Annotated in this window: 43 protein-coding genes, 1 tRNA gene and 1 other RNA gene (1 of these 45 cut by a window edge); 25 read left to right on the plus strand and 20 right to left on the minus strand. The window is 37.9% G+C overall.

The annotated features are described in order from the left end of the window. From ML462_RS01060 to ssrA, 15 genes are all read left to right on the plus strand, one after another. Nucleotides 1–134, plus strand: partial view of an MltF family protein gene (locus tag ML462_RS01060; protein ID WP_240711878.1) — the 3' portion only. Its footprint begins 1,300 nt before the window's first position; only the last 134 of its 1,434 coding nucleotides appear in the window; its start codon lies off the left edge, out of view; its stop codon occupies nt 132–134. A gap of 11 nt (nt 135–145) precedes the next feature. After that, nucleotides 146–1,111, plus strand: a complete 966-nt coding sequence (locus tag ML462_RS01065; protein ID WP_240711879.1) for an AAA family ATPase — start codon at nt 146–148, stop codon at nt 1,109–1,111. Nucleotides 1,112–1,123: 12 nt separating this feature from the next. Then, nucleotides 1,124–2,044 (plus strand): DUF58 domain-containing protein, encoded by a 921-nt coding sequence (locus tag ML462_RS01070; RefSeq protein ID WP_240711880.1) that lies wholly within the window; start codon nt 1,124–1,126, stop codon nt 2,042–2,044. 10 nt (nt 2,045–2,054) lie between these two features. Beyond that, nucleotides 2,055–2,549: a DUF4381 domain-containing protein gene (locus ML462_RS01075; protein ID WP_240711881.1), complete on the plus strand. Its 495-nt coding sequence runs from the start codon at nt 2,055–2,057 to the stop codon at nt 2,547–2,549. After that, nucleotides 2,542–3,549, plus strand: a complete 1,008-nt coding sequence (locus tag ML462_RS01080; RefSeq protein WP_240711882.1) for a VWA domain-containing protein — start codon at nt 2,542–2,544, stop codon at nt 3,547–3,549. Before ML462_RS01075 ends, ML462_RS01080 begins: the two co-directional genes overlap by 8 nt. Continuing rightward, nucleotides 3,542–5,194, plus strand: coding sequence for a VWA domain-containing protein (locus ML462_RS01085; protein WP_240711883.1), 1,653 nt, complete (start codon nt 3,542–3,544; stop codon nt 5,192–5,194). The genes ML462_RS01080 and ML462_RS01085 overlap by 8 nt, the downstream gene beginning before the upstream one ends. Further along, a complete protein-coding gene (locus ML462_RS01090) occupies nt 5,184–6,509 on the plus strand; it encodes a hypothetical protein (protein ID WP_240711884.1) in 1,326 nt (441 codons plus the stop codon). Before ML462_RS01085 ends, ML462_RS01090 begins: the two co-directional genes overlap by 11 nt. 13 nt (nt 6,510–6,522) lie before the next feature. Further along, nucleotides 6,523–7,572, plus strand: a complete 1,050-nt coding sequence (locus ML462_RS01095) for a hypothetical protein (protein WP_240711885.1) — start codon at nt 6,523–6,525, stop codon at nt 7,570–7,572. A 203-nt stretch (nt 7,573–7,775) separates the two neighbouring features. Further along, a complete protein-coding gene (locus ML462_RS01100) occupies nt 7,776–10,781 on the plus strand; it encodes an AsmA-like C-terminal region-containing protein (protein ID WP_240711886.1) in 3,006 nt (1,001 codons plus the stop codon). Nucleotides 10,782–11,095: 314 nt separating this feature from the next. Then, nucleotides 11,096–12,367 carry a site-specific integrase gene (locus tag ML462_RS01105; protein WP_240711887.1) on the plus strand — a complete coding sequence of 424 codons (1,272 nt, stop codon included), beginning with the start codon at nt 11,096–11,098 and terminating at the stop codon, nt 12,365–12,367. A 43-nt stretch (nt 12,368–12,410) separates the two neighbouring features. Further along, nucleotides 12,411–13,301, plus strand: a complete 891-nt coding sequence (locus tag ML462_RS01110) for a hypothetical protein (RefSeq protein ID WP_240711888.1) — start codon at nt 12,411–12,413, stop codon at nt 13,299–13,301. A 103-nt stretch (nt 13,302–13,404) separates the two neighbouring features. Beyond that, nucleotides 13,405–13,698 carry a helix-turn-helix domain-containing protein gene (locus ML462_RS01115; RefSeq protein ID WP_240711889.1) on the plus strand — a complete coding sequence of 98 codons (294 nt, stop codon included), beginning with the start codon at nt 13,405–13,407 and terminating at the stop codon, nt 13,696–13,698. Between the two features lie 45 nt (nt 13,699–13,743). Beyond that, nucleotides 13,744–15,216 (plus strand): DNA primase family protein, encoded by a 1,473-nt coding sequence (locus tag ML462_RS01120; protein ID WP_240711890.1) that lies wholly within the window; start codon nt 13,744–13,746, stop codon nt 15,214–15,216. 86 nt (nt 15,217–15,302) lie between these two features. Then, nucleotides 15,303–16,214 carry a DUF6371 domain-containing protein gene (locus ML462_RS01125; RefSeq protein WP_240711891.1) on the plus strand — a complete coding sequence of 304 codons (912 nt, stop codon included), beginning with the start codon at nt 15,303–15,305 and terminating at the stop codon, nt 16,212–16,214. A 481-nt stretch (nt 16,215–16,695) separates the two neighbouring features. Further along, nucleotides 16,696–17,094: a transfer-messenger RNA gene (gene ssrA, locus ML462_RS01130) on the plus strand. A gap of 100 nt (nt 17,095–17,194) precedes the next feature. On the opposite strand, the gene ML462_RS01135 is transcribed toward ssrA, so the two are convergent. The 6 genes from ML462_RS01135 to ML462_RS01160 form a co-directional block, all read right to left on the minus strand. Next, nucleotides 17,195–18,367, minus strand: a complete 1,173-nt coding sequence (locus tag ML462_RS01135; RefSeq protein WP_240711892.1) for a hypothetical protein — start codon at nt 18,365–18,367, stop codon at nt 17,195–17,197. After that, nucleotides 18,345–18,662 carry a hypothetical protein gene (locus ML462_RS01140; protein ID WP_240711893.1) on the minus strand — a complete coding sequence of 106 codons (318 nt, stop codon included), beginning with the start codon at nt 18,660–18,662 and terminating at the stop codon, nt 18,345–18,347. Before ML462_RS01140 ends, ML462_RS01135 begins: the two co-directional genes overlap by 23 nt. 104 nt (nt 18,663–18,766) lie before the next feature. After that, nucleotides 18,767–20,053, minus strand: coding sequence for a pentapeptide repeat-containing protein (locus ML462_RS01145; RefSeq protein WP_240711894.1), 1,287 nt, complete (start codon nt 20,051–20,053; stop codon nt 18,767–18,769). A 74-nt stretch (nt 20,054–20,127) separates the two neighbouring features. Continuing rightward, complete coding sequence (locus ML462_RS01150; protein WP_240711895.1) at nt 20,128–20,439, minus strand: hypothetical protein; 312 nt, start codon at nt 20,437–20,439, stop codon at nt 20,128–20,130. Next, a complete protein-coding gene (locus ML462_RS01155; protein WP_240711896.1) occupies nt 20,436–21,560 on the minus strand; it encodes a YbjQ family protein in 1,125 nt (374 codons plus the stop codon). The genes ML462_RS01150 and ML462_RS01155 overlap by 4 nt, the downstream gene beginning before the upstream one ends. A 93-nt stretch (nt 21,561–21,653) precedes the next feature. Then, nucleotides 21,654–22,088 carry a hypothetical protein gene (locus ML462_RS01160; RefSeq protein ID WP_240711897.1) on the minus strand — a complete coding sequence of 145 codons (435 nt, stop codon included), beginning with the start codon at nt 22,086–22,088 and terminating at the stop codon, nt 21,654–21,656. Between the two features lie 166 nt (nt 22,089–22,254). On the opposite strand from ML462_RS01160, the gene ML462_RS01165 reads away from it, so the two are divergent. From ML462_RS01165 to ML462_RS01175, 3 genes are all read left to right on the plus strand, one after another. Continuing rightward, the gene (locus ML462_RS01165; RefSeq protein ID WP_240711898.1) at nt 22,255–22,449 is read left to right on the plus strand and encodes a hypothetical protein; all 195 of its coding nucleotides are present in this window, start codon (nt 22,255–22,257) and stop codon (nt 22,447–22,449) included. Nucleotides 22,450–22,881: 432 nt separating this feature from the next. Beyond that, a complete protein-coding gene (locus ML462_RS01170) occupies nt 22,882–24,591 on the plus strand; it encodes a hypothetical protein (RefSeq protein WP_240711899.1) in 1,710 nt (569 codons plus the stop codon). A 19-nt stretch (nt 24,592–24,610) separates the two neighbouring features. After that, complete coding sequence (locus ML462_RS01175) at nt 24,611–25,201, plus strand: hypothetical protein (protein WP_240711900.1); 591 nt, start codon at nt 24,611–24,613, stop codon at nt 25,199–25,201. Between the two features lie 179 nt (nt 25,202–25,380). Here ML462_RS01175 and ML462_RS01180 read toward each other — a convergent pair. After that, nucleotides 25,381–25,454, minus strand: a tRNA-Arg gene (locus ML462_RS01180). A gap of 75 nt (nt 25,455–25,529) precedes the next feature. Further along, nucleotides 25,530–25,979, minus strand: coding sequence for a GatB/YqeY domain-containing protein (locus ML462_RS01185; protein WP_240711901.1), 450 nt, complete (start codon nt 25,977–25,979; stop codon nt 25,530–25,532). A 105-nt stretch (nt 25,980–26,084) separates the two neighbouring features. On the opposite strand from ML462_RS01185, the gene ML462_RS01190 reads away from it, so the two are divergent. The 3 genes from ML462_RS01190 to ML462_RS01200 are packed head-to-tail and all read left to right on the plus strand — an operon-like array spanning nt 26,085 to nt 30,749. Next, nucleotides 26,085–26,993 carry an alpha/beta hydrolase gene (locus ML462_RS01190; protein ID WP_240711902.1) on the plus strand — a complete coding sequence of 303 codons (909 nt, stop codon included), beginning with the start codon at nt 26,085–26,087 and terminating at the stop codon, nt 26,991–26,993. After that, nucleotides 26,990–28,168: a CehA/McbA family metallohydrolase domain-containing protein gene (locus tag ML462_RS01195; RefSeq protein WP_240711903.1), complete on the plus strand. Its 1,179-nt coding sequence runs from the start codon at nt 26,990–26,992 to the stop codon at nt 28,166–28,168. The genes ML462_RS01190 and ML462_RS01195 overlap by 4 nt, the downstream gene beginning before the upstream one ends. Before the next feature lie 10 nt (nt 28,169–28,178). Then, nucleotides 28,179–30,749, plus strand: coding sequence for a glycoside hydrolase family 2 TIM barrel-domain containing protein (locus tag ML462_RS01200; protein ID WP_240711904.1), 2,571 nt, complete (start codon nt 28,179–28,181; stop codon nt 30,747–30,749). Between the two features lie 69 nt (nt 30,750–30,818). Here ML462_RS01200 and ML462_RS01205 read toward each other — a convergent pair whose 3' ends face one another. From ML462_RS01205 to ML462_RS01255, 11 genes are all read right to left on the minus strand, one after another. Then, nucleotides 30,819–32,882 (minus strand): glycoside hydrolase family 172 protein, encoded by a 2,064-nt coding sequence (locus tag ML462_RS01205; protein WP_240711905.1) that lies wholly within the window; start codon nt 32,880–32,882, stop codon nt 30,819–30,821. A 173-nt stretch (nt 32,883–33,055) separates the two neighbouring features. Next, nucleotides 33,056–35,329, minus strand: a complete 2,274-nt coding sequence (bglX, locus tag ML462_RS01210) for a beta-glucosidase BglX (protein WP_240711906.1) — start codon at nt 35,327–35,329, stop codon at nt 33,056–33,058. A 32-nt stretch (nt 35,330–35,361) separates the two neighbouring features. Continuing rightward, on the minus strand, nt 35,362–37,164 hold the full coding sequence (locus tag ML462_RS01215) for a family 43 glycosylhydrolase (protein WP_240711907.1): 1,803 nt from the start codon (nt 37,162–37,164) through the stop codon (nt 35,362–35,364). Nucleotides 37,165–37,188: 24 nt separating this feature from the next. Beyond that, complete coding sequence (locus ML462_RS01220) at nt 37,189–37,992, minus strand: carboxylesterase family protein (RefSeq protein ID WP_240711908.1); 804 nt, start codon at nt 37,990–37,992, stop codon at nt 37,189–37,191. Further along, on the minus strand, nt 37,982–39,361 hold the full coding sequence (locus ML462_RS01225; RefSeq protein WP_240711909.1) for a glucoamylase family protein: 1,380 nt from the start codon (nt 39,359–39,361) through the stop codon (nt 37,982–37,984). The genes ML462_RS01220 and ML462_RS01225 overlap by 11 nt, the downstream gene beginning before the upstream one ends. 38 nt (nt 39,362–39,399) lie before the next feature. Beyond that, on the minus strand, nt 39,400–41,457 hold the full coding sequence (locus ML462_RS01230; RefSeq protein WP_240711910.1) for a glucoamylase family protein: 2,058 nt from the start codon (nt 41,455–41,457) through the stop codon (nt 39,400–39,402). 101 nt (nt 41,458–41,558) lie between these two features. Continuing rightward, nucleotides 41,559–42,908 (minus strand): glucoamylase family protein, encoded by a 1,350-nt coding sequence (locus ML462_RS01235; RefSeq protein WP_240711911.1) that lies wholly within the window; start codon nt 42,906–42,908, stop codon nt 41,559–41,561. Nucleotides 42,909–43,025: 117 nt separating this feature from the next. After that, on the minus strand, nt 43,026–44,741 hold the full coding sequence (locus ML462_RS01240) for a LamG-like jellyroll fold domain-containing protein (protein ID WP_240711912.1): 1,716 nt from the start codon (nt 44,739–44,741) through the stop codon (nt 43,026–43,028). A 32-nt stretch (nt 44,742–44,773) separates the two neighbouring features. After that, the gene (locus tag ML462_RS01245; protein WP_240711913.1) at nt 44,774–46,303 is read right to left on the minus strand and encodes a RagB/SusD family nutrient uptake outer membrane protein; all 1,530 of its coding nucleotides are present in this window, start codon (nt 46,301–46,303) and stop codon (nt 44,774–44,776) included. Nucleotides 46,304–46,314: 11 nt separating this feature from the next. Continuing rightward, nucleotides 46,315–49,341, minus strand: coding sequence for a SusC/RagA family TonB-linked outer membrane protein (locus tag ML462_RS01250; RefSeq protein ID WP_240711914.1), 3,027 nt, complete (start codon nt 49,339–49,341; stop codon nt 46,315–46,317). 226 nt (nt 49,342–49,567) lie between these two features. Continuing rightward, nucleotides 49,568–52,309 (minus strand): helix-turn-helix and ligand-binding sensor domain-containing protein, encoded by a 2,742-nt coding sequence (locus ML462_RS01255; protein ID WP_240711915.1) that lies wholly within the window; start codon nt 52,307–52,309, stop codon nt 49,568–49,570. 92 nt (nt 52,310–52,401) lie between these two features. Here ML462_RS01255 and ML462_RS01260 point away from each other — a divergent pair, with 92 nt between their 5' ends. The 4 genes from ML462_RS01260 to ML462_RS01275 all read left to right on the plus strand — a co-directional run bounded on the left by ML462_RS01260 (nt 52,402) and on the right by ML462_RS01275 (nt 56,521). Then, nucleotides 52,402–54,093 carry a sulfatase family protein gene (locus ML462_RS01260; RefSeq protein WP_240711916.1) on the plus strand — a complete coding sequence of 564 codons (1,692 nt, stop codon included), beginning with the start codon at nt 52,402–52,404 and terminating at the stop codon, nt 54,091–54,093. Between the two features lie 92 nt (nt 54,094–54,185). After that, a complete protein-coding gene (locus tag ML462_RS01265) occupies nt 54,186–55,448 on the plus strand; it encodes a putative DNA modification/repair radical SAM protein (protein WP_240711917.1) in 1,263 nt (420 codons plus the stop codon). Next, complete coding sequence (locus ML462_RS01270; RefSeq protein ID WP_240711918.1) at nt 55,445–56,221, plus strand: TIGR03915 family putative DNA repair protein; 777 nt, start codon at nt 55,445–55,447, stop codon at nt 56,219–56,221. The genes ML462_RS01265 and ML462_RS01270 overlap by 4 nt, the downstream gene beginning before the upstream one ends. Nucleotides 56,222–56,305: 84 nt before the next feature. After that, nucleotides 56,306–56,521, plus strand: a complete 216-nt coding sequence (locus ML462_RS01275; protein ID WP_341481564.1) for a hypothetical protein — start codon at nt 56,306–56,308, stop codon at nt 56,519–56,521. A gap of 134 nt (nt 56,522–56,655) precedes the next feature. Here ML462_RS01275 and ML462_RS01280 read toward each other — a convergent pair whose 3' ends face one another. After that, on the minus strand, nt 56,656–57,633 hold the full coding sequence (locus tag ML462_RS01280) for a polyprenyl synthetase family protein (protein ID WP_240711920.1): 978 nt from the start codon (nt 57,631–57,633) through the stop codon (nt 56,656–56,658). Nucleotides 57,634–57,671: the final 38 nt, after the last annotated feature.

Consider the following 57,671-nt stretch of genomic DNA (forward strand, 5'->3'; position numbering starts at 1 on the left):
TAAGGCTTAGCGAACCGGAAACCTATCACCGGCCAGAAGTTAAACATGGATATGTCATGGGAAAAGAAACTTATAATTATGTAAACGATATTTTTCAGAGATATGAACACTATTCGAATTTTATCGACTTTTAAATGAGCATTTTATGACAGCATTAGAAAACATTCAGGAACTACGAAACCGGATGAATCGATCCATTATTGGTCAGGAAAAACTAGTCGACCGTATTTTACTGGTGCTTCTGGCAGACGGTAATATGTTGCTGGAAGGTCTTCCGGGACTGGCAAAAACCCGGGCTATAAAAAGTTTGGCAAAAGAACTGGATTGCGGACTTAGCAGGATTCAATTCACTCCAGACCTGTTACCTTCAGACGTCACTGGAACAGAGATTTACCAGCCCGAATCTACCGAAAAGTTCATTTTTCAAGAGGGACCTATTTTCAGCAATTTAATCCTTGCAGATGAAATTAACCGTGCGCCGGCGAAAGTACAATCGGCCCTGCTGGAAGCTATGGAAGAAAGGCAGGTTTCGGTGGCCGGGAAAACCTATCCTATGGAACCGCTTTTTATGGTTATGGCTACCCAAAACCCGGTGGAACAGGAAGGAACTTATCCACTGCCCGAGGCTCAAATGGATAGATTTTTAATGCATGTGATCATAGATTATCCAGATGATGCTTCAGAAATTGCCATTTTAAGGCTAAACCGGGAAGAACAGAAAAGTTCCAAGCCCGAAGTGACAGAAAGAATTTCTCCCGAGCATGTTTTTTCCGCCAGAAAAGAGATCGCCAGTATTAAAATTTCCGAGGCGATGGAAAAATATATCGTAGATATTATTTCGGCTACCAGGTATCCTGAAAAATATGACGAAGAACTGGATCGCTGGATAGATTTTGGTGCCAGCCCCCGGGGAAGTATTGCCCTGGACCGTGCCAGCAGAACTCATGCCTGGATGAATGCTAAAGACCACGTAACCCCAGATGATATTCGTGCCGTGGTTTACGATTGTTTACGTCACCGCTTAATTCTGAGCTACGAAGCCAATGCCGAAAGAATAACCCCAAAAAAGGTCCTGGATCTTGTACTTCAAAAAGTCGCGGTACTGGCCTAGAATGCGATACATATGGATACAAAAAGTACATATCCAGAGAATGTTTTCACTTCATTTAAAGAGTTATTGAAGATGGAGGCGCTCTCCCATAATTTTAGTTTTTTGGCTCGCAAACATAAATCTAACAGTATTCTGGCTGGCAAACATGCATCCAGATTAAGAGGCCGGGGGCTGGACTTTGAGGAAGTTCGAAAATATGTAAACGGTGATGATATTAGAAATATAGACTGGAAGGTTACGGCCAGAACTCAAACTACCCATACGCGTGTTTATACTGAAGAAAAGGAAAGACCGGTTCTAATTGTGGTAGACCATTCTAAAAGCATGTTCTTCGGTTCACAGGTTCGTACCAAAGCTGTAGTGGCAGCAGAACTGGCGGCAATTGCGGCCTTTCGGATTCTTAATGAAGGTGATCGGGTTGGTGGGGTAGTCTATGCGGATAAGGGAATCGATATGATTTATCCCAAACGCGACCGAAAGAATATTTTAAAATTTTTAAACGAAATAGTTAAGCGTAATCATGAACTGGCAGAATCTGAGTCGGCCTCTTTTGAAGATTCATTAAAAGAAGTAATACAGAAAATTAAAAATATCGTTACACATGATTTTCTCATTATCATAATCAGTGATTTTTTGAGGTATCATCCTAAAACCATAAAGACGATAAAGCATTTAAAACTTCATAATGATCTAATTCTGGCGAAGGTAAATGATCCTATGGAAAGGGAAATACCAGAGGAAAATATAGTTGCTGGTGATGCCGAAACTCAGATAAGACTACGCGGTAAATCAAAAGAATTAAGGAACAGGTTTAAAAGTGAATTCGATACCGAGTTAAGTTCTTTCAAAGAAGAGATGCTGCGCTATGGCATCCCGGTTTTAAATTTAAATACGGTAGAGCCGGTAGATGAGCAATTAAAAAAAATGTTTTAGTGAATTATACATGAATTTATCAGAATTACATAAAACAGTTTTTCAGCAGGATAGTGTTTCTACGAAAATTCCTGAACTCGAGAATGCCCGTTTACAGGAACCGGCACCCATTCCATTCACTTTTGAAACCATTGGGTGGAAAATTCTCGGAATTGTAATTCTGGTTTCCATCCTCATCATTTTACTTCTTTGGATTCGAAATTATATAAAAAACAGGTATCGCAGGGAAGCACTTCAGGAATTAAACATTATCAACACGAACGAAATAAACGAAACTTTCAGAATTCTAAAGAATACAGCTATAAAGGCTTACGGTAGGGAAAAGGTTGGCAATCTCTACGGAAACAAATGGCTAAGCTTTTTAGAGGAAACGGGAAAAGAGGTAAAGATGCTGGAATTCGAAAATGCAATTTTCAATTCGATTTACCGGGATAAAAAAATAGACCAAAACATCTATTCCCGGATTACAGAAAATTCAAAAAAATGGATACGCACACATGCCTGAAAACTTTGAAATAGCATACCCCTGGGTTTTTGTATTGCTGCCGATACCACTTTTGGTGTACTGGCTCTTTCCTGCTATTCGAATAAAAAGTTCCACTCTACTGTTATCTAATTATCAAAAGGCTATTTCCTACTCTGGAGAAAAACCAAAAAGCGCGGCCGAAATTAAAAAAAGAAGCATCTTTTTCTGGATCTGGTTCGGTATTATCTGGATCGCGATAATTTCCAGCCTCTCCTCACCACAGATCGTAGGTAAACCGGAGTTGCAGGTGAAAACCTCCAGGAATTTTCTGATTACGGCTGATATCTCATTCAGTATGGCCACAAAAGACTGGATGATGGAAGGTGAAAAAGTAAGAAGATGGGATGCGGTAAAAAGTGTGATGCACGATTTTATCAAAAAACGTGAAGGCGACCGAATGGGACTTATCTTTTTCGCCTCCAGCGCTTATATACAGGCGCCGTTTACCCCAGAATTGGAAACTGTAGACCAGTTACTTGAGGAGGCAGATGTGGGAATGGCCGGGCAGATGACCTATATAGGAAAGGCGATTACCAAGGGAATTGAAATATTTGAAAAAGACAGCTTAGAATCAAAAGTTATGCTTCTTATTACCGATGGCGTAGATGGAGGATCTGATATTCTGCCTCTGGATGCTGCCGACCTCGCGCGCAAAGATTCTGTCGTAGTGCATACCATAGGAATAGGTGAACCTGGCGAATCAGGTTCAGACCTGGATGAGGAAACGCTGGAGGAGATTGCCGAGCTAACCGGTGGGCAATATTTTCGGGCTAAAGACAAAGAAAGGCTTGAGGAAATTTATACTGAACTGGATAAATTGGAGCCTATAGAGTTCGAAGAAAAGGAATACCGTCCGGTGCGGCTTTTATACCCATACCCGTTAGCCCTGGCCATAGGAATGCTTATGTTATATTTTCTAATTTCAATGATCCTCAATCTGGAACGATTAATCATAAGAAAGGAGGCTAAAAATGTTTAGCGATCTATTTCCAATAGAGTGGCAGGCTTTTCATTTTTTAAGACCTGGATTTTTGTGGTTGCTTATCCCGCCTATTATCATTTTCGTGATCCAGGTGGTATCCACTCAGCAAAAAACAAAATGGAAAAAGGTGATCGCTCCACACCTTAGAAAATTTATGATCTCTAAAGGCAGCAACAAACGTCTTTACCGAATCAATTTTGCGATCATGGGAATTTTAATTCTGGGAGTTTTGGCCATTGCTGGACCCACCTGGAAAAAAAGAGAGATTCCAGGGCAAATCCTGCAAACACCTATGAGCATTCTTCTGGAGTTATCTGAAAGTATGAATCAAACAGATCTTCAGCCTTCAAGGCTGGGCCGCGCCATTTTTAAGATCAATGACTTTCTGGATCACGATCCTCAGGCCAGAGCCTCGCTTATTGGTTTCGCTGGCACCGCTCACACTATAGTTCCCCTTACAAATGATTACGATATTCTTAAAAATCATATCGACGGATTAAACACTCAGGTCATGCCCATATCTGGATCTGATATCGCAGCAGGGCTTCAGCTGGCAGATAGTGTGATGAGTGTCACGAAAGCACCGGGAAGTATCATTTTAATGGTAGACGAGCTTGATGATCTACAAATACAAAACATCTCAGAATTTGCAGGAATTACAAAACATAAACTGGAAATTGTGCCTTTTATTGCTACGTCTTCGGATGAAGAACTCAATTCCAGGCTAAATATGCTTTCAGATTTTGAAAATATTACCCTGCATCAACTTACCCTGGATGATAGCGATATGGAACTTATCGCCCGTCGCATTAGCCGAAATCTGGAATTTACCGAGGAGCCAGAAGAAAAAGAAGATGACTGGAGAGATGCCGGTTTAATATTAGTGATTCCAATGGCATTCCTCTTCGTATTATCTTTTAGAAAAGGCTGGTCTATTTACTTGCTATTACCACTCCTGCTTACTTCCTGTTCCGGTTCAGGAGATTTTAAGGATTTATGGTATACCAAGGATTACCAGGCTCAACAATTAAGTGATAAAGGTGACTACGAGGAGGCTGCCGAATCATTTCAGGATCCTTTAAGAAAAGGAATCGCTTATTATAAAGCCGAAAATTACAATCAGGCTATCCGGTATTTTAGGGAAGATACCTCAGCCATTGGAGACTTTAATTTAGGTCTGGCCTATTATAAAAGTGGTGATCTTAATTCTGCAAGGCTGGCTTTTCAGGAAGCTGTTGAAAAAGATCCGCGAATGCAACAGGCAAAAGATTTTAGTGAACAAATCCTGAATGTATTGCCAGATGGGCAGGAATTAAACCTTGACGAGGCTACAGAGCAAGGCGAAGGCGATCCTGCTCAAAATACTCAGAATGATAGTATGGAAGACCTGGGTGGTGGTGGCCAGGAAGCGACCGAAGAAGATATGGAAAAAGAGCGACGAGAAGAGACCGCAGTAACCGACATTAGAAAAGGCAAGGAACTGGATGAAGTACCAGAAGATATTGGTCAGGAGGATATCCAGAGGCAAGATAACTCTAAGGTGCTAATGGAGAAGATCGATGAAGATCCTTCCTTATTTCTGCAAAGGAAATTTAGGTTTCAGTTAAAAAACAGGGAAAATAAAGGTTCCAATGAAAAGTAAAATAAAAGTACATACCAGTTTACTCTTTTTCCTGCTCATTTTAACGGGTAGCCAGGACCTTTTTAGCCAGAATGTATGGGCCAATGTGAGTTTGAACAAAAATTCGGCTTATGTTGGGGAACCGGTAGAGGTTAGTATCAAAGTTTTTACCTCAACCTTTTTTACCAAAGGAATAGACCCGGGAAATATTCAGGTAGATGGAGCTTACACCATTTACTTCAGACCTGTTAGTATATCTATTCAGCAAAATGGCAAAACCTATGCGGGGGTGGAGCTTAAATACAATGTGTTTCCATATTCAGAAAATAGTATTGTTTTCCCCGAACTTAATATCGAAGTAGAAACTCCACCGGAAGGAGATTTTAAAGGTGTAAAAAAAGTAATTAATACTGCTGAAAAACCCATTAGGGTAAAGCCTGTTCCAAACAATTTTGAAGGTAATGAATGGCTCGTGGCGAGTGATCTTAGAGTTTCACAAAACTGGACCGGTGATCTGAAAAATGTAAAAGTAGGTGACGTACTTACACGTAGCATTGGCAGAACTGCATATGGAACGGTATCTGAACTTATCCCTCCAATTTCCTGGGATAGCATTTCTAAGGTAAGCCTTTACCCAACCCGGAGTCAGCTAGAAAATAACCGGGCAAAAACCGCCATAAGCGCCAGGAGAACCGAGCGGATGCAGTACCTTTTTGAAAAAGAAGGGAATGTAGTAATTCCTGAAAAGGTTTTTAGCTGGTATAATCCTTTCCAGAATAGATTATACAAAAGGACATTACCCGAAATAAAGATCGAAGTTCAGCCTAATCCAGAATTGGGTTTGTTAGCAAGTGTAAAAGATTCTTTGCTGATACAGCAGGAAACCCTGGAAAATGAAGTTGCGGAAAAGAAACCTTACCTCATCTTCGGTTTAAGCCCAAAGCAATTCTTATTGCTGGTCATATTTGTAATTATAGTGGGGTTTCTCCTTTTTAAAGCAATTCGATGGAGTTTAATAAGATATAAAGAAAGGAAAAAAGCCTACCTGGTCTCAGAACTTTATTATTTCAGAAATTTTCTGAAGAGTTTAAGGTCTCGAGACAGCAAACAAAAACTCAATGATTTGTATCGCTGGCTGGATGAACTCGACCTGCCTGCGCCAAATATTTCCAGTTTTATCAGGGAATTTGGAACCAGTAGCATGATTCGCAATTATAAAGATGAAGAAGATATAGCCAGAATTGAACCGGCAGAATGGAAGGAAGCCAGGAAAAACTATTTAAGAGATATCAATATGGTAGATCCTGTTAACAATCGGCATTGGATTAATCCATAAAAAGATGCAGCATATGAAAACGCTTATAAAGGTTACACAAAAGATGCGAAAATCAATTGGCGCCCTGCTCTTACTTCTATTTGTATTAACCCCCCTCTTATCAAATTCTCAGGTTAATCGGCTTAGTAAAGAGGAGCGTGATAGTCTTCGTGCAATTCCGTATCCGCATACCCTGCCAATTTTTGGCCAGAGAGTTCGGAACAAAGGAATAGATCTGCCTTTGCCGCTGGGGTTTATGGTCACCTATATTCATCAACGAACTGAAGTAAATTTAGAAGATCCACGTATAGCGCTGGGAGGATCAGATTTTGTGAGTATCGATTTTGTAGACTTCGAACCCGTAGAAAATTATACGAATGTGGTTAATTTTCGAGCAGACGCATGGGTTTTCCCGTTTTTAAATCTGTATGGCATTTATGCCCATTCCAAATCGGATAGTTTTGTAAGAATTACATTTCCCATAGAACTGGATATACACCGAACCCCAACCGCCAATACATATGGTTTTGGTAGTGTTCTCGCTTATGGAATGGAAGATTATTTTGCCGCTTTCAATCTCAATTATTCATGGTCTCATACCAGCGCGTTAGACCGGCCGGTACAGGGTAGAGTAATGTCGCTAAGACTGGGAAGAAGTTTTGAGCTGGGAAGAAAAAATCAATCTATAAATGCCAGTATTGGGTTTCAAAATCAGAAAATTACAAGAGATTCCTCCGGTGAATTAACGGTAGATGAGATTTTTGGACTTTTAGACCAGGATAATTTGAACGATCTAAAAGACCAGATCGCCGATACCGCCCAGAACTGGTACGACGACCTTTCTTTACCTCAGAAAGTGGTTGTAGACCAGCTGGTAGATTTGTTACAGGATTATCTGGATGGGAAAGATGTGGGCCAGACTCCGCTACGATATAATTTTGATAAGGTACCCGTGGGAGAATGGTCGGTTCAACTAGGTGTGCAGTATAATCACAACAAACACTGGTGGTTCCGGCTGGAAGCTGGAATAGGTCGCGGCCGGGAACAAATCATGACTTCGGTGAATTATAGATTCGGACTTTAAATTCAGCATTTTCATTCCTGAAAAACACCGCAAAGACCTATTTTCAAAACGAACCGAAGAAATAGCGAAACAAAAGTTAAATCACTTTATTTCAATCTATTGAAGATATAATTAGTTTAAATTTAATAGACTAATAAGCTGCCTCTGCAATAAATTTTCCCAAATCCTGGAACAGGTTTACCTCCAATTTGAAACAGAAAATTATGGGATCCAAAAGAAGAAAAATTATCATTAGGAGTCTTAAAATTTTTGGCTTCAGCATTGTTGCCATCCTTGCCTTTATGATATTGTTTCCTATAATTTTTCAGGATGCCATAACGGCCAGGATTAAAAAAGAACTGAATAAAAATCTTACTTCCGAGTTATATTTTGATGATTCAGAATTGACCTTTTTTAGGCATTTCCCGTCACTTACTCTTTCGCTGGATGGTTTGGATTTAAAGGGTTCTGAACCTTTTGAACAGAAAAATTTTATAAAAGCAAAAGAACTCTCCCTAAGTATCGATGTTTTTGAACTGGTGACTACCGGTAGAATTGATATAGACGGAATTTATCTCATAGAATCCAGAATCAACGTTCAGGTTGATGAAAATGGTAATCCTAATTACAACGTGTTTGTAGAAAAGGATGAAAGCCAACTTAAAAATGATTCGGTTGAAGAGGTTCATTTAAATCTGGATATCGTTCAGATTGAAGATGCAGGGCTGGATTATCATGATAGGTCTCTAAATTTAAAACTGAAAGCTTCCAATTTTAATTATAAAGGCAAGGGAAATTATATAGACTCAGATGTGGAACTGCGCTCCCTGGTTAAGGTGGGAAATATAGATTTTGAATTGGAAAACACTCAGTATTTTAAAGATAAAGTAATTGAAGCCGATCTATACACGAAATACAATTCAAATTCACTTTCCATCATTTTTGAGGAAAATGAACTGGCTGTAAATAATCTTAACATCACCTTTAAAGGCTATGTTGAATTATTAAAAGAAGGTTACAACGTAGATCTCGAAATTTCTTCACAAGATAGCAGACTTGAAGACCTCTTTACCGCCCTGCCGCCAACTTATGTTACCTGGAAGGATAAAACCGAAATTAAAGGAAATATGGATCTTCAGCTTAGATTAAAAGGAAGTTATGTTGAAGCGGAAAAAAAACAACCTGATCTATTTTTGGAATTTCTCGTAGATAATGGAAGTATTTCATACCAGGAAGCTCCAATTCCACTTCGTGATATTTACCTAGACTTTAAAACCAGTCTTCCGTCTCTGGATATAGATCAGGCCACGATCATAGCTGATAGTATTTCTTTTAAACTGAATGATGATTATGTCTATGCCCAGATGCAAACCAAAGGGAATCCTGAAAATTTGCAAATTTCAGGATGGATTAATACCGACCTTGAGCTTGGTAACCTCGTCAGGGCCATTGGGGTCAATGATTATGAGCTGAATGGAAATTTAGCTTCAGATTTTACAATCGATGGCACCTACAATCCTTCGGTTGCGCTATTTCCGAAAACGGAAGGTTCATTAAACTGGCAAAACGGTAGATTACTAACGCCCTTTTATCCAAATCCTATCAGCAATATAAATGTACAGGCCAATATTCTTAATACCGATGGCACCAACAAAGGGACCGTAATCAAAATTCCTCAGGGTAATTTTACTTTCGAGGAGGAAACCTTCGGTTTTGCGGCCAACCTGGAAAATCTGGACGATCTAAATTATGATGTGACCGCAAAAGGAACTCTCAATATCTCCAATATTTATAGGGTTTTTGCTGTAGAAGATCTGGAAGTTGACGGTAAAATAAAAGCCGACCTACACCTTAAGGGCAGACAAAGCGATGCGACCAAAGGAAATTATGACAGACTGAATAATAGCGGTACGCTGTATTTGCAAAATATCGCGACAAGTTCTGAATTGCTTCCTAAACCATTTATCATAAGGGAAGGAACATTCCAGTTTCATCAGGATGAAATGGCATTTCAGGATTTTCAGGGAGAATACGGCAGTAACAAAATGTTGATGAACGGTTATCTTAAAAATGTGATTAATTATACCTTGAATGATAATGAAATTCTTCAGGGAAAATTCAGGTTAGAATCTGAAAAGATCAATACCGATGAATTTATCCTGATTGCTGAAGGCAAAACTGATACTATTCCAGGCGCTGAAATCACAGAAATTAAAACAGATACAACCAATACCGAAGGAATTATCCAGGTTCCCACAGATCTCGACCTCGTTTTAGAACTTCAGGTAAATTCTCTGCTCTACGAGGAAATTGAGGTAAAAGACCTGCAGGGAATCTTGGCGATTAAAGACGGTGGCCTGGTGTTGAAAAATGGTCAATTGGAATTAATTGGAGCCAGGGCTTTAATGAACGGACTTTATAAAAATGAAGGTAATGAGAAGGCTTATTTTAATTACGCTATCAAGCTGAATGAATACGATGTGAAAAGAGCTTATGAAGAACTGGAGCTCTTTAGAGTACTAGCTCCGGCTGCGGAAAACGCGGAGGGTATCGTTTCAGTAGATTATAAGATTGAGGGAATTTTGGATAGCCAAATGCAACCGGTTCTGGAATCCCTGGAGGGAGGAGGCACCCTGCTTGTAAAACAGGTAAAGTTGAAAGGCCATAAAATGATGGGAGCAGTAAGCAGTAAAACGCAAAGAGAACAACTTAACAATCCAGACCTGTCTGAAGTTGAGATTAATTCTTCCCTTAAAAATAACATTTTGAACATTGAACAATTCAAATTCAAAGTAAAACCATTCAAACTGAAGATGGAAGGCCAAACCAGTCTGGCCGGCGACCTCAATCTTAAAATGAGAATAGGCTTACCTCCATTCGGCATTATAGGTATTCCCATAAAGGTAACCGGTACTAGTGAAAATCCTGAAATTGGCTTAGGTAAGAAAACCAAAGACCTGGAGGAAACCCTGGCTGAAAACGATTCTTATTCAGAATTGGATAAGGCTAAAATGGCTGCCTTGAAAGATTCTATAAATACGGATATGTCTTTAGATGAAATCGAAGCTTTACAGGCGAAACTGGCAGATATGCCGGAGGAAGAGTTTTATGCGGTTAAAAATGAATTACCAAGTAAGGAAATATTTATATTTAAAATTGACTCCTTAAAACCTACAGATCATACTAATCCAGTCAATTTAAAAATAGTAGCATTAGATACGATAAAATAATAGTTATAGCAAAAATTAAAGCTATTCGATATTCCTTCTAAAACTTCATTCTTTAATGCCATTTTCACGGATAAATGACCTGAATTAATATAACAAAAAATCCGCAACCACTTACTAGTAAGCGTGTTGCGAATTTACTCTGTGACCCCGGCAGGACTACAATTAGCTTTACTTAGTTATAACCATTTATACCAAAATAAACCTTGAATTGCTATATTTACTGATGTAATTATAAATAATTGTTTAAAAATTATTAAGAATAATTTAGCTCATTATAAATTTGGGCGGTACATTTGGCCGAACAAAATCATATTATGGGATCTATTTCAGTAAGACTTCGTGCAGGTAAAGAAGGGAAACAAAATATCTATCTCCATTTTAATTATGGAAGGAAAAGACAATATAGATTCGCTACTGGATTAAGCTTAAAAGATAAAAAGCATTGGAACGCTGATTCAAATTCAGTGAAAAATGTCAAAGGCGAGCCAGATAGCCAGAATATTAATTCTAAATTAAGTCTACTGATATCTAAGGGTAATAAATTACTTAGTGAATTGGAAGACTCTGGATCTCCTATTGATAACCTTATTCTAAAAAAACATCTAAAAAAAATTAAGGAAAAAGGCTCATCTTCAATCAGGAAAAAAGTCCCTCTACTAACGGAACATTATGATTGGTTTAATGATCATTTCTCCGTGCATCCTAGGCCAAAAACGCAAAAGCCACTAGCTAAAAGCACTCTCAAACCTTACAAAAACACTCTGAGGATCATTAAAGATTATGAGAAGCAATTGGGAATAAAATTCACCTTTGAGCATATTACTCTCGAGTTCCACCATGATTTTATTTCCTATCTACAGAAAGAAGGTTTTACCTCCAATTATATTGGCACCCAGATAAAGAATATTAAAACAATAATGCATGATGCATATGAAAGAGGCCTTCATACAAATGTAGATTATCAAAAATCAGGATTTACCAAACCTAAGGAGGAGGTGAATCATATTTATTTAAATATGAAAGAGCTCACGGCGATAAAAAATTTAAAGCTTAAAAATCGACCTAAGCTAGATATTGCTAGAGATCTATTTATCATTGCATCAATGACTGGCCTTCGGGTTTCAGATTTTAATAACCTAAATACTTCTAATATAGAAGCTCACAAAGGCATTAGATTCCTAAGAGTAAAAACTCAGAAAACCGGAAAAATAGTTTTGATTCCGCTTCATCCCTTTGTTGAAGAGATTCTAAAAAAGCGAAATGGAGAATTTCCTCCAAGCATGCCCGATCAACACATAAACGAAGCTTTAAAAAGTATTGCCAGGAAGGCTAAACTTAAAGATGAAGTTATAATCAAAAAAACTATCGGCGGTAAACAGGTTGAAACAACTTATAAAAAACATGAACTAGTCACCAATCATACCGCAAGAAGAAGCTTTTGCACTAATGCTTATAAAGCTGACATGCCCGTGGTTGACATTATGGCGATAAGTGGTCACACATCGGAGAAGGTGTTTTACAATTATATAAAAGCTACATCTCTAGAAAGGCTTGAAAAAATATCGTCTCATTCATTTTTCAATTGATAATCCACTTCCCATTATTATTAATATTTACTAAGTAAGATTCATGACTGATTACAAAAACTTCAAATATGACATTGCTAATACAATTAAATCGCTACAAGAAGAAGATATAAAGAAGAAGTTAGACGATTCCTACAAAAGTAAATTTGGTAAGAAATTATCACAAGATGAGTATTCTATATGTGTATACTTTTTTGAATTTTTAACCAGAGATCTATTCCCTGAAATATTTAACAAGCTTAATTTTATAGAATATTACTGGTCTAAAAAACTGAAAAATATTATATCCAACAATCAAAAACTTGAACTTATTGAAGATTATCAATGTAGGTTAATTCAACATTTAAAAAGTTTAGAAAAAAGAACGCGAATACAATTTACGGACTATTATGAAATGTTTTTTTTAAGAGTACATATTAAAACATACTACCCTTTAAGTGTTGAAAATGATATTTTAGAAAGAAGAATAAAGTTGGTCCAAGATATTAGAGCAAACCGTAAAGATTTCTCGGCATTTACTCACGAGTTCTACTTTTTAAGAGACTATCAAAGATGGGCATTAGAATTTTATTATTTGAAATTCCTCCATGATGAATTAAGTCAAAATGATAATGAATTAAAGTTCAGTGATTTTTATCCGAATATTTTCACTAGCGAAATAGCCGCCAATGCATTATATAGTATAATTAAAAATAGGCTTACTTTCTTCGAAAAGCCTGGTCCTGCTTTATATTCCCGTCTTTACCATTTATTAGTTGATGAGAAATTGATCTATGCGCAAACTAGTAAAAAAGCATATGTCAAAATGATATCGGAGGGAATGAAAGTTCATTTCAAACAATTTGACAATAAAACAATGTATACTTCAAAAGAGCAAAATATATTAAATAAGGTACTAAATGAATTCGGCTACCACCACAAACTGATTGAATGATGTTAATTAATTAAATACGTCATCAATACGTGATTAATACGTTTGGAATACGCCTAGACCATTGAGTATATATTGCTTTGCACATGATTAAAAACTATTAATTATGAGCAAAAAGATTACAGAGGTACACGAAATTACATCTCAAGAGTTATTAAAAACAATTCAGGCCTGCATAAAAGCAGAATTTGCAGCAAATCAAATCTCACCTAAAGAACAGAGTATTGATTGGCTTACCAGGAATGAGGCTGCAAAATATTTTGGAGTTTCATTAGTAACCATTTACAACTGGACCAAGGAAGGCATTTTAACCAGTTATAAAATTAGTAATAGGCTTCGCTATAAAAAGTCCGAATTAGAAAACATCCTTCTTAATTCAAATAAAGAAGCATCAGAATAAGGGTTCTGATGCTTCATAATTCTATTACTAATTGTTATTCTAATTATGTCAAATATAAATAATAAAATTCAAATGGCTGACTTGGGTGTCCAGCCTAATAAAACTCTCCTTGAAGATTTAATAAATGAACCGGAGAAATTAAAAAAAGAAAAACTAGAAAAATCTAATGTTAAACTATATATTCTTAACAATATAACTGAAGTTGATTTTAGAGCAGAGGCCGGTCTTGAGGATAATGAAAAGATGTTGAATAGAAAGCATTATATAGTGCTTTCTATTCAATTGTTGAAAAGAAAATTAATTGAGTTAAATCTCGGTTTACTTCAAAAAGATGGATTGGTATATTTATACAACGGAGAGTTTTGGCAGGGCATTAAGAACCATGAATGCGCTAATCTATTAGGAAAAGCTGCACTCAAAATGGGTGTGGAATATATTGAGGCCAAATTTTTTAAATTCAAGGAAGATCTATTAAAGCAATTTTTATCTGAAAGTCATTTTGAATATGGTCTAAAAAAAGATTGCACATTAATAAATTTCAAAAATGGCACCTTTGAAATAACCAAAGATCATCAATATTTAAGGGAGTTCAGGAAGGAAGATTTCCTTACTTACCAATTACCATTCGAATATGATGAAAATGCAGAAGCACCTTTATTCAATAGCTTTATTAATCAAGTATTACCAGAAATAGAATTACGATACACAATTTCTGAATACCTGGGATCTATATTTATAAAAAATAACATACTGAAATTTGAAAAAGCTCTTTTTTTATATGGTAGTGGATCCAATGGTAAAAGTGTTTTATTTGATATTATAAAAGCCCTTATCGGTAATGAAAATTTCTCAAGTTATAGCTTAGATAGCTTAACTAAGGACAAGGATTCCAGAGCAATGATCTCTGATAAATTACTCAACTATTCAAGTGAATTAAGTTCAAACTTGGAATCAGATTTTTTCAAAAAACTAGTTTCTGGTGAACCTGTAGATGCAAGAAGACTTTATTGCTCTTCTTTCATGATGGAGGATTATGCTAAATTGATGTTTAATACCAATGAGCTGCCTTCGAATGTTGAACATAACCATGGCTTTTTCAGACGATTTATGATTATCCCATTCAAAGTAACGATAGAAGAACATCAACAAGATAGGCAGTTGTCACAGAAAATAATTAAAAGCGAATTACCTGGAATTTTTAACTGGGTTATGGATGGTTTAAGGAGACTATTAAAGAATAAAGCTTTTACTGAAAGTGAAATTATTGAAAACCAAGTTGACGAATTCAAGCGTGATAGTAATTCAGTTTTATCATTTATTGATGAAGAAAAATATGTAAAGTCGATGACTGATGTTACATCTTTGAGCGATTTATACACCAATTATAAAATTTACTGCAGCGCTAATAATAATTCGCCCTGTTCGAAGAAAAAATTTTCCAAAAGGTTTGAGGATGACGGTTTTACAAAAACCAGAATGAAAGAAGGAATGTTCTTCAACACAATTAAAGAAGTTTAATTTCAACTACATTACCTACATTTTCTACATAATCAATTCTAATTGTGTAGAAAATGTAGGTAATGTAGAAGTAAAAAAAGTTTTTCATGTCATCAAACTATAGATTTATACTGGAACCATACACAGGTCCCAAAAGTAGATATAGGTGTCCTTCATGTCATAAACCTAAAGTTTTTACTAGATATATTGACCTAGGAAACTCTAAAAAGTATATCGATGATACTGTCGGTAGGTGTGATAGAGAGCAGAAATGTGAATATCATCTATCTCCCTCAGAATATTTTGAATCAACTAATACTCTGATACCCACAAGGTCTAATAGTATTCCGATAAATAAGAAGGTAAACAAAACTTCTTTTATTCCAGATCGTTATGTAAAGCAAAGCCTTAGAGTTACTTCAGAAAATAATTTTTTAGACTATTTACATTCAGTGATAAATAATGAAGAAGCAATTAATAAAGTTAGAGAAAAGTATTTTGTTGGAACTTCTAAAAAATGGTTTGGAGCAACTATCTTTTGGCAAATAGATGATAAAAATAGAACTAGAACCGGTAAATGTATATTGTATAATTCAGAGACGGGACGAAAACAAAAAATCAACTGGGTTCATGCTATGGCCAAACTTCAAAATTTTAATCTGCAGCAATGTCTGTTCGGTCTTCACCTAATTAATACTGACAATAAAAAACCAATTGCAATTGTAGAAAGCGAGAAAACAGCTATAATAGCTTCCCTTGCATTTCCTGAATATATCTGGATGGCTACCGGTGGTTTAAATAACCTTAAGGAAAAAATGTTGAAACCACTGAGAGGAAGAAATGTTATTCTATTTCCTGATGCAGGTTGCTATAAAATTTGGAAAGTTAAAATAGAAACTCTCCCTTCTGATATCAATATTCAGATTTCTGATTTGTTATATCATAAAGCAACACCGGAACAAAAAAGGGAAGGATTAGACATAGCTGACTACATCATTGACATTTGGAAAAACCTATAGCTTATAACAAAAAATATACTGAATATTAAGGTTTTAAGTATTACAACCTTACGAAATTAAAAAAAATCAATGGCGAACCAATTGTGCAGCAATGGTGCAGTAATGGTGTAAAAACGGTGTAAAGAATATAATGTGTAGAGCACCTATCAATATCAAAGAATCTTACCTGGTGGAGGAAAAAGCTAGCACTATATAGTTCTATAGGACTCCATTTTTTAAAGGAAATTATACCTTGATCTGGTTAGGAAAAATAATAAGGAAGTATAGTCTATTTGTCATGCTGAAATTGTTTCGGCGTATTTGAGAACCTGAAACGAGTTCAAATTGACGGAATATCTTTAAGGAATCGATTTTACGGCAGAGAATGGCAACGGATAGCTTTCCGTAATGTGACCGGCAAATACTAGAAGTGAATAGCTGAACTACAAAGCGTAAGCTCAATTACAACGCCTAGATCCCAAGAAATATATTCATTTATCATGGGGTCGACTTGGTTTTGACAGCGAGTCTAATTGAGTTGTAAGCACGTAGAGCGCTGGGATATAGCTCTTAAATCTCATATTTCACACTTTTTTAAACGGCGAGAATAACTACGCCTTGGCTGCGTAACCGAATTATAGTACGTTACCTTAGTCCCTGCAAGGCAGGGAACCAAGATGTCTCGTGAAAGCCTTGATTTACGGCGTTCACATCAGAGGCACCGATAAAGTAAATATAGGGAGCTCAGGGCCTTGATGAGCTTCTGAAATTTAAATGAGGATACGTGTAAAGTTATTGGTTTTCAGCCGGCTTTGCATCGACAATCAACTGAAGACTAAACGTGTAGAAAGCAGCTGAATTGCTTGTTTGGATGAGGGTTCGAACCCCTTCGACTCCACTTGCAAAAACCGTGATTACCTTATTTAAAAGGTCTCACGGGTTTATTATGCTTATTTTTGTACGATTAATGTACGACCGCATCTATATTAACTACAACCGAATTAACTGGTACTCCAATTAAGTAATGTAGAGTATTCTTTCCATATTTTAGTCTCCAAATTCGCATCGTCATTAGGACATCTCCTATCTGCTAAATATTCCCATACTTGTCTATTTTTGGGACTTTGAAGTTGATGAATAGTTGTTAAAAGGAAAAAACGACCAGTAAAGACTACATCCTCTATTTTGGTAACCCCATGATAAAAATCTTCTATTACCTTAGAATTGATTAATTTTTTATCTGTACCATAAGATTTTAAAATATCTCCAAAGAACAACCAAATTGCAATTTTATGTCTTAAAGTTCTTTCAGCTAAATTCCTTTTAAAATCAAGTTGGTATTCAATCTGTCTTTCCGAAATTGTCCTTCTTGTTTCCTCTACTGAATCTATAATTGAAGAATACATAAAAAATGAATAGAACCAGTTTTCCGCTTTTGATCCTTTTCTATTTAGATCTTGAAGAATAGCTTTTTTGAATATGTCGAAAGCGTAGCTATCACAAACAATTTCATCAAGAAAACTGTCGTTTTGAATATAACCTTTTAATGAAACATCAATACAACCTTTTGATAGTTTTTCCCATTCCTCCTCGAAGCTAGGTTCGTTTTTAATAAGATTTTCAATTTTATCCTTGATTAAAAATCGCTCATTAATAATATATTCTTCCTTATTATCTAATAGTAAATGAGCTATTTCGTGGTAGAAGGCGATATACAAAACCTTTCGAGATGTTTCATGAGTAAAGTCTTTATCTGGCCATTCGGAAGTGCATATTTGCTCGTCAAATTCTGAAATACTCATTAGGTCATAAGGATGACCATGGAGAAAACTTTTACCTAATTTCAGATCTCTTTCTTCAAAAATACGTTCAGCAATCATCAAATTGCTCAAATGAGAAATAAACAATGAACCATCCTTATCGGTGAAAAAGTTTTTCATTATTCTTTGAATTTGTTCCACCCATCTCCAATCCCATATTAGAATTTTCGAGGTATCATCGGCTTCTATCTCAGGTATGGCCTCAATTGAGTAAGTTTGTCTCAAGCTTACGTTCTCAGCAAAAAAAGGTTTGAAACTGTAAAAGGTTTGTGCAATGTTTTCTGATTCTTCTTTGAAACGATAAGGAATAGGCTTTGTGTCTCGTATTATTTCAACTAGATCGTATTTCATCATTGTTTGATTTGACAATACTTTCTAGTAAAATTTTCAACTCATTCTCACTCAAGTTTTCCGCCGAAATTACCTGCCCACCTATCTTAATTCTTTTCCGATTTTCCCGTTTATTTTTGACTATTGTAATAATTAATTCAATAATCGAGATTGAGCTAGGTATAAGCAATTGCAAAATTTCTTCTGCACCACCTAAACGATCTTTTTTTAATATCTTAAATTCTGAACCTGAATCCTTAATTTGTGTAACTAAATCTTCTTCGTCAGGAAATATTTCTATAACAAACCAATCACTCATTACTTAAAATCTAATTATACTATTACTGAAGATTTATAAATTTAACTAAAAAACAACACAAAATATTAATTATCAGCATTTTAGTAAAAAATAGTCAAATCGGTTTATATTTCATTATACCATTCACTTGGAATATTTACTTTTTTATTTTTTAGAAAGGCTTTGCTTTCTACAATTTTATTATAGAGGTTAAATATTTCAATCCCATCAAGCGAAGTCAAAACAGTATCAACCATTTCTTTGTGTATGCCATTGAATGTGACACCTAACAGTAATGCATCTTTATCAATACCAGATTTTATTTTTTTCTCAAAATTAGATCTAGGGTTAAACATGTTTAAGTGAACTCCTTTAAACTCCGTGGCAGAAACGTATCCATTAAATTTCACCTTATTTAATCTTGAGGCTGAAAAAGAATTAGACATTAAATCTATGTCAAAATGGGTGTTATAAATATTTGTACCCACAATTTTATTGTCAGAAAAGAAGCCATTCTCAAAATGAGAATTTTTAATGTCACAATTAAAAAAATGAGAATTAGTTAAATCCCCAAAAAATTTGCCAGAAAATATATCAGAATCAATAGCTGTAAGACTAATGCTATTAGAATCCATATTTGAATTGATTATTCTAGAGTTTTCTAAAAAAACTCCATTAAAACTACAATCTTTCCAATGTACACCTATAAACTTTGTTAGAAACCCTACTGAATGATCGAAGTTACAATTTTGAAATTTGACTAAACTTATTTGTTTTGGCAGGTTACATTTGTAAAAATTCCAATCTCTTATTTCACAACCAGATATTTTTGTTCCGAATAAATTGGTGTAGCTTAAATCTACATGTCTTTTGTTAAGATTAGAGTTCTCAGTCAGATTCTTTACAATAGCACTCACTATATTCCAGTTGATTGAGTCTTCCTCATTTTTAATATTAGCTTCTGACTTTAAAAAGCTTGAGAAAATATTAGTCACTACTTCGCCAAATTTAGAACCTTCATTTGTTGCTAACTGGTTCAACTCAGCAATTCCACCCAAAATTATAGGTTCTCTGTTATCTCCTAGATGTTCAACCGCATTTTTAAATTGTTCATTCAAATTTGAATCTCTTGTAAGATTAATTTCGAAAGATTGATTTTTTATTTGTTCCTGCTGATTTTCAACGGTTCTTTCAATGGCTCTAGACCTAACGAAAGAAATATAAAGACCCGCCAATACTGCTAATCCCCCTGACAGGCTTAAAAAGTCTTTTAATAATTGACCATTTCTATCATTGGTTTCACCATAGGCCCAGATTGCCAACTCTACTCTAAAAAATAAATATCCTGTAGCGATGAAAAGAAATATTATTAAAATGAGCAAGATTGGCCAATACTTCAATCTTTTATACATTAACTGGTATTTTTAATTTTATACAGCATAAATCTCCATTCTTCTTCTATTAAATCTACTTTAGTCACTCCTATCTATTTTACATTATCCTTAAGCTGGACACCAACATCGTACATAAATGGTCCATTAGCTGCTAAACATTCATAAATCATAGCCTTCCCAATACGATTCATTTTTCCTTCACGAGAATATTTAATGACCAGTTTTTGTATATCGGTTACACCCGTAGCTTTGGTTGTAATGGTTATTGTATCCGTTCCTACTTCAATAGTTCTTTCTATTTGCTCTCGCTCCTTAGGCTCGTAATACTTCGTTTCCGAACTATAATAGGTTTGAGAATAGAATACCCCAGGAATAAACAATAGTGTTAAAACAATCTTTTTCATGATACCAAACTTTTTTGTTGAGGTAACAACCCTCTAATAAGATCAATCTTTTCATCTATAATTTCCTGAGCTTTTTCAAGGTTTATCTCTTCTCGATAGAACCCATAAATATCTTGATGGCAATCTACACAATAAACTAAATCCAGGTTATTCTTTCTACCACACTTACATTCCCAAACCTCAACTTCCTTACCCGTAAGCATTGTTTTCTTAGTAGTGTAATCCCCCAACTTTTTAAAATAATCTGGTAAACTTTCCTTTATACTTTCTAGTTCTTCAAGATCAACAGTATCATAATATGGTTTGTCGTACCTAAATAAACTCAATCCTCGTTTTCGTATTTTAAGATCAACAGAGTCCAATAACTCCTTTACTTTTTCAAAATCAAGGAGATTTTCATTTTCAGTAACTCTAAACATTAATTTTCTAGAGTATTGACCTAACTCCTCTTGGCTTAAAGTATCATAAATAAGCTCAGTTTGCTTATCTCTTGGAAGTGAGGATAAATAATTAATTGTATGATTCTTTAAAATATCCATTGACTCTGGAGAGCTATATGCTCCATTATCGAAGTATTTTACAAAGGTGTTAAGAATATACGGATATAACTCTGTCACTCTATTCCTAATTAAATATTCCCATACATCATTAGACAGCTCCAATGACCCTTCTGATGCCTTCTTGACATATGTCTTTCTAATCCTCATATCCTCCAAATCAGCTAGGCTTACTGCTCCCTCAACGGTTTTATTATCTCTGCCACGGGCCTCACTACCTTTCTTCTCCAAATTTGCGGCAGTTCCAATTGCTGTTATCATGAACATAGATTTTCCACCACCTGCTATTTCGTCAATGTCAATATTTAAACCTACGATACAATCCGCACCCAAATGATATGCTTGTAATTGAAGTCTTTCGATTGCTTCATTATAGAGAGATGTAAGTTGCTTTTGATAACTTTTTGAACGACCACCGAAAACATCCGACCAACTTGCGAAAACATCACTGAAAATATTTGTACCCGCTACAACATGAGAAGTTATAGGTTTTATATGTTGTTTTAATTTTTCATGTACTGGTTCTGGCGTGGTAATAACTAGAATATCCCTCGGTTGTAACATACGATTTATTTTTATTAAAACTATTGGTGAATATTCTTGTAGGGAAGAAAACTAGTTAAATATAGAATAAATTATTTTATCTAAACACCATTATTACAAGGTGATCTTAAAATAAGTGAATTTAGATCTCCTAATATAAATTTCGTCACTTCCATCTACCCCTATCCTATCACCTCCGCACCTAATATCTTTCGGTATGATATGACCTTCTTTTTTAATCTCTATTTCTCTAACCAACCTATTGACAAAAAGGTTGTCTAAACCAAGTCTAATCAAATGTTCCTTAATCCTATTTGATATAACTTCTTTCCAAGTATTGTAATGTCCAAGGTGCCTGGTTAATAATCCATAAATATATCCCTCTTCGTCGACAACTATAGTCCAAAGAACTAAACTAATTTCCGTTTTAGATCCGCTGAACTTAGAGGCCATGAAGTAATAATCTACCTCTACCCCTCCTAGTAAATTAGTTGGGCGACTTCGCTGGTTCTTTTCTATTATATTTCCTACAGTTTTTGCTAATAACATATTAATTTTGGATTTATTCCATTTTTATGGATTTTTTACAAACCTATGAATAATTGAATCAATGGAAAGATTGAGAGTTTAAACTGGATTAAATCCTTTAGAATTTTGTTTCGGTTACGCCTGTAATCGAAATATGATTACAAAATATAATGTTAACCTAATTACTATGAAACTTTCTGAAGCCAGGCAGAAGCAGTTAAAATTATTCTCAGAAGAAAATCCTAAACATCAAAATTTGATGAGAGTCGCAGATCAATTAAAATTCGGGGAAAATGGGAAAGTAAAATTTGGAGGACAGGATCTGGAAAGACCTGGAAGATTTAACAAGAAAAGTTGTCTAACAGCTATAGTACAAGACTAAATGAATGAATTATAATAAAAGTTTAAACTTATATTCAACCAAATCGCAACAATAGGGCTTTGGCCCCTCACCTACCATTTAAGTTCTTGTTTAAGAGGAATTATTATCCAAAATAAATATGGACCGAACAAAAATTAGATATTCAATCCTGAATTGAGATAGCTCTGTAGAGTACATAAGTTTATTATTAACAAGCCGCACCGTTAGAAATAAAAATAATTTGCTTAAAATAAATCAGCTCGAATTTTAAATCAATATGCTATTCAGCCAATTGTTAGTAATACCCGCGATATAACCATAAATATTTTTTTCTAATCAAATGTTGAGTGTGTTAATTTTTTAATATTTTTAATCATATTTTCCAAATAAAATAATAATCTATAGTTATTATTTTATTTTATTATAAATCTTTTTAACCAAATCTATCTAACCATGAAAAATCTAAATTTCTTGCATTACTGTTATTTATTCTTGTCTGCATTTATCCTGTTTAGCTGTGAAGAAGAATCAATTACGGACAAAGAACCTCAGGACCTAAATAAAACAGAAGAAAAAATAATGGATTTTGGGGTGTCAGAAAATGAACTTCTTAAATCTTCAACTTTTCTAAATTCTTTCAAAACGTATAAAAAATCGCAGAATTTGAATAATGATATTCCTATTAATAATTTAATCAATCGTTTAGATCTAAATAATGCATATTACCACAAGGATAAAAGAATAGAAGTCTTAAATGTTCCATTTAAAACATTTGGCAATTACAAGAGAGTACTTTTTTCTTATACTAAAAGTAATAAGAATACAAACTCCTTCATATTAACCTATCCGGACCCCATGAATGATAGTGAATTTTACGTAAGCAATATAGAAGGTGAATTATTACAAAGAGTGAATTTCGACCAGAATGGCCATTCTACTATTGAATCTTATATATTTAATACTTTAGAAAAAAATGGAGAAGGTTGTACAGAAACTGTTTATTGGGTATGTACTTCTGGTGAACATTCTTATGAATATGAAAATGCAGGAGATTGTACCTTTTGGCATGATAGTTCAGGTACTCCTCCGAGGGTTTCAACTTTCCCAATTGATTGTTTTGGGACTGGTGGCTTAGGAACAGGAGGGTCAGAAGGAGGTGGAGGAACTGATGGAGGAACTGGAGGGGTAACCTCTGGTCCAACCGGAGGTGATGGTTCTACTCCCCCGAGCTTGACCCCTGAAGAATGCTTAGAGAATTTAGACTGTGAAGATTGTGGTTTACCTATGGATTTAAATAAGGATTGTAATGTTTCGTATGACGAAGCCCATTTTGCAACGTTTCTGGAATCATTAAATCGAAATGAGAAATATTCATTAAGGAATAATACCAGATTATATGAAAGCACCCTTTCTTACTTGATTTCAAAAAATCACACTACTGACTCCCGCAATTTTAGTTATTCTGCTCTTTTAGCTGTCATGGACGGTGGTGATGTAGATTTTGAAAATGAAATAATTAAGGATCAATCTTTTATTGGAATTAAAGCAGATTGCGTATTAGAGGAACTGATTAATACTGGGAACAATCTTTTTAAACGTACTTCCGAAGCATTTACAGACAACAGGAGTAAATATAGGATTAAATTTACAACATATAACGAATCAAGTGATAGTGCCGATGCTAGAACTGCTATGCCAGATTCAAATAATGTAATTGAAATTCGTATAAACATTAATAGAACCGGTTTAGCTAATAATTCTAACGCCATTGATTTAGCCGCACTTATTTTGCATGAAGTGAATCATGCAGAACTACACAGAATACATCTTTCAAATAACTCAGGACCTAATCCTTTACCCACAGCTAAGTTTGAATGGTTCGAAAAATTATGGAGACTATATGACAATCCTCTTAATAGTGAACCACCTCAAACTACTTCAGAACATTATTATATGTCAAGACATATGATCGATCCTATTGCCTATAGCGTAAGAGAATATGACAAAAATTTACATAATATTGAAAATTACCTATTTTTCGCATGGCAAGGTCTTGAAGAATACGGGAAATCGTCAGGACAAATAACCCAACAAGAATTAAATGATCTTGCATGGCTATCTAATGCAGTTACTCACGACAGTTATAATAGCCCTTGCGATTAATTTTATAAACTCCATAATTATGAAAATTTATTTAATTATTCTTTCTCTTCTATTATTTCTCAATTGTAAAAGGAATGAAAATACGTCTAAGAAAGTAATTTTTTATCCCTCAAAAGAAAATTTCAAGAATTCAAATTCAAAACAAATCGTATTTGATTTGAATGACGATTTTTTCAGAATTATAAAGCAGGTTAATAATACTTATGAAAATGACTCCATACCATATTTCTTAATCAAGAAAAGAGATACTATCATAAAAATCATCCCATTAAGAAATGATAGCGGTTTTATACTAAGGAGAAATTTCATAACCCTCACGAAAGATTCAGTATTTACGTTTTATGAAAAATACCCTGTAAATAAACTGAAAGATGTATTGCAACTAAATTATGAAAATTTAGGAACTAAACCCTATTTAGCCGAAAGTCCTGAGAGAACTATTGTTGATATAGAATTGAGCCCATTTGACAATGGCCATGAATTAATGGATTGCTTAAATCAATTAATTCATAGCTATAATGAATTGAAAAATGAATATGATAAAAAAATGGTTGGATTAAAGGTTGTCTTAAGCACTCCATTAACTGCCCCACCCCCTTATGAGGAGTGAAATAAATTAAATTATCCAATGTTAATAATAATTAGTAATCTATTTCAGTTGAATAATATTTAACGAATGAATATTTTACATTATTGACCATTAAAATTTCGGGCGGTTCTTTTGGCCACACATTAATTGAATAAAAAACCCTAACAATCTAACTTATAGATGGTTAGGGTTTACTTCTGTGACCCCGGCAGGATTCAAACCTGCAACCCTCAGAGCCGAAATCTGATGCGCTATTCAGTTGCGCCACGGGGCCATTATCAGTTATCAGTTATCAGTTATCAGAAAATTAAAAACTCGTCGGAATTTAAAAAACTTCTAACTCTTCACTTTAACTCAATTTCTTTCTAACAATCGTTGAAATGGTCTTACCATCAGCTTTTCCAGCCAGCTTCCCGGTAGCCATTCCCATTACTTTTCCCATATCCTGCATACCAGAAGCTCCGGTATCAGCGATAATTTTATCTATTTCAGCCTCAATTTCAGCTTCACTCATCTGTTCTGGAAGAAATTGCTCGATCACTTCAGCCTGCTTAATTTCCGGTTCAGCCAGGTCTTCTCTGCCCTGTTCTTTATAGATCTGAGCACTGTCTTTACGTTGCTTTACCAGTTTCTGAAGTAATTTCATCTCTTCCTCTTCAGTTAATCCGTCTTTAGAAGACGATTCAGTATTCGCTAAAAGAATGGCTCCCTTTACTGCCCTAAGGGCTTCCAGTTTGGCACTATCCTTTGCTTTCATCGCGGCCTTCATCTCGACCATTACTTTTTCCTGTAGACTCATGACTGAAAAATTTCTGCTGCGAAGATAAAATATTCTGAAAGAAATTACCACTTATTTATCCCTTCAAAATTAAGTATCTTCAAATCCCATTTTAGCACTTGAAAAATGAAGAAAATCCTAAGCATCCTGTTGCTTTTTAGCTGTGTTCAAGTCATTGGAGCACAGGAATTATTAATCGACAGCCTTTATAAAGTAAGGCCTCTACAAACCGAAATTTACGCTGAAAAAGATGGTGAAGAACTTATTATTGATCTTTATTTACCTGAAAAAAACAATTCAGAAAAACTCCCACTCATCGTCTGGATGCATGGTGGAGGCTTTGCCGGGGGAAGTCCGAAAAACCCACAGGAGATCCAATTCGCCAAAATGGCCGCTTCCCGAGGCTATGCGGTTGGCCTTATTTCCTATCGGCTGGTAAGAAAAGGAACCGCAACCGGATTCGGTTGTGATTTCGATGCAACTGGAAAATTGAAAACCTTCCAGCTGGCTGCCGAAGATTTTATGGATGCCGTCTTGTATTTAGAAAAGAAGGCTGAAAACTTCAATATCGATACGGAAAATATCATCGTTGGTGGAAGCAGTGCTGGAGCTGAAGCAGTGCTGAATGCCGTTTATAACCCAGACCTGATGTTCGAAGACACTTCAAAATTTTCAAATTTGAATATTTCGGCAGTTTTTTCTTTAGCCGGTGCGATCGCTGATGTTCGCTATCTAACCAAAGAACAGGCTATTCCTGGTATTTTCTTTCACGGAACGGCCGATAATCTGGTTCCATACGCAACGGCACCTCATCATTACTGTGAAAATAATAAACCTGGCTACCTAATTCTTGACGGATCAAAAACTATCGTGGATAAACTTGAAAAACTGGATACTTCCTATTTATTTTACACTTTTCAGGATGCGCGCCACGAAATATCTGGAATGCCCTTCCAATATTTACCACAGGTATTTGAATTCCTGAAAAATGTAGTTTTCAATGATCAAAAAATTCAGTCAACTATTTACAAATGAAAAAATTTCTGCTTGCATTTTTAATTATTCTTATTTCTGTTTCGGCCGAAGCACAGGAAAAGAAGTGGTACAAAGGTAATTTACATACCCATTCCTACTGGAGCGACGGGGATGAATTTCCTGAAATGATCATGAAATGGTATAAAAATGAAGGTTATGATTTCGTGGCGTTATCTGATCATAATATTATTGCCGAAGGCGAAAAATGGAAAAAGATCAGTAAAGATTCCTTATATCAACAGGCATTTCAGAAGTATTTAAATGAATATGGCGAAGATTGGGTATCCTATAAAAAAGAGGAAGATGGGTTACAGGTGCAGTTGAAAACACTCGAGGAGTTCCGTCCGCTTTTCGAGGAACCCGAAAAATTCATGATTTTTAAAGCCGAAGAAGTGACCACCTATCTGGACAAAAAGGCGGTTCATATGGGCGCCATCAATGTTCAGGAACTGGTGGAGCCGCAGGAAGGATTCACCATTGTAGAGCTTATCCAGAATAATCTCGATGCCATCAAGGCCCAGGAAGAAAAGTTTGGCGAGCCCGTACTTCAGCATCTCAATCACCCAAATTTTACCTATGCTATAAAAGCCGAAGATATTATTCAGATCGACGGGGAGCGATTCTTTGAAGTTTTCAATGGTCATCCTTATGTGAATAATTATGGCGATTCGATTCATGACAGTACCGAAACCATGTGGGACCAGGTAAATATCGCTTATCATGCCGAAGGCAAACCACTTTTGCTGGGGATTGCGACCGATGACAGTCATCATTACCATAAATTCGGCGCAAAATGGAGCAATGCCGGGAGAGGTTGGGTGGAAGTGAGGTCTGCTGAATTAACACCTTCAGCTATAATTAATGCCATGGAAGCCGGTGATTTTTATGCTACAACTGGCGTAGAACTTTCCAAAGTCAATTTTGATGGAAAAATGATTTCTATTCAGGTGAATGCTGAAAAAAATGTGAATTATGATATCCAGTTTATTGGCGTGAGGAAAGGTTCTACTAAAAGTGAGATCCTGAAATCAGTTAATGGAACAGAAGCTTCCTATCAAATTCCAGATGATGTGATTTTCGCCCGGGCGAAGGTCATTTCAGATAAACCAAAGAAAAACCCATACAAAGAAGGAGACACCGAAGTTGCCTGGACGCAACCTGTATCAATCCGATAAATCAAAAAGAATGAAATTACCCTACTCCCTTATCCTTTTTCTACTCATTAGCTCTTCCCTTCTCCAGGCACAAAGAATTGAAAAAACGATCAATTCCGGTTGGGAATTTAACCTTGAAAATGAGGAAAAATCATCTACCGTGAATATTCCCCATACCTGGAATGCTGAAGACGCTTTTAATGAAGGTGCCTATTTTCGCGGAAAAGGCACTTACAATAAAGAGGTTTTTATTCCTGAAAACTGGAAAGACAAGGCTATTTTCTTAAAATTTGAAGGAGCTAACCAGGTTACGAAAGCCTATGTAAACGATCAACTCGTAGGTGAACATACCGGTGGTTATACGGCTTTCATTTTTCAGCTTTCTGAAGCTCTTGAATTCGGAAAGGCGAATCAGGTAAGAATCGAAGTCGATAACGCCCACAACCAGGATATCCCACCCCTGGAAGCCGATTTTAATTTTTACGGCGGAATTTACCGCGACCTAAAACTGATCGTAACCGGGAAAAGTCACTTTAAGCTGGAAGGCCCCGCCGCAGGCACTCAGCTGATCAAAACTCCTGATGTCAGCAATGACCTGGCCAAGGTGAAATTTGAAGGAAATATGGTGACTTCAGGCAAAGAACTGGAATTACAGGTTAGTATCGCCGATCCGTTAGGAAACCAGGTTTCGGAATACAATAGGCCGTTGGATTCTGACAATTTTTCAATCGATTTTGAAATAGAGCAACCTCAACTATGGTCTCCGGATGATCCAAATCTTTACCTGTTAAGCGCTAATTTGATCGATCCAGATTCAGGAGAAATTTTGGATACCTATATTTCGAATTTCGGCTGTCGCTGGTTCGAAGCCGATCCTGAAAAAGGTTTTATCCTGAACGGTAAACCCATTAAACTCATCGGTGCTAACAGGCATCAGGATTTTGAAAATATGGGAAATGCTGTTCCAAATTCCATTCATCGAAAAGATTACCAGATGATCAAGGATATGGGCGCGAACTTTATCAGGACGGCGCACTACCCGCAGGATCCTGATGTTTACCGAATTTGCGATGAACTTGGTCTGCTTGTCTGGACAGAAGTGCCGGTGATCAACGATGTAACAGATTCCGAAGCCTATCACCAGAATTCGGTGAACATGCAAAAGGAACAAATTCTTCAGCTTTACAACCATCCTTCGATCGTTTTCTGGGGAATCATGAACGAGATCTTTATTCGCCTCGTTTTCACACGCGATATGAGCGAAACCGATCAGAAGGCAAAGATCAAAACCAGCGTGGAGTTAGCCGAGAAGCTGGAAGCAGCAAACAAGGATCTGGATACAAGCAGATTGAGCGTAATGGCACTGCATGAGAATGAAATCTATAACACCTCCGGAATTGCCAATATTACCGATGTCATTGGCTGGAATTTGTATTTTGGCTGGTACACTCCAGGTCTAGAAAATCTTGGAAAATTCCTCGATGACCAGCATAAAAAATTTCCGAACAGGCCATTACTTATTTCAGAATATGGTCCCGGAAGTGATTCCAGGATTCAGACCAATGATCCAAAACCCTGGGATTTTAGTGAGGCTTACCAGCTAAAAAGCCATGTGAGCTATCTCAACCAGGTGATGGAACGGGATTATATGCTGGGAATGGCCGCCTGGAATTTTGCCGATTTTGGTTCTTCAGGAAGACAGGACAGCAGGCCTTATATCAACCAGAAAGGCCTGGTGAATTTTAACCGTGAACCCAAGGATGTCTACTATTACTACAAAGCCAGGTTAACCGAAGATGATTTTGTTTATATCGCCGGAAAGAATTTTGAAACCAGGATCATTGATCAGGACCAGAAAGTTCAAGTCAAGGTTTTTTCTAATTCTGAAATCGTGGAGATCATCCTTGATGATACTAAAAAAATGACTTCTCCTGTTAAAGATAATATCGCCGAATTTCAACTTGAACTAGATGAAGGAAAGCATTCAATAAAAGCTGTATCCGGGGAGGCCAGGCATACAAGAAACCTCAACATTAAATTCAGAAACAACCTGATTGAAAACATCCAAAATCAACCAGTTTTGATAAATGTTGGTGCTCACAGCGATTTTGTAGATGAAGAGACCGGCAAGATCTGGATAAGCGACCAGGCATTTAAAAACAATGAATTTGGATATGTAGGTGGAGAAGTTTTTCAACAGAACAACAGCAAATTCCAGGGAACGGCTTCAAATATTAAAATGACAACGAAGGAACCGCTGTTCCAAACCATGAGAGAAGGACTGCAGGCTTATAAATTTGATGTTCCAAAAGGGCAATATCGAATTTCACTTCTTATGGCAGAACCGAATCGCGGAGCGTCGAGGGAAAACATTTATAACCTTGAATCAGATTCTGGAAAAACCTCTGAAGGCACCAGGAGTTTTGATATTTTGATCAATGGTGTTCTGGTGGAAAAAGATCTAAACCTGGCTCGCGATTACGGAATTCTGCAAGCGGTGGAATTGGATTATGAGATCTATTCCGAAGGACCCGTAGAAATAGAGTTTAGGCCGCAAAGTGGAAAACCGGCATTATCTGGTATTAAATTAGAAAAATTGTAAAAACCGATATTGAACAAAAAAAGGAGCTTTTTAAAAGCTCCTTTTTTTTTTTTGCGAACAACCATCTAACTATTGCTTTATGAATCGGAGGTAATCCAGTTTGAAGTTATTTGGTTCACCTTCGTTCATCAGGCTGGATAATTTTAAGGTCTGTACTCCAGGATTTATCTCGATGACTCCAAGCTGCTGCTTTTCAGCTACCATATGCTCTTCTTCAGTTTTAAAGTTAATCGTTTCTAGCTCCCGATCATTTAAAAACATTCTGAATTTTCCACCATTTTGGCTCTTAACAAAATTAGCTTCAAGTAAATATTTTCCATCTTCCGGCCATTCAAAGGTTAGCACCAATTGATTTCCGTCTTTAGGTTCAGCATTCCAGTTAAGAACTTTATGACCGCTCACAGTTTCATAGATCTTTTCATCAGCAAATACATCGGTTGAAGCCCAACCACCGGTATTTTCTTTAATTTCCAAGGTTTCACCTTCTACGGCCTGATCTACCCGAAAAACATCATACTCGATCTCGTATCCATAGCGATCTTCTACCGCAACCTTACCTAAAGGATCTGTTCCACCAGGCTCCAGATACCAGTAAACCACAGCTGAATACTGAGTTGGCCAGTGGTTTGGAAAATATTTCTCCATATAACCATCAAAAGACTTCTGAAAAGGAATATTTTCAATAATATGCCAGCGATTCATAGGCTGGTAGCCCATATTATCATTATCCTGGGTTTGGCTGTGGTAAGCGTGTTCAAATTCTGAAGGATCACACCAGGCATATCCAAAATAATCTTCGGTACCTGTTCCAAAAGTCGAAGGAAAGGTTTCTCCATCTATGAAAAACTTTTCATCACCTTCACCCCACCAGTGATGCCCGGGTCCGGCCAGGGAGCAACTTCCTCCTTTTGGGTTCCAAACTAATAAATGGGTTCCCAAAAATCGTCCTCGTCCTTCGGTTTCCAGTAAGGTCCAGTCTGGCCAACGATCTTCAGATAGTGGCTCGAGGTCTCGATGCCATTTTGCATGAAATCTCCCCAGGTTTTCGACATCCTTAAGCTCTTCATAATTTATTTCCATTGCAATTTCTATCGCTTCTTCAAAATCATTCTGAATGATGATCTCTGCTCCTTCAGCAAATGGCATATACCAGTAACTGTACATCCAGTCATCGGTCATTCCCATGGGCAGGGTTTTGTATTTGTTATATCCGGGAGAAGTTCCGAAGAAATCTCCCAGGGGACTCCATACCGTGGGCTTTTCTTCTCCATCCCACTTCATCTTTAAAACCACTTTGCGAAGCATCTCTTCAGCTTTAGAACTATCTTTTATCTTCATTCTGGCTTTTAAGGAAGAGATCGCACCTGAATTTTTTAAGCTAACCAACACCTTTTCCTGGCTTTTTCCAATTTTCTCCTCTACCTGAAGCTTTGTAGTTTCAAAATCATGTGGAGAATTTCCCATTTTATCCCTGAAGAATTGATTTACCTCTTCAAGCGCAGACTTGTTATTTTCATTCAGGTCTGGATTAAAACTTTCTACTTGAGTACCTTCCGGAAAACTGATGTAATTAAAATGATAATATTGCCCCCAACCCGGCTCTGCGACAATCTTACAGGATTTCTGGTAAGTGATAGAAATATAATTATTGAATCCACGAGCATTGGTTTCGTAGACTAATTCAGGATATTCAAATGCTGCAATGCTCGGCTTGAAATAATCGATAAAAGGCAGGTTGACCACTGGTTCTTCCTTCCCGTCGATATAGATCTTAACCTTTCCATCCCGCGGACTGGCAGACCAGATACGAACAATGGCGCCGGGACCTTCCATTTCGGCTAAAACCTCGTTTTCTCCTTCTTTACGAATGAATTGTGGTTCCAGCCCGTCGATATTAGCATCCCAGTCAACAAAATTTCCTGCACTGTCTATCTTGCTTTTGCGATCATAGCTAGACCACATCTCGCTTTTTTCACCAGTTTCGGGCAATTCAGCCAGGCTTTTAAGATCGGTTAATTTACTTACTACCTGGGCATAAGTTAAATCCTTATTTTCTCCTTGTTTTCCGCAGGCCAAAAGTGCAAAAAATAAAAAGGAGGTACAGCTAATTTTTAAAATCCTGAAAAACTTCATTACAAAAAACTTTAATTAAACTATTTTATTTCCATGGTTTTAGCATTTTCCAGCAGGCCAGTAAGATGTCTTGATTCAGGCTTGCTAAATATTCAACCACTATATAATTGAAAAAAGCCCCTGTATTTCAATAATTACAGGGGCTCACTTAATTCAAATGAAACAAAAATCAACTATTTTTTCAAGTTGAATGAACCTGCAAATTCAGCATCTGAGCTGCCGGCGATAAAGAATTCAAACTCTCCCTGCTCGTACACATATTCGATTTGAGAATTATAGAATTTCAGGTCTTCCGGTGTGATGGTAAAAGTCACCGTCTTAGATTCCCCTTTTTTAAGGGCGATCTTCTGGAAACCTTTTAATTCTTTTCCAGGAGGCGTTACACTTCGCACCTTGTCATGGATATAAAGCTGAACCACTTCCTCTCCATCATAATTCCCGGTATTGGTAACGGTAGCACTTAACTCGATTGAACCATCAGCATTCAATGTTCCTGAACCTGCCTTTACATTGCTATATTCAAAAGTGGTGTAACTAAGTCCGTATCCAAATGGCAATAATGGCGAATTTGGAGAATCGAGGTAATTGGTCTTGAACTTCTGGAATTCACCAGACTCAGGCCCTGGTCTTCCGGTTGTTTTCATGCGGTAATGTATCGGGATCTGCCCAACGCTTCTTGGCCAGCTGTTGGTTAATTTTCCGGAAGGATTATAATTTCCGAAAAGTACATCAGCGACTGCGTTCCCGGCTTCCACGCCAGGATGCCAGATCTGAAGGATACTTACCGGAAGTCCCATTTCTTCTGAAATATCCAAAGGTCTACCACTCATTAAAGCAAGCACAACAGGCTTCCCGGTTTTTGCCAATTCCCTGATCAGTTTTTTCTGAGAGTCCGGAATGGTAATATCGGTGCGGCTAGCTGCTTCCCCGCTCATTTCGGTGGCTTCCCCAACCACGGCAACTACAACATCTGAACCATTAGCCAGATCCAGAGCCTCCTTCAGTAGGGTTTCAGGAGACTCTTCAGAAATCTGGATGCGCTCACCAAAAACATTCACTTTTTTGGCAAAGCTGGTATCATCAGAAATATTGGCTCCCTTGGCGTATTCGATGGTCGCGTTTGGAGCTACATTCTTCATTCCTTCCAAAATTGGCACAGAAAGTTGCGGATTCCCGGTTGGCGCCCAGGTTCCCAGCATATTGTTCTTATTATTCGCCAGTGGTCCAATTAAGGCGATCTTCGCATTTTTACTTAAAGGAAGTGTATTGTTATGTTTTTTCAGCAGGACAAAAGACCTAGTGGCCGCTTTTCTGGCTAGTTTTCTGTTTTCCTCGGTAAGAATATCCTTTTCCGGCCTGCTTTCATCTGAATACAGGTAAGGGTCATCCAGCAAACCGATCTTATATTTAGCTTCAAGAATTCGCCTCGCTGCTTTGGTGATTTGTTCTTCGGAAACCATTCCTTCTTCAACCGATTTTTTTAAAGTGGTAAGGAAACCTTCTCCAACCATATCCATATCCAGCCCGGCATTGATCGCCATAGCCGAAACATCCTGCAGATCTCCCATCCCGTGGGCAATCATTTCGTTCACTGAAGTATAATCTGAAACTACAAATCCATCAAAACCCCATCTTTCTCTTAGAAGATCGGTTAGCAACCATTTATTTCCTGAAGCAGGAATTCCGTCGATATCGTTGAAAGAGGTCATCACACTTCCCACCCCGGCATCAACCGCCGCTTTGTAAGGAGGCAGGTATTCGTTGAACATTTTAAGGCGGCTCATATCTACCGAATTATAATCCCTTCCGGCTTCCGGAGCTCCGTATAAAGCCATATGCTTTACGGTTGCCATCATGGTTTCCGGCTTGCTAAGATCGTCTCCCTGGTATCCTTCTACCATGGCTTTGGCGATCTGAGATCCCAGATACGGGTCCTCACCGGCTCCTTCAGCAATTCTACCCCACCTAGGATCTCTAGCGATGTCTACCATAGGCGAAAAATTCCAGTTAATGCCATCTGCCGTAGCCTCTTTTGCAGCCATTTGAGCTCCGCTTTTGATCAATTCCAAATCCCAGCTGGAAGAAAGTCCTAGCGGAATTGGATAAGTGGTTTTATAACCGTGGATGATATCCGAACCTATTAGAAGCGGGATTCCTAACCGGGAATTCTTTACCGCGATTTCCTGCGCCTGTCTTACTTTCGCCGGACTGGAAACACCAAAAACTCCACCAACATTTCCAGCCTTGATTTTTGATTCCACATCCTCACTAACCACAGAACCGGTAGCAATACCACCACCGGGTGTTAAAAGGTTCAATTGGCCTATCTTTTCTTCCAGCGTCATTTTATTCAGCAATTCTTCTACTGCCGGAATTCGTTCCTGAGCATGTAGCACTGAAATTCCCGTTAAGATGACGAGACTGATGCTTAGATAAATTTTTCTCATTATAGTCGTATTTATTGAATTAGTTTTTAAATTTATTTTACCGGAACTATTTCGGTCCTTTCCGAAATTCCATTTTCGTTAAATGCTTCTATCGTAAAGTAATACTGGGTATCTCTATCCAGGTTCCTCATAAAATGTTCGGTTTCCCCATAAATCAACCATGACTGGTATAGCTTATCTGGAGCTATCCCCCAGCGAATATTATAGCCCTGGGCACCTTTTACAGGTTCCCATTTAAAGGAAGCGTCTCTTCGATCGTCCTGGCGGGTCACCTCAAAACCTTTAACTTGAGTAGGTTTTTTCCCAAGGCCTTTTCCGAAGACCCTAATTTCGGAAAGTGCCAGGTTATTCCCTGGAACTTTCACATTGTTATAGCGAACATATTTTGCTTTTACGGGATTTTTCAAAGTGATATAGGCGTTAGGAGCATCTTCAAAACTATTGCTTCTATCTACAATGGTTTTCCAATCCCTTCGGTTTTCTGAAATCTCGATCGTAAAGCGATGTCTTAATCCTTCGGTTCTGGTGTAAATTTCAGATTCCTGATCATGAAAATTTAGTTGAAGGGCATTAATATTTCCAGGCTGGAGCATTTCGATCTCTACCCATTGATTATCGTCGTTCTCTTCAGCCACCCAAAAAGATTTTGGACTTTCGTCGGTAAGAACTTCAGAAATGATCGCTCCTTCTGAATCTTTCTTCAAAGGCATTTCAGCAATATCAAATTGCCCATCTGTAGAGGTACTTTTACTTATCTGCATTTGGGATGACGAAACAGTTGCTTTTCCTTTATAGGAAAGTAGCATCCATCCAGTATGTTGCCCGGCTTTGGTAGGATGATCTGGAGCGTGTAACGGGTAATCGCCATAACTGGTATTGGTATACATCAAACCTTCTTCATCAAAATAGGTGGGAAACATGCAAAGTCGTCTTTCCCAGTGCGAATTAGAAGCCAGGGCCATCGTAGCAAAATGCCAGTACTGCCCATTGGTTTGCTTCACGGTGATCCCATGACCGGCTCCGTTAGTAAATCCGCCTGGTTTAAAACTATATGGATTATTTTTCATGTATTTGAAAGGTCCCAAAGGAGTCTCTCCAATATAGGCCGCATCTGCATACACATTGAACTGAGTTCCCGGCGCGGCATATTGCAGGTAATATTTGCCATTATGCTTGGTCATGGAAGCGCCTTCCATATAACCTTCTTTTAGGGTTGGGTGATAATTGTTCTCTCCAAATCGCTCCCAGCCGTGTTCCTCCTCCACGAGATTAATCAGGTCTTTTTGAACACCAGTCTCAATAAAACGGTCGTCCTTATCCAGCATTTTCACCCTAAGTGGATGTACGTTTGACGACCCCCAGTAGAGGTAAGTTTTTCCATCGTCATCGATAAACAATTCTGAATCCTGAATATTGCTGGTGATGGAAGCCGTTGGCGTCCACTCACCTTTTTTAGGATCATCGGTATAAAGTATACTGCCGTAGCCCGCAGGATCACCGGCGAAATAAACCAGGGAGTCCTTGTAATTAAAGGCTGTTGGCGCGTTAGAGCCTTCGAAAAACCATTGTTTTGGCTTGATGAATTCCCAGTTTACCAGGTCTTTGGAATGCCAGTAACCAAATGATCTGGTCACAAACATAAAATATTCACCCCGGTATTCGATTACCGCAGGATCTGCCCCGGAACGATAAGAAATATTCTTTGCTGAATTATAGACCATATACGTATAATCTATATCCAAGGGATTGATATAAGTTTCTGGCAATACTTCCTGCGCATTGCTGAAAACCGGCAGAAAAGCTAGACAGAAAAATATGGTTTTTAATTGACTCATTCTTTTTAGGGCTGTAAACATTTTTTAATCATTCAATTTTTGTGAAAATAACCATGGTAATAGGTAAGGCTCAGAAAATGCCGAATCCCAGCTGTTATGATTATCTTCTGGATACAGCGATAATTTGGCATTCCCACCTTGGTGATTGATCTCCCTGGCCATGGTTTTTGACAAATGTGGCGGTACCACATCATCTTTTTCTCCATGGAAAATCCAGATAGGCAGGCCTTTTCTGTATTCACTGGCAATCTCGGGGTTAGCACCTCCGCAAATAGCAAAGGCCGCTGCGAACATTTCCGGTTTTTTATAAAGGATCTCGAAAGTTCCCATTCCACCCATGGAAAGTCCTCCCACATAAACTTGGTTTTCCTGAACAAAATCCTGTGCTACCATTTCTTCCATTAGCTCCATAACCAGTTTCAACGATTTAGTAGGTGCTTCGGTATTCTTAAAATCGAATTGAAAAGGCATGGTATCACGCTTCACCTCTACTTTGGCCCAGTAGTCGTCTTTAGGGGCCTGCGGAAAAATGACTACGGCAGGAAAATCCTCGCGATTTTCAGTTTTCAGAAATATATCGCTTCCGTGCACCAGCTGGGCTTCATTATTGTCACCGCGCTCTCCTGCACCATGCAATACCAATACCAGCGGATATTCTTCAGCTTCGGAAAAGTTCTCCGGGTAGAGGATTCTGTAATTCAAGGTATCGCCACCGCTAATGAATGTTTCTCGCAGGAAAGCCTCTTTATCCTGCGCAAATACTGAAACCGACTGCATCAGCATGAGGAAGAAAAAGATAAAAATGGAATAATTCAGCTTATTTTTCATAATTAAATCCAAGTTTTTTGAGTCCGTTTTGTACTTCCGGGGCCTGCATAAACAGATCCCAGATCAAACCAGATCGATAATTTTCAATCATTACTACCATTGGCCCCTGATCTATCGCTAAATATTGCGGAGCCACCCACTTTTCACCTTCCAGACTATAAGCATCATAAAAACCGGCAGGTCCCCAAAGCAGATCGTTCAGATCTGTAAAGAAATAACGCATGGCATCCATCGATTGTTCCGGAGTATAAGGAATAGAGCTGATGGCTGCTGTTGGCGAAACAACTCCTTTATCGTTATCAGGTGAATGAGCCGTGTAACCGATTCCACCATCTTCCTTTTTAGTATAACTCGCTGTAAGGCCCCAGGAATTTGGACCGTAGGTCTCGAAATTCTTAGGATTCTCCTGGCAGTATTCGTAATTGATCAGGCTGTGATTAACGTTCAAATCCCAGTAATTGGCATATTTATCGGATAATCCTTTCGGATTTAACCCGAGGTAAGAGTAATGTGCCCAGAACAAGGGTCCGCCTTTATCTCCCCGGGTATTATGTTTCAGAATTAATGGCATTCCGTAAGCCTCTGCATCTGTAGTGAAACTACCACCGCGGGCCCAGCCTTCGTGGTAAGCCGCCGCATCTATAGAATGATCTGGTGAGGAAGCTCCCATTATATAAGTTATCAAACATTCATTATAACCCTGGATCAAAAAGTTCTTTTCAAAATCATATTTTGGCGACCAGTGCCAGATGAGTCCGTCACGGTTATTCGTGTACCAGTCCCATTCGATTCCTTTCCATAATTCATCGTATTTCTGAGCTACTTTCTGCTCTTCTGCTGAACCGTTTTTTAGATATTCACGAACCACGATAAAACCCTGTGCCAGGAAGGAAGTTTCAACTATGTCACCACCGTCATCTTTTTCACTGAAGGCCCTGGTTCCCCCAGTTTCGCCGTTGAGCCAGTGTGGCCAGGCGCCATGATATCTCGGTGCTTTTTCAAGAAAGGCGGCGATCTTTGCCAATCTGGCTACTGCTGAATCCCGTGGAATAAAACCTCTTTCAATTCCTGCAATTATCCCCATTAATCCGAAACCTGTACCACCTGTGGTCACAACATGTGAATCTTCTTTCGGGTAATTACCATCTGGATGAAACCGTTCGCGAGCAAGTCCGCTATTGGGTTCAGCATAATCCCAGAAATATTTCAGGGTTTGCTTCTGAACGGTATCCAGTAAGGCTTCATCTGAAAGCAGTTGTTCTTCATTTGTCTGGTTAACGGCCAGGTCTTCCTGCTCTTTTTCAGAATTCTTACAAGAGGTAAAAAATAAGCCTCCAAAAACTGTAATTATTATAAATCGCTTTAACATGATTGGTTACTTGTTTAATGTTTTCTTCGGTTGAAAATTTATTTTTGAGATTTAATATTTTCCAAAGCTTCCTGAACTTCCTTATTCTGCATAAACAGTTTCCACAAAAGCCCCGTACGATGATTTTCGATCATAACGGTCATTGGAGCCTGGTTAAGTCCCATATAAATTGGCGTTGTCCAGTCTTCAGATAAATTAAATGCATCTCTAAAACCATATTCACCCCATAGAAAACTTCCGTAATTCCTATAGAAATGCTTTAGGGCATCTAAAGATTTTTCTGGCGTGTAGGGAAAAGAGGCAATCGCACCGGTAGGGGCTACAGTTCCATCATCCTGAGATGGCTTTGCTTCCCTGGCTTTATACCCCGTTGGTCCGTCACTGGCGGTAAGACCCCAGCTATTTTTGCCGTAGCCTTCATAACCACCGGGATTCTCCAGGCTATAGCGATAATTAATCAATACGATATCCTGATTATTCTCAAAATAATTCACGTATTTATCTTCCATTTTGTTAGGGTCCAGGCCTAAATAGGAATAATGAGTGAAAAACAATGGTCCGCCTACTCCAACTCCAACCTCTAAGGGAATTCCGAAGTAATTCGTTCTATTCGTATACATAGCTCCCTCGGGACCTTCTCCCCAATTGGAGCGGTAATTCTGTGCCTTTTTTTCCTGGCTTGCCCAACCGGAATAATACATTTCAGCATCCACTCCGTTAGTTGGAGAAGCAATTGCGAGAAAATAGGTGATCATGGTTTCGTTCCATCCAATTAACTGATGGTCTATCACCCATTGCTGATCTGGTGACCAGTGCCAGGTGAGGTAATCACTGCTGTTTTCCTGGACGAACCAGTCCCACTCTACTCCTTCCCAGATTTTGGTGATCCTTTCACGAAGTTTTTTTTCAGCAGCGTTATCTTCAGAGAGATATTGTCTAACCGTGAGCAACCCCTGCATTAAAAAAGAAGTTTCCACCAGATCGGCTCCATTATCTTTTTTTCCGAAGAAAGGCTCGACCTTACCCGTAGGACCATCAATAAAATGGGAGTAGGCTCCGTGAAAACGTTCTGCTTTTTCAAGAAAATTGAGGATCTTTTCCATTCGGTCTATGAATTGATCCCTGGTAATAAAATTTCGTTCAGCACCAACAATTAAGGCCATCACGCCAAAACCTGAAGCTCCCGAGGCGATCATATTCTTTCTTCCAGGAATATTTTCAAGAGCGAGGCCGCTTTGCTCTTCTGCTCCATCCCAGTAATAATTGAAAGAAGCCTCCTGAACCATGGTGAGTAAGTCCTCATCACTCATTAACCTGGTTTCAACATCTACTGTTTCTGAAAGTTCCGATTCAGAATAGTCATTTCCAACGGCACTTATTCTATATGAATATTGCTGATTGGCCTCTCCGGTAAAATCGGTGTATTTTGAAAAGTGCTGGGTGTTCTGCACGCCAACCGCTTCAAATTCACCCTGATTTTGAGACCTGTAAATCTTTATATACCGAACTTTATCTGTATCTGGTTTTTCCCAGTTCAGTTCCACATGTCTTTCGTAAGCTTTGGCCGATCGAATTTCTATTTTTTCCGGAACAGTTGTAATTTCTTTTGAATCTATAAGTTCTACCTGATCAATAAACATCTCATGGTTGCCTGTACTCTCGGAAGACTGGGAAAACTGAATTTCGGAGATTTGGGATCTATCTGAAGTTTCCAATCCAAAACTTTCCAGCGAAATACGAACCTGAAACCAATCCTGTTTTTTAAAGTTACCTACTACTTCAGCTAATTTTAGGGTTTCAGATAAAGAAGCATTTTGTTTCAGGGATATTTCTGGAAGATCGGCCAGTTGAGTTTCAGAATTTATATAGATCCAAAAACTAAGTTCATCTGCTTCCTTAAAATGATCTTTCCCACGCCATTTCGGAAACTTCAGGTTTACTTTCCAGTTACCGCCTTCAGCTGAATCATAAATAAGGGAAAGGCTGTTCCCAGGAGTAAATGCTTCAGAATTATTTACCGGCAACTTTTTTTCAATATTCAGGACAAAGGAAGGTGACGAATAATTCACCTCACTGTGGTAACAGCTTTTTTCCATAAGGCTGTTTTCGAAAAAAACCTTATGGTATTCCGGTTCCTGTCCCAGGATTGAAACTGGCAAGATTGCTATTAATATGAGCAGGCTCTGCAATTTCATTCTTAGTATGTAAAATCGAGTTTATCAAGTCCCGCCTGAATCTCCTCGTCACTCATAAAAAGATTCCAGAGCAACTGGCTTCTGTAATTTTCGATCATGGCCACAATGGGACCCTGGTCTATGGCGAGGTAGCCATTGGCAAACCAATCATTCTCCTGAGAAAAAGCATCATAGAACCCATAATCTCCCCAAAGATCATCTTTCAGGTCTTCAAAAAAATGTCGAAGTGCCCGCATGGATTCATCAGGAGTGTATGGAAATGAGGATAATGCGGCCGTGGGAGTAATCACTCCCAGGTCATTGGTAGGGCTATGGGCCGCATATCCGTTCATATTATCAGAGGCAGTAAGACCCCAGGAATCCATTCCGTAGCCTTCAAAATTCTTTGGATTTCGAACGCAATATTCATAATTGATCATTGCGTGAGCCGTATTCTGATCCCAATAATTGGCATATTGGTCCTGAAGATTTCTTGGATCCAGCCCAATAAAAGAATAATGACTAAAGAAAAGTGGGCCACCAAAAGATGGACCTAAAGGCATATCGATTCCATAATGCGATCTACTGGTTACCATATTTCCGTTGGAAGCCCAACCTTGAGTATAGATTTCTTTAGATATAGGATGGGTAGGTGAGGAAGCCGCTAGCACGTATACGATCAGGGATTCATTCCAACCTTTAATAGGCAGATTGATTTGAAAATCATGATTTGGAGACCAGTGCCAGTAAAGCACATTCTCACCGTTGGTATACCAGTCCCATTCTACATTTTCCCATAATGACGTAATTCTTGAATCGATTTCTTCATTATCGAAATAGGCACGGCAAATTAAAAGCCCCTGCATTAAAAAGGCTGTTTCCACCAGGTCACCACCATCATCCAGGTCACTAAATGGCCTGGTTTGGGCAGTACTTCCCAAATACCAGTGAGAAAAGGCACCGTGATATTTAGGTATTTCCTCAAGGAAATCGAGTACTTTTTCCAGTCGGCTTTCTGCAGCATCTTTAGTAATCCAGCCACGTTCTACCGCAGCGGGGAAAGAAGCAAGGCCGAAACCACTACCCCCAGTGGTTACAATATCTGCACCCTGACCGCCATATGCGTTGTCTTGCGATCGTTCTCTCGCTAAACCACTGTTTGATTCTGCGAAATCCCAGAAATAGTTAAATGTTTGTTCCTGCACCAAATCAAGAAGCTCGTCATCACTAAGTTCGGGTACCTGCGAACCACCATCGTCATCAGGATCTGGCACATAAGGTTCCTGATATCCCGGTCCTGAATCTTCACTGCAGGAGAATAATAGGAAAAATCCTGCTAAAACAACTAATCTGGAAAGTTCAATTTTAAACATAGTTCACCTTTTCTCTACTCCGGGCTCATTGAACTGGGGCAGAAATTATTATTAGTCAATAAGAAAATTTATAAGAGAAAGGCTTCAGGCCATTGACCCAAAGCCTCATTTTAAGATCTATAGAGCCATATCGGCCTGGATTTCTTCCTGTGTAAGAACTTTATTATAAAAAGTCAGGTCATCCATAAAACTGGTATCGGCCAGGTGATTCCAACCTGTGAATCTTGGAGCACCAGACATTACAGAAACCATATCGGTTCCATTCCAGGATATCGGGTTGCTCAGGTCACCGGTATTAACCAATTCACCATTTAAATACAAGGCAGATTCAGTTTCAGAAATGGTAAAAGCCACATGAACCCATTCACCGGCAGTTACATCTATAGTACCACCGTTATTCCAACTTTCGGCTTCCCCCGTACCAACGTTAAGTTTGATAGTTTGTTCATTTTCATTCCCTTCTCTAAAAAGTCGGAAACCGCTGGTTCGTAAATTTTGAGCATCTGGATTTGCTGTATCCTCAGGACCAATCACTAAAATTCCTGCACGGGAAGCAGTGGCATCTGCCTTGTACCAGAAGGTAGCACTAAAAGTAGGACTCATCAAACCTTCAGAAGGCATGGTTAAATACGAATCTGCTGCACCTGCATAAGCATTATTTCCTTCTACAGATTCACCTGCGAATCCGGGATTTCCAACCGCGGTTATTTCACGGTTTGAAGAAGCATCCTGGTAAGAACCATCAAATGAAATTTTTAATGTTTCAGAAGAAGCATTGATCAAATTCTGAATTTCATCCTGAGAAAGGGCTATATCAAAGAATCTAAGCTCATCTAAAGAACTGGTATCATGTAAATGGTCCCAATAACTGAAAGTTTCACCTCCAGAACCAATAGTTAATTCCTGAACACCAGACCAGTCAATACTTGCTCCAGCCATATTCCCTGTATTTACGGGGTTACCATCTAAATAAATAACAGTTTGTTCAGAATTAACCGTAAATGCAACATGTACCCAACCGTCGTTAGTAGGATCTATCACACCACCATCATTCCATACTTCACCACTCCCGGTTCCAACATTCAGCTTAATGGTTTGCGCATCTGGCCCTCCTTCTCTAAAAAGTCTGAATCCCTGCATGCGATCATCAGCATCATCACCTGCTACAAGAATTCCTGCCCTGTTGGGATCGGCGTTTACATTATACCAGAAAGAAGCAGTAAATTCAGTACCTATGGTTCCATCAAATGGAAAAGTAAGATAAGAGTCTGAGGCAGCGGTAAAGGAATTTGATCCCAGAAAAGATTCTCCTGCAAATTGCAGACTTCCGGTAACATCGGCACTTTTAAGGGTAATAAGATCTACATAATCTCCATCAAATGGCATATATAAATATTCATTCTGAAACTTAGGAGTGTATGGAGGCTCTTTGCTGAAATTAACGGTTTGAGTAGTTACATTTCCTTCCAAATCTGTCGCCTTTACCGTGGCAGTGTGTTCGCCATTGGTAACATTATTAAAAACTACCTGATCATCAACGATTCTATAATCTTTGAACTCACTCATTTCTGCGATCATACTTCCATCTACCATTACCTCGATACTAGCTATCTCAATATCATCAACAACTCTGAAGGCAATAGTGACACTGGATATCTCTTCCAGTACCTTAATAGTATTACCTTCTGCCGGAGAGGTGATGGTAACTTCAGGAGCTCCCTGATCTGCACCCGGGTCTACTTCCGTAATTGGATCGATACCATCAACTTCACAAGCTGCCAGCGCCAACAAAAACGAAAGAACTCCCAGTAATTTTATTTTATAATTTTTCATGGTTTTGTCTTTTATTCAGTTTTCAAATCGAATTAATCACCTAATGGTAAAGCGTCTACCTGAGCCTGCGGATAAGGAAGATATTCATCTGCAGCAGAGAATGATCTACCATCATAACTCAATTCGTCATAATTATCTAATCTAATCATGTCATAATAACGAATACCCCATTCCATGGCTAACTCAGCAAATTTCTCATCCATTACATCATCGATAGTCACACCACTTAAGTTTCCTAGTCCGGCTCTGTTTCTAACGGTGTTTACAGCCTGATCTGCAGTCATTCCTGTACCGTTAGCTCCACGAACCACGGCCTCGGCATACATTAATAATACTTCTGCATATCTCATTACTATATAGTTCTTACCTGCAGAGTAATTATTTCTACCTTCGGTCAACTGGACAGAAGGAAGGTATTGTTTACCACTGGAGAAAAAAGCTCTGGCATAATCATTTAGAACATCTCCAGAAGGTGTAGTGTTGCTTACATAAGATGGTACATCAACACCATCATCCTCCAAGGCCTGGATTCCACGGTTAGTAAAGTTAACACTTGTTACAAGCCTGGTCTCATCATCACGTTCTATCATAAATTTGATAAACTTCATACTTGGTTCAAAAAATCCCCATCCGCCGGAAGCATTTTCTCTAACTGGTTCCCAACCTTGTGGTCCAAACGGAGCATATAGGTGATAGAAACTGTCACCGGTAGAATTACCGAAGTCTGAATACTGGATCTCAAAAAGAGACTCATCACTTAATTCACCTGGTTTTTTGAATAACTGGTAATAATCTGGATAAAGCGAAAACTTTCCTGAACTAATAATTTCACCAGTCGCGTCGGCCACAGCCTGGTAGTTTTCAAGTTCAAGATTAGCAATGGCTTTTAAAGCGTATGCCGTGTACATTGTTACACCACCTGGCAAATCTGTACGCTCATTCGGTCTTTGATCTGGAAGATTAGGGATGGCCTCATCCATCTCGTCTGAAATGAACTGAAGCACCTCTTCTTTTGAAGAAATTCCGTTCTCTTCGATCTCGGTTGCCGGTTCATTAGTTCTATAAATATATACGTCCTCATAAGTACGTGTAATATTCAAGTGCAGCCAGCCTCTAAGAACTTTGATCTCGGCGATATACTGTTGAGCTCTTTCAAGGTCTTCACCTTCCATGAACTCCATAAAGTTCTCGATCTGTAAGATGGCAGTATTCAGGTCGATAATATCGCTATAATGACCGTTCCATAGTGAATTATACATCCAATAATCTTTGTTGTAAACATACTGATCTGTATCTGCAAATGGCTGCTGATCGCCCAGACCACCGGCATTTACATCATCTCCACGTACAGAAAGAAGAAGTGGTTCTTCCCAACCTCTTGTACCAACTACGTTGTAGGCTCCAATTAAAGCCCCTATCATCTGACTTGGATCTGTATAATCTATGGCAGAAGAAGATAATTGTCCTTCCCGAGTATCGAACTTGTCACTACAAGCAGATGCTCCCAGTAATAATACTGCACAAAGGCAGCAATAGATACTTTTAATAATTAAATTTTTCATGGTGCAATTTTTTATATTTTAACATTTATACCAACTGTATAGATCGATGGCACCGGATAGGTTTGTCTATCTACACCGTCATTTACTTCAGGATCAAATCCATTGTAATCGAAGAATGTAAATGGTCTTTCTGCAGTGAAATATACTCTGGTTTGCGGAAGATCATCAGACTTGATCGTATAACCAACCTGGATGTTCTGGATCCTGAAAAAGTCTCCATCTTCAACCCAGAATTCACTTAATTGCTGATTCCATAGCTTACGTAATCCGGCAGAAGAAGGGTAAGTATTACTTGTTCCTTCACCGTGCCATCTGTTAATAGCTAAATCTGCATCCATATTAGTATCCTGAGTAAAGATTATTTCACCTCTTTTTCGGTTCAGGATCTTATTTCCAACCTGACCGTAAAAGCTCATTGAGAAATCAAAAGCTTTATAGTTTAGCCCTATGTTACCTCCAAAAGTAAAGTCTGGAAGAAACGATCCAAGGATCACCCTATCATCGGCATTGATGAATCCATCTCCATTCTGATCCTTATAGATAAGGTCTCCCGGCATCAAATTCGCTTCTGGCTGATTAGCCGCAAAAGGATCGGCATCAACCTCTGCCTGATTCTGGTAAACTCCTTCTACTTCGTACCCGAAAAATGCCTGAATTGGATCTCCAATTCTGGTGATCTGCCTGAATTCTGCTGAACCAGCGTTGATAAAACCTTCTTCGTTATTAATTTCAGTTACCTCATTATTAATAGTTGTTAGGTTAGCTCCAATTCTGTAGCTAAAATCTTCAGATACATTATCCTGCCAGTTAATCCCTAACTCAAGACCCTGGTTTCTGATTGTTCCCGCATTCTGTTGAAGAACTACATTAATTACCGGGATGGTAATAGGCATAATTGCATCTTCTGTATCTCTAATGTAGTAATCTGCTGTTACATTTAGTCGGTCATCAAACATGTTAATGTCAGTACCAAAGTTATATTCCACTACTCTTTCCCAGGTATTATCTGTAAATACGCTGGTAGAAGTAAATCCGTTTAAAGCCTGATCACCAAAATCTGCGAATACATTATCAATGGTATTAGTACCTGAACTTGCTACAACATTATCATTTCCTAACTGACCGTATGAAGCTCTAAGCTTCCAGAAGCTTAAGAAATCTACATTCTCCATAAAGCTTTCTTCAGAAACTACCCATCCCAGACCAACGGAAGGGAATAATCCCCATGGGTCTTTGGTAAATTTCGAAGATCTCTCATATCTAACTGTACCATAAGCAAGATACTTATCTTTGAAATCATAAGCTATTCTTCCAAAGAAAGAAAGACCATAGATTCTATCAAATTCTTCTCGAACATTATCTGAAAACGATAACGGATCTGCAAAATCCAGATACCAGCTTGAATCGAATCTAATTCCTCGAATATTCTCACCAGTAGCTCTAAATCTGTTTGCCGCTTCATCCCTATAGGAATGTCCGGCAAGAACGGTTAGATCATGGTCCCCAAATTCGTCATTATAGGTTAAGGTATTATCCCAATACTGATTAGAGAAGTTATTCTGTTGTCTTTCAATAGAAGAAATTCTTTCGAAGTTGTTTCCTAGGGTGAAAGGAAGGTTTACATAACGGTTTTCAAAAGCCGAATAATTATGACTATAAGAAGTTTTGAATGTAAGTTTGTCTTCAATTAAATCTCCTTCGAAATAAACGTTGGTTAGTAATTTCCTTATTTTTTCCCTGTCATTATTGTAATTAAGGTCGGTGAAAGGGTTTTGAATACCTCTATATCCCAAATTCTGAGCATTAGAATATCTTACAGGAGTTGCATTTGTATTTAAAGAATCGATGACCGGCATGATAGGTACCGCAAAATAAGCTTTGAACCACGCGGCATTTTCAGGATTGTATTTGGTAGCATTACTAAAAACAGCATTTACCCCTCCTCTAAACCTGTCAGAAATATCAACATCCATTTTAGAACGAATATTGAATCGCTCATACTCATTCTTCATATCCAGAATACCTTCCTGGTCAAAATAGTTAACCCCCATAGAGTAAGCAACCTGCTCTCCTCCACCGGAAACACCTATACTATGACTCTGAATTATTCCAGGTCTCATAATTTCATTATACCAATCGGTATTTACATCTGGTACATTAGGATTCACCCTGCTGCGACCATAACGCTGCATTGCGTTAAGAATATATTGTTGTTCGGCCTCTGATCCAGATTCCTGCACCATGGTTACAAATTGCTCTGCGTTAGCCATTTTTACCACGTTATTGGCTACCTGAACCCCGGTATAACCATCATACTCGAATTGAGGCTTCTGATTGATCTTACCAGATTTGGTTTCGATAATCACAACCCCGTTCGCTGCTCTAACACCATATATAGCAGATGAAGAAGCATCCTTTAAAACGTTTATAGATTTAATATCCTTAGTATTTAGGAAATCTATATTATCATAAAAAGCACCATCAACTACATATAATACATTCGAATCTCCGGAATCGGTATTATAGGTACCCAGACCCCTAATACGAACTGTTGGAGAGTTACCTGGACTACCTGCAGAAACGATCTGAACCCCGGGAACTTTTCCCTGAAGCGATTGCATCGCGTTGGAAGTAGGCGTTTTCTCGATCTCCTCTGCATCTACGGAGACAATCGAACCGGTAAGGTCCCTTTTCTTCTGCGTACCATAACCAACTACAACGACTTCGTCTAGCTGACCGGCATCTTCCTGAAGAACCACGGAATACTCATTACTGCTTCCTACCTCCATTTCTTGTGGTGAGAAGCCTAAAAATGTAACTCTAAAAACATCTCCTGATTCAACGCCTTCTAGAGTAAAATTACCGTCAAAATCTGTTACGCTAAAGATCGATTTATCTATAACCTTTACTTCAGCACCAGGTAAAGGAACCTGATTTCCATCTGTAACAGTACCACTAATGGTTTTTGTTTGTTGTGCATATGTTAGCCCAGAAAAGACCAAAAAGAATACACTAGCCAAAAATAGTTTTACATTCATACTTATTGGTTGTTTGCTTAATTTGTACTTGAAAGATACGTTCAAATGCGTTTTTAACGCAATCGTTGTAGTACACAACTACTACTTCATAGCAAAATAAGTCTTATTTATTTGAATAACAAGTATTTAAAAATTTTTTGAAGTAATTTTTGGCAAGTTTTTTTAGCCTATGATGTAGTAATGTAGTAGTATTTTTTTGATAATTTTAGGGCGATTTAATCCGAATTTAGAAATTCTTTATCAAAAATTTTGTCAAATTAACATCGGTATCAAGATCCATCTTTTTTCTTAATCTATAACGATGGACTTCTACTCCCCTAACAGAAATACCCATTAAAGGGGCAATCTCTTTGGAGCTTAAATTCATTTTTAGGTAAGAACAAAGTTTAAGATCCTTACTGGTTAATTTCGGATATTTCTCAAGTACATCCTTGAAGAAATCTTCATGTACTTCATTGAAATTTGTTTCAAAAACCTTCCACTCATCCTTGTTCTTCACCGCACTGTTGATCTTATTCATAATATGCTTAATACGAAACTGATTTGAAAATTTGCTTTTATCCTTGTTCAATTCACCCTGAATCTCCATTAAAACTTCATTTTTCTTGGCAGCCATCATAGTTGTATTGGCTAATTCTTTTCTCTTCAGGTCTATTTCGTTTATCAACCTCTCTTTTTCAATACGATTCAGCCTATCTGAGTGTTCCTTCTCGAATTTAGCCTCCAGCTGTAACTGATGTTTCCTAAGCTTTTGCTGATTAAGCCAATAGACCAGTAAAACAACAGATAGAAACATAAGAACATAAACAAATTTCATCAACGGAGAAAGATACCAGGGTGGTGCAATTGAAAAAGCAAAACTTTCCGAAGTGACTTCGTTTGCTGAATTTCCAACCGCTGTGAGCACGAGATGGTAATCGCCATGACTCAGATTTCGGAAATTTAAAGTCCCGGAGTTAACAACTCCATTTAATGATTCCTCCCCTTCCAGCGAATAAATCAGCTTTTTCGCCCTGGAGACCGGTAGTCCAACCTTTACCAGGATATTGCCAGAGTCATTAAATGGAATCACAGGTGTAGTAGCTATAGAATGACGTTTGGTTTCATCTGTGAATTCCTTTATAATTGGGTTACTAACCCATTGACCTTCCTGCTTCTCCCTGAGTTTATTCAAATTCACCCGGGCAAAACCGTCATTTAGGGTAACATAAAATATTGAATCATTATACCGGATAAAGTTTTCGTTGGATTTCACCAGCCTGTAATTTAGATCCTCTGAGCTAAGAGAAATCCTTTCACCTTTTAGGTCAGTAATAATTAAATGGCCCTCATCTGTATCCACAAAGCTGTAGAAGTCTTCGCCTTTAAATATCAAGTTTGAACCGTTAAAGGTTTGCAGTTCCCTAAAAGCCTGAAATTTATCTTCAAAAGGATTGTATTTATACCATTTACCTCCAACAAAAGCGGTTACCTGATTATTCAGCTTATATATACTTGGATTGAAATTTTCCTTATCACCCAGAGGCTCAATTTTTCTTACTTCAATCGTTTCAAATTCTCTATGGGTAATTTTATAAATTCCTTCATAGGCATGCGCGGCCCATATCGTGTTACGATTTTCCAGAATAAAACCCTTCACTGGAAAATTTACACTATCCAACTCTTTCACCTCACCAGACTTCGTATTATATAAACTTAAACCTGTATAATTCCCGATGAGTAATTCATCACCTGAGTCATTGATCTTATTTACCGTGAAACTACCCGTCCTGGTATCGATTGGCTCAAACTGACTATTATTTATACCATAGAACCCGGAGTTATGGTTAGCGTATAATTGGCCTCCTATCTCCTCAAGGTTCCAGGTGTGGTCTTCAGCATTTTCAACCAATTGCAGTTTCCCATTAGAGAAATTATATACTCCGGTATTACTAGCTAAATAATGATTATTACCATATTTATGAAAATCATAGACTGCACCAAGTTCCCCGGTATTGTCTGTATAAAATTTTATAGGAGAGTGCAGGTCTATCATATCCACACCTTTATCCAGAGAGAGCCATAATTTTTGATCAAAATAGGCCATTCCTAGAATAGTATTGTTTTGGAGACCGGAAGAACGACCATACATATGAATATCCTGATTCCTAAAATCATACTGAATGATTCCCTCCTTAATGGTTCCAAGAATAATCTCATTCTGTGATACCGAGATAATATGATTTATTTCGGCCCTTTCTATAACTTCATTTAATGGTTTGTTTTCAACACGTTCAACCTTAGCATTTTCATAAACGTACAAGGATTCTCTGCTGGCAATAAAAAGTTTGGAACCAACTTCCTCGAGGGCTACAATATTCTCCCCATCCAGGATTTTAAGATCACCTTCAAGGGGCTTCATTTCCCCTTCACCATCTACATAAGCAATCCCATTATTTCTAGGCGCAAGTATTAAACGCCCCTGGTAGACACCTATTGAAGAGGCAACCACATCGCCAATCCTGGAGATTTTATCTTTCTTGTATTTATAAACTGCACCAAAAGACCTGAAATATATTGCATCTTCATGAGCTTTAATTTCCCAAAACTCATCGCTTTGCATGCTAAGGTCCTGCATTAATGGAGTTAGGGAAGTATACTCCATACGTCCATCTGCACTATTTTCCCAGTACCCAAATTCCTGGTAGGAACCGGTATAGATTCGATCCTTATATGGATAAACAGATCGAATGATCGATTCACTTTCTAGTGGGAACAACTCCCACGAAATACCATCGAAAACGAGCAAACCCTGACTATTGGCAACATAAACTATCCCTTTCTCATCAAGGGCAATTCCCCAATTCTGGCTGGCTGCTGAATATTCAGAAGGTGCGTAATTTTGTATAGGTGGTACAAGTTCCTGTGAATAAGAGAAATTCACCATTAAAACCAATAAAATCAGACTTTTGAAAAACTTCAGAAACATTCTATAAATTGATTTGAGCAGTTTTTGTGCAGGTGAAAATTACTAATTCTCAACGAAAATTTTCGTAGTTTTCACTTCTAAAATTATATTCCATGTATAAAAACGCATCAATTCCCGATTTTTTTAAAGTTCTATTTATACTCAGCCTTATCATTACTGGCTGTAAAAACGAGACACAGGAAGATCCTGGGAATGACAAAAAACCTGAAAGACCGAATATTGTTTTTATAATGACCGATGACCATGCAGCCCAGGCTATAAGTGCGTATGGACACCCGGTAAGCCAATTGGCCCCGACTCCTAATATTGACCGGATTGCGAATAATGGGGCCAAATTTCAGAATAACTTTTGTACAAACTCAATTTGCGGTCCTAGCCGAGCGGTTATACTAACGGGAAAATTCAGTCATATTAACGGATTTAGAATGAACGGGGAAGTATTTGACGGTTCCCAACCTACCCTGCCAAAATTCCTGAAAAAAGAAGGGTATCAAACAGCGATCGTTGGGAAATGGCATCTTCACGGCCAACCACAGGGATTTGATTACTGGAATATATTAAATGATCAGGGAAATTATTATAACCCGGAATTTATCCATCAGAATGACACAACAATTGTGAATGGTTATGCCACTGATATCATTACAGATATGGGTTTAGACTGGTTGAAATCTAATCGTAATAAAGATGAACCTTTCTTCCTTATGGTACACCATAAAGCGCCACATAGAAACTGGATGCCCCCAATAAGACACATCAATACTTATGATTCAGTTACTTTTCCCCTTCCAGACACCTATTTCTCGAAACATGAAGGTCAGGTTGCTTCCCAACAGCAGCTTCAAACGATATATGAAGACATGTATGAAGGGCACGACCTGAAAATGACGGTATCCAAGGGAAGTGATTCATTAAGACACAATCCATGGACTTCAGATTTCGACAGGATGACCGCAGAACAAAGGAAGGCCTGGAATGACGCCTATCGACCAAAAAATGACGCTTTCCATGATAAGAATTTAAGCGGAAGAGAGCTTGCAGAATGGAAAGGACAAAGATATTTGCGGGATTATATGGGAACAGTTCAGGCTGTGGATGAAGGCGTAGGCAAAATTCTGGATTATCTGGAGGAGCAAGGTTTAACCGAGAATACCATTATTGTATATACTACAGATCAAGGGTTCTATCTTGGCGAAAAAGGCTTCTTTGACAAGAGGTTCATGTATGAAGAATCTCTGGCAATGCCCCTAATGATTCAATACCCACCTATGGTAGAAAAAGGAACTATTATAGATGCTCTAACCCAAAATCTTGATTTTGCCCCTACTTTTTTAGATTTCGCGGGAGCAGAAATTCCAGAGGCTATGCAGGGAAAATCTTTAAAACCCCTCCTAACGGGTACGAACGAGGGTGAATTTAGAGATGCAGTATACTATCATTATTATGATTTCCCCGCCTTCCATATGGTTAAAAGACATTATGGAGTGCGCACGGAGCGCTATAAATTGATACATTTCTATGATGATATCGACGAATGGGAACTTTACGATCTCGAGAAAGATCCTAAAGAAGTAAATAATCTATATAATAACCCGGAATATGCGGAGATTCAGGAAAATCTTCATGCTGAATTAAAGGAACTTCAGGAAAAATATGAGGTGACCGAAGAAGAATTCCAAACTACACCTAAAGAAAAAGTAGATCAGGCATATAGAAATTTTGCAAGGTTAGCAGGTGAAAACCCTGAGACTTACCCTGAAGAAAAATCTTTAGAGGTGGATTAAGCTCATTTTCAAACTATATGAGCTAATTCTTTTCATAAACTTTCAATCCATATAATTGGAATTTTTCCTAATTTTGGAAAAATTCCAATTATATGGATTTCGATCGTATCAAGGAAAAGTTAGAAATACTGGCAGATGCAGCTAAATACGATGTATCCTGTTCGAGCAGCGGCAGTAAAAGAAAAAATACTAAAAAAGGTTTAGGTGATTCCTCCGGGATGGGAATCTGCCATTCCTACACTCAAGACGGGCGCTGCGTATCACTTCTTAAAATCTTACTTACCAACCATTGTATCTTCGATTGCGCATATTGCGTTACCAGGAAAAGCAATGATATAAAAAGAGCAGCTTTCAAGGTTCAGGAAGTTGTAGACTTAACCATTAGCTTTTACAGGAGAAATTATATAGAAGGCCTTTTCCTGAGTTCAGGAATTTTTAAAAGCGCCGACCATACTATGGAAAGACTTATAAGGGTGGCTAAAAAACTGCGCGAAGAAGAGAATTTCAACGGGTATATTCACCTTAAAAGTATTCCGGGGGCCAGCGACGAACTTATGCGTGAGGCTGGATTATATGCTGACAGGTTAAGCGTTAACATCGAGATACCTACGAAATCTGGATTAAAATTACTAGCACCTGATAAGGATCACGAAGATTTTATGAAACCAATGGAAAAGGTTAAAAATGAGATCATTCAGTATAAACACGAATCTAAACTGATTAAAAGCACTCCCAAATATGCTCCAGCCGGGCAGAGCACTCAAATGATCGTTGGCGCCACTGGGGAAAGTGACCGTGACATCATGTATTCCTCTGCGTTTTTTTACAGGAAATATAATATGAAGCGGGTCTATTACTCCGGATACGTCCCCGTAAGTAATGACCCAAGGCTTCCTGCCATAGGTTCACAGGTACCTATGCTCCGGGAAAATCGATTATATCAAACAGACTGGCTTATGCGTTTTTATGGTTTCGATATACGGGAACTTTTAAACGAACAACATCAGCATTTGGATATGGAAATAGACCCAAAGTTAAGTTGGGCTCTAAGAAACCGACAATTGTTTCCAGTTGATGTGAACAGGGTTGAAAAAAAGCTTCTATTGAGAATCCCTGGAATTGGATTAAAATCGGTAAATAAGATCATCCAGGCCCGAAAATTCACAAAATTAAACTGGGAGCATCTCAAAAAAATTGGTATTGCCATGAACCGGGCTAAGTACTTTATTACCTGTGATTCACGCGAAAAAGAACTCAAAGACCTTTCTAGTGAAAATTTAAAATCCATCATTCTCCAGAATTCTCAGAGTAAATTCCGAAAGGATATCAACAATCAATTAAGCCTATTCCAATGACCGAAAAAGTCCTTACATATGATGGCACTTTTATGGGTTTCCTTTGTTGCGTTTTTCTATCGTATGAACAAAAAATAAAGGTAGTGGAGATCATCCCGGCTGGGCTGGATCAAAGCCAGTTATTTTGTGAAACCGAAAATGTACTTACGGAAGAATCTAAAGCCCTTAGGGTATTAAAGGGTCTGAAAACCAAGACCTCTTCAAATGGATTTTTAAGAATAAAATGGGCTTTCCTTAGTGAAGAAACCGGCATTGAATTGAAGTTGCTTCAAATGATAAATTACATTTTTTCAAAGAAGCAAAAAGTCGATTCAGATTATTCCAACCCTGCAGTATTAGAAATCACTAAAACCGCGAAGAAGGTAGGCAGGGAAAAACACCGTATGGAGGCATTCGTAAGGTTCAGGTTAACCAAAGATGATATTTATTTTGCCATTATTGAACCTGATTTTAATGTACTGCCAATTATCAAGAAACATTTTAAGAGCAGATATGCAGATCAGAAATGGCTCATATATGACCTAAAAAGAAAATTTGGTTGTTTCTATGACCTTAATAAAACCGAATATGTATCGATGGACTTACCTGAAGATATGGGAATTTCTGGCGGTAATCTAGAATATTTTGATCCCGGCGAAATTTATTTTCAGAAATTATGGAAGGAGTATTTTGAGGCTACGAACATCAAAAGCAGAGCAAATATGCGGCTTCATGTACAACACGTACCAAAACGATATTGGAAATATTTAAGTGAAAAGAGTACTTTTACATAATTAAAATTTGTTTAACTTTGGCGCTTCAACTAATTAAACATTATAACAATGAAAAAATTATTCGTACTATTTGCTGTTGCAACAATGTCTCTTTCAATCTACTCTTGTAGAGAAACTACTGAAGAAAAAACCGAAGATGCTGTAGAATCTATGGGTGAAGATGTAGAAAACGCGGCTGAAGAAGCTGGAAATGAAATCGAAGAAGCTGGACAGGACGTAGAAAATGCAGCTGAGAATGCTGAAAACGAAATGGAAGAAGAAGTACAGGAAGAAGTTAATGAAACTGACGACAACATGTAATTCTTTTTTTCTTATAAAAAAAAGCCATTCTTCCGAATGGCTTTTTTTTATATCTTATTTTAAGTAGAAACGTTATAAAAGCTCTTCAAAAGCTATAATTTAAAATTGGCCTTACCTAAATAATTCTTGAGGATCTATTTTTTACGCTCTATCACGTAATTAACCATAAGTTCCAGACTGTCACGATAATCAGATTTTGGATAATCTTCCAGGATAAGCAGGGCTTCCCTCTGAAACTCCTTCATTCGCTTCACCGCATAATCCAGGCCTCCATTCTTTCTTACGAATTCAATGACTTCTTTAACTCTTCCGCGATCCTTATTATGATTCTTCACTGAATTTATCAACCAGCTACGCTCCTTTTTAGAAACATTATTCAGGGTGTAGATTAGTGGAAGGGTCATTTTCTGCTCTTTGATATCGATGCCCGTAGGTTTCCCGATCTTTTCAGTACCATAATCAAATAAGTCGTCTTTTATTTGAAAAGCCATTCCAATAAGCTCTCCAAACCTTCTCATCCTCGCGATCTCGTCGCTGCCCGGCTTAACAGATGCTGCCCCAAGGCTACAACAAGCAGCAATTAGCGTTGCCGTCTTTTGCCTGATTATATCATAGTAAACAGCTTCAGTAATATCCAGCCTTCTGGCCTTCTCTATTTGAAGAAGTTCTCCTTCGCTCATTTCCTTGACCGCAACTGAGATTATCTTTAATAGATCGAAATCATTATTATCTATAGATAGTAAAAGTCCTTTGGAAAGAAGGTAATCACCAACTAAAACTGCGATCTTATTTTTCCATAAGGCATTGATACTGAAAAACCCCCTTCTACGGTTAGAATCATCTACAACATCATCATGTACCAGAGTGGCTGTATGAATTAATTCAATAACCGAAGCTCCGCGATAGGTTCTTTCATTTACGCTTCCCTCAGAAACCATTTTGGCCACGAGAAAAACAAACATTGGCCGCATTTGCTTACCCTTACGATTAACAATGTAGTGGGTAATACGATTTAAAAGGGCAACTTTGGAAGACATGGACTCGAAGAACTTTTTCTCAAAAAGTTCCATCTCTTTTTCCACGGGAAGTTTTATTTGGGAAATAACCTTCATAAAGGCCGTAAATATACATATTTATACCGAAGGAAATC

The organism is Christiangramia lutea (genome assembly GCF_022489035.1).
Classification (GTDB): Bacteria; Bacteroidota; Bacteroidia; order Flavobacteriales; family Flavobacteriaceae; genus Christiangramia; species Christiangramia lutea.

Bases quoted from the DNA above. Each gene is read 5' to 3' on its own strand.
- ML462_RS01065 (WP_240711879.1), top strand. From the start codon at position 146: ATGACAGCATTAGAAAACATTCAGGAACTACGAAACCGGATGAATCGA.
- ML462_RS01070 (WP_240711880.1), top strand. From the start codon at position 1,124: ATGGATACAAAAAGTACATATCCAGAGAATGTTTTCACTTCATTTAAA.
- ML462_RS01075 (WP_240711881.1), top strand. From the start codon at position 2,055: ATGAATTTATCAGAATTACATAAAACAGTTTTTCAGCAGGATAGTGTT.
- ML462_RS01080 (WP_240711882.1), top strand. From the start codon at position 2,542: ATGCCTGAAAACTTTGAAATAGCATACCCCTGGGTTTTTGTATTGCTG.
- ML462_RS01085 (WP_240711883.1), top strand. From the start codon at position 3,542: ATGTTTAGCGATCTATTTCCAATAGAGTGGCAGGCTTTTCATTTTTTA.
- ML462_RS01090 (WP_240711884.1), top strand. From the start codon at position 5,184: ATGAAAAGTAAAATAAAAGTACATACCAGTTTACTCTTTTTCCTGCTC.
- ML462_RS01095 (WP_240711885.1), top strand. From the start codon at position 6,523: ATGAAAACGCTTATAAAGGTTACACAAAAGATGCGAAAATCAATTGGC.
- ML462_RS01100 (WP_240711886.1), top strand. From the start codon at position 7,776: ATGGGATCCAAAAGAAGAAAAATTATCATTAGGAGTCTTAAAATTTTT.
- ML462_RS01105 (WP_240711887.1), top strand. From the start codon at position 11,096: ATGGGATCTATTTCAGTAAGACTTCGTGCAGGTAAAGAAGGGAAACAA.
- ML462_RS01110 (WP_240711888.1), top strand. From the start codon at position 12,411: ATGACTGATTACAAAAACTTCAAATATGACATTGCTAATACAATTAAA.
- ML462_RS01115 (WP_240711889.1), top strand. From the start codon at position 13,405: ATGAGCAAAAAGATTACAGAGGTACACGAAATTACATCTCAAGAGTTA.
- ML462_RS01120 (WP_240711890.1), top strand. From the start codon at position 13,744: ATGTCAAATATAAATAATAAAATTCAAATGGCTGACTTGGGTGTCCAG.
- ML462_RS01125 (WP_240711891.1), top strand. From the start codon at position 15,303: ATGTCATCAAACTATAGATTTATACTGGAACCATACACAGGTCCCAAA.
- ML462_RS01135 (WP_240711892.1), bottom strand. From the start codon at position 18,367: ATGATGAAATACGATCTAGTTGAAATAATACGAGACACAAAGCCTATT.
- ML462_RS01140 (WP_240711893.1), bottom strand. From the start codon at position 18,662: ATGAGTGATTGGTTTGTTATAGAAATATTTCCTGACGAAGAAGATTTA.
- ML462_RS01145 (WP_240711894.1), bottom strand. From the start codon at position 20,053: ATGTATAAAAGATTGAAGTATTGGCCAATCTTGCTCATTTTAATAATA.
- ML462_RS01150 (WP_240711895.1), bottom strand. From the start codon at position 20,439: ATGAAAAAGATTGTTTTAACACTATTGTTTATTCCTGGGGTATTCTAT.
- ML462_RS01155 (WP_240711896.1), bottom strand. From the start codon at position 21,560: ATGTTACAACCGAGGGATATTCTAGTTATTACCACGCCAGAACCAGTA.
- ML462_RS01160 (WP_240711897.1), bottom strand. From the start codon at position 22,088: ATGTTATTAGCAAAAACTGTAGGAAATATAATAGAAAAGAACCAGCGA.
- ML462_RS01165 (WP_240711898.1), top strand. From the start codon at position 22,255: ATGAAACTTTCTGAAGCCAGGCAGAAGCAGTTAAAATTATTCTCAGAA.
- ML462_RS01170 (WP_240711899.1), top strand. From the start codon at position 22,882: ATGAAAAATCTAAATTTCTTGCATTACTGTTATTTATTCTTGTCTGCA.
- ML462_RS01175 (WP_240711900.1), top strand. From the start codon at position 24,611: ATGAAAATTTATTTAATTATTCTTTCTCTTCTATTATTTCTCAATTGT.
- ML462_RS01185 (WP_240711901.1), bottom strand. From the start codon at position 25,979: ATGAGTCTACAGGAAAAAGTAATGGTCGAGATGAAGGCCGCGATGAAA.
- ML462_RS01190 (WP_240711902.1), top strand. From the start codon at position 26,085: ATGAAGAAAATCCTAAGCATCCTGTTGCTTTTTAGCTGTGTTCAAGTC.
- ML462_RS01195 (WP_240711903.1), top strand. From the start codon at position 26,990: ATGAAAAAATTTCTGCTTGCATTTTTAATTATTCTTATTTCTGTTTCG.
- ML462_RS01200 (WP_240711904.1), top strand. From the start codon at position 28,179: ATGAAATTACCCTACTCCCTTATCCTTTTTCTACTCATTAGCTCTTCC.
- ML462_RS01205 (WP_240711905.1), bottom strand. From the start codon at position 32,882: ATGAAGTTTTTCAGGATTTTAAAAATTAGCTGTACCTCCTTTTTATTT.
- bglX (WP_240711906.1), bottom strand. From the start codon at position 35,329: ATGAGAAAAATTTATCTAAGCATCAGTCTCGTCATCTTAACGGGAATT.
- ML462_RS01215 (WP_240711907.1), bottom strand. From the start codon at position 37,164: ATGAGTCAATTAAAAACCATATTTTTCTGTCTAGCTTTTCTGCCGGTT.
- ML462_RS01220 (WP_240711908.1), bottom strand. From the start codon at position 37,992: ATGAAAAATAAGCTGAATTATTCCATTTTTATCTTTTTCTTCCTCATG.
- ML462_RS01225 (WP_240711909.1), bottom strand. From the start codon at position 39,361: ATGTTAAAGCGATTTATAATAATTACAGTTTTTGGAGGCTTATTTTTT.
- ML462_RS01230 (WP_240711910.1), bottom strand. From the start codon at position 41,457: ATGGAAAAAAGCTGTTACCACAGTGAGGTGAATTATTCGTCACCTTCC.
- ML462_RS01235 (WP_240711911.1), bottom strand. From the start codon at position 42,908: ATGTTTAAAATTGAACTTTCCAGATTAGTTGTTTTAGCAGGATTTTTC.
- ML462_RS01240 (WP_240711912.1), bottom strand. From the start codon at position 44,741: ATGAAAAATTATAAAATAAAATTACTGGGAGTTCTTTCGTTTTTGTTG.
- ML462_RS01245 (WP_240711913.1), bottom strand. From the start codon at position 46,303: ATGAAAAATTTAATTATTAAAAGTATCTATTGCTGCCTTTGTGCAGTA.
- ML462_RS01250 (WP_240711914.1), bottom strand. From the start codon at position 49,341: ATGAATGTAAAACTATTTTTGGCTAGTGTATTCTTTTTGGTCTTTTCT.
- ML462_RS01255 (WP_240711915.1), bottom strand. From the start codon at position 52,309: ATGTTTCTGAAGTTTTTCAAAAGTCTGATTTTATTGGTTTTAATGGTG.
- ML462_RS01260 (WP_240711916.1), top strand. From the start codon at position 52,402: ATGTATAAAAACGCATCAATTCCCGATTTTTTTAAAGTTCTATTTATA.
- ML462_RS01265 (WP_240711917.1), top strand. From the start codon at position 54,186: ATGGATTTCGATCGTATCAAGGAAAAGTTAGAAATACTGGCAGATGCA.
- ML462_RS01270 (WP_240711918.1), top strand. From the start codon at position 55,445: ATGACCGAAAAAGTCCTTACATATGATGGCACTTTTATGGGTTTCCTT.
- ML462_RS01275 (WP_341481564.1), top strand. From the start codon at position 56,306: ATGTCTCTTTCAATCTACTCTTGTAGAGAAACTACTGAAGAAAAAACC.
- ML462_RS01280 (WP_240711920.1), bottom strand. From the start codon at position 57,633: ATGAAGGTTATTTCCCAAATAAAACTTCCCGTGGAAAAAGAGATGGAA.